Genomic DNA, 56,024 nt, shown 5'->3' with positions numbered 1-56,024 from the left:
GAGACCAGCTGATCGCGCTGGGCCGTCGGCACACCGCGGTCGTCGAGGCTGCTCTGGAACACCGCCGTCGCGGACGCGAAGAGCACCGTTCCCAGCACGGCGATACCGAGGGCCGAGCCGATCTGCCGGGCGGTGCTCGTCGTGCCGGAGCCCTGACCGCTCTGGTCGACCGGAACGTCCTTGAGCACGACGCCGGTCAGCTGCGCCGTCGCGAGGCCGACGCCGAAACCGTAGACGAACAGGAACGGGATGAGAGCGCCCCACGGCGTGGACGCGGAGATGACGAGGCCCAGCCCCGCCACTCCGACGATCTCCGCCACCAGCCCGACCCGCACGATCGTGACGGCCGGAATGCGGTTTCCGAACGCTCCCGCGAAACCGCTCGCCAGGAAGGACCCGATGGCCAGCGCGAGCAGGATGAGCCCGGTGTCGAGCGCACTGTAGCCGAGCACGTTCTGGAGCCAGATCGGCAGCGCCAGGATGATGCCGAACTCGCCGAGCGAGACGATCGTGGCCGCCACGTTGCCGTTGCGGAACGACGGGATGCGGAACAGGTCGAGCGCGAGCATCGTGCTCTTCCCCGCGCGGATGCGCGCCCGGCCGCGGAGGACGAACAGGATGCCGCCGGCGATCGCTATCGCGAAGGCGATCGGCACCGGCGACAGCGCGAAGGGCCACGACCAGTCGCCGAGCTGCGGGCGCGTGTCGACCAGCCACCAGCCGTACGTGCGGCCTTCGATGAGCCCGAAGACCAGGCTGGCGCTGGTGACGATGGAGAGCAGCGCGCCGACGCCGTCGACGCCGCCGGCGTTCCGGGTGTCGCGCGACTCCGTGACGGTCGCCAGCACTCCGACGACGATGATGATGCCGAGCGGGATGTTGATGCCGAACGCCCAGCGCCACGAGAAGGCCGTGGTGAGCCAGCCGCCGAGGAGCGGCCCGACAGCCGTCATGCCGCCGATCGTCGAGCCCCAGACGGCGAAGGCGATCGCCCTCTCCTTGCCGCGGAACGTCGCGTTGATGATCGACAGGGTCGTCGGCAGCACCATCGCACCGCCGACGCCCTGCACCAGCCGGGCGCCGATCAGGAACGCGCCGGTGGGAGCAAGTGCAGCCCCGATCGAGGCGACCGTGAAGATGGCGACTCCGATCAGGAGCATGCGGCGACGGCCGAAGCGGTCGGCCAGTGTGCCGAATACCAGCAGGAGAGCCGCGAACACCAGCGTGTACGACTCCTGCACCCACTGGACGCCGGTCGAGCCGATCTTCAGCTCGTCGACGATGGAGGGGATGGCGACGTTCACGATGGTGGAGTCGACGATGATGAGGGCCACCGCGATGCTGATGAAGACCAGCCCCGCCCAGCGCTTACGTGCGGACATCCCAACTCCCTCGCCTAGAAATTAGTCAGCAAGCTTACTGTCAGGTTACGCTATGCCGGTGAGCCGGTCCAGACGAATCCTCCGCCGCGCCCGCACTGCCGGGGTGGCGATCCTCGTCGTGCTCGGACTCGTCGTCGTGGGCTTCCTCGCGTGGGCGTCCACGCCGATGATGGGCGACCGGTCCGCCGCGCTGACGGCGTGGCGCGACCCGGCGGTCAGCATCCACGACGCCGGGAACGCGGTGGTGATGGAGCCGACGGGAACGCCTTCCGGCGCCGGCCTGGTCTTCGTGCCGGGCGCCCTGGTCGACCCGTACGCCTACCTGTACAAGCTGTCGGGGGCGGTGGCCGAGACGGGACTCACCGTCGTCATCACCAAGCCGACGCTCAACCTCGCCTTCTTCGACCAGCGGCCGCTCTCGAGCTTCACCGCACACGCTCCGGAGGTCACCGACTGGTACGTCGGCGGCCACTCCCTCGGCGGGGTGCGGGCCTGCCAGCTCGCACAGGATCCGCAGGTCGAGGGGCTCATCCTCTTCGGTTCGTACTGTGCGAACGACCTGAGCGGCACCGACCTGCGCGTGCTCTCGATCGGCGGCGGGCGCGACGGGCTCAGCACGCCGCAGAAGATCCAGGATGCTCGCCACCTGCTCCCGGCGGACGCCGAACTCGTCGAGATCCCGGGGATGAACCACGGCCAGTTCGGCGACTACGGGCCGCAGGCGGGCGACCGGCCGGCCACGATCGACGACGCCACCGCCCGCCGTGAACTGACCGACGCTCTCGACGCCTTCCTTGGGCCGGCTCCCGCCGACGCGGGCTAGCCGGCCGGACGTTCCTCGCCGGACGGGACCCAACGGCCGTCGGCCACCCGGCCGGGTCGCAATTCCGGGAAATGCGCGCCGACGCCGCGCACAGCCTCTTCCGCCAGAAGATCCCACAGGACGCGCCGGCTGCGACCGGCCAGTTCCGCATCAACATCGCCCATCGAGTGCCAGCCGGTCTCGGCCAACTGCTCGGGGACGGTGATCGCGTCGCCGAGGAGGACCAGGCGCTCGCCACTCGACTCGACCACCACCGCGAGGTGGCCGGGGGTGTGCCCGGGCGCGGGAACGGCGCGGACGCCGGGTGCGACCTCGCGCTCGGCGTCGAGCGCGACGAGGCGGGGCGTCCCCGCCAGCGTCCGGAAGCCCTCCCGGATGTGCGGGGCCATTTCGCCGGATCCCTCCACGAAGTGCGCCCACTCGCCGGCCCCGAACCAGATGCGCGCATTCGGGAACGTGGCGCGGCCGGACGGGTCGAACAGCCAGCCGACATGGTCGGTGTGGAAGTGCGTCACCACGACGTCGCCGATGTCGCCCGGCGCGATGCCCAGCGTGCGGAGACCGGTGAGCAGCTGGCCGCCGACCAGCAGCATCCCGTCGGGCATGGGGTCGAGGGCGGGACCGAGGCCCGCGTCGACCAGGACGGTGCGGTCGCTCCCGTCGGCCGCGGTCGTCCTGACCACGAAGCACCCGATCGGCAGCCACGCGGCGCCGTCGCGCTCGAACACGTCCGGACGGGCGGAGGCGGGCACGTCGTCGCCGAAATACCGCGGCCGGGCGACGAAGGCACCGTCGGAGATCGCATCCACCCGCAGCTCGCCGACACGCATGAAGGCAGCATACGGGCCGCAACGCGAACGGCGCGGTCGCACAGCGAATGCTGCACGGCCGCGCCGTTTCGGATGCCGGTGTTACTTGGCCGGGGGCATCAGGACCCCGTCGATCAGGTAGACGGTCGCGTTGGCGGTCTTGACGCCACCGCAGATCACGTTCGCGTCGTTGACCTTCATCGAGTCGCCGGAGCCGGTGACGGTGACGTCAGAGCCCTCGACGGTCTTGTGGGTTCCGACGATGTCCTTCGGCGAGAGCTGGCCGGGGATCACGTGGTAGGTCAGCACCGAGGTGAGCGTCGCGGCTCCCGCGTCGGTCTTCAGCGTGTCGATGGTGGCCGGGTCGATCTTCTTGAAGGCGTCATCCACCGGTGCGAAGACGGTGAAGTCACCGCCGTTCAGGGTGTCGACGAGGTTGACCTTCGGGTTCAGCTTGCCGGAGACGGCTGCGACCAGAGTGGTCAGGAGCGGGTTGTTGCCGGCAGCGGTCGCCACCGGGTCCTGGGCCATGCCCGAGACCGAGCCGGCGCCGGACGGAACCTGCTTGGCGTACGCCGCGCAGCCGGGGCCGACGAGGTCCGCCGCCGGGTCCATCGACTGCGAGGCCGACGGAGAGGACGAACTCATCGAGTCGCCCGACGACGACGAGGACGAGGTTCCAGCGCCCGAAGAGCAGGCGGTGAGGGCGAGGGCGGCCGCGGCCAGAAGGCCGGCCGCTGCGAGACGGGTAGTGGATCGCATGATTTCTCTTCTCCTTTTGAGGGATGGTGCCGATCGTTCGGCCGCTGCTGGGCGGTCATCAGGGGTTCGGGCTCGTCGCCGAAACGGATTGGAACCAATCCGCGGGAGTGTGCCGTGACGAACTCTTCACGTGACAGCGAAGAAGAGAATCGGCACGATCGCCTGGGCTGCGCTCGCAGGTGCCGTCAGCGGCGGAGTCTTCCTGGGCGCGGCCGAACTGGTGGCCCTGCTCGTGGCGCGGGAGGCGAGCCCGATCCTCGCGGTCGGCTCGTTCGTGATCGACATCGTGCCGAGATGGGCCAAGGAGCTCGCGATCGAGCTGTTCGGCTCGAACGACAAGCTGTTCCTGCTCAGCTCCCTCGGCTTCGCCGTGTTCGTCGCCGCCGCGGTCGCGGGTGTCCTGGAGCTGTGGAAGCGCTGGCTCGGCGTCGCCCTGTTCGTCCTCGCCGGCGTCGCTGCGATCATCGCGACGCTCACCCGGGCCGGCGCGAGTCCCCTCGCCTTCCTGCCTGCGGCCGTCGGCGCTGCTCTCGGCGCCGTCGTGCTGCGACTCCTGGTGGGCCGTCTCCACCGCTGGCGCGACGACCGGGCGTCCGACTCCCCCTCGACCGGGGTCGACCGTCGCCGGTTCCTTGTGTTCACCTCGATCGCCGCGGCCGGTGCCGTGATCGCGGGTGTCGGATCGCGCCTGGGGTCGGCGGCCACCTCCTCCATCGCCGCCGTCCGTTCCGCGCTGCGTCTTCCCGCCCCCGCCTCGCGCGTCGCGGTTCCCGCGGGAGCCGAACTCGACGCCCCGGGGATAAGCCCGCTGTTCACGCCGAACAAGGACTTCTACCGGGTGGACACCGCCCTCACCGTTCCGTCTGTCGACCCGTCGACCTGGCGGCTGACCGTCGACGGCATGGTCGAGAAGCGGATCGAGCTGAGTTTCCAGGATCTGCTGCGGATGGGACTGGACGAGTACGCCGTCACCCTGACCTGCGTGTCGAACGAAGTGGGCGGCAACCTCATCGGCAACGCGCGCTGGCTCGGGGTCCGCGTGAAGGACATCCTCGCGCTGGCGCGGCCGCGGTCCGGGGCCGACATGGTGCTGTCCCGCAGCGTCGACGGTTTCACCGCGAGCACCCCGCTCGACGCCCTGACCGACCAGAATCGGGATGCGATTCTCGCGGTCGGGATGAACGGCGAGCCCCTGCCCCTCGAACACGGCTTCCCGGTGCGGATGGTCGTCCCCGGCCTCTACGGCTACGTCTCGGCGACCAAGTGGCTCACCGAGCTGAAGGTGACGACGTTCGCGGCCGACCAGGCCTACTGGACGCCCCGCGGCTACAGCGCCAAGGCGCCGATCAAGCTCTCCAGCAGGATCGACACCCCGCGCGTGGACAAGTCCCTCTCGGCCGGAGCGACCAAGATCGCCGGCGTCGCGTGGGCCCAGACGGTCGGCATCCAGAAGGTCGAAGTGCAGATCGACGGAGGCGACTGGCAGCCGGCGAAGCTCTCGGCGCCCATCAACAAGGACACCTGGGTGCAGTGGTCGCTCGACTGGACCGCGACCTCGGGCAGCCACACGCTCGCCGTGCGCGCGACGGACAAGGCGGGGCGGCTGCAGGAGCAGAAGCGCACCCCGATCGCGCCCAACGGTTCCACCGGCTGGCAGCAGACGCTGGTGCGCGTCGGCTGACCCCACCCACGGTCCTCCCATCCGCCGTGGATAGCCTCGGGGCCATGACAGGACCGACGCTCGCCCTGCCCGGCCTCGCTCGCGGACTCGCGACAACCACCCTCCCGTCCGCGACACCGCCCGAAGAGCTCGGTGGGATCGCCGGCCTCGCGGCCCGCGTCATGGTCACCCTCGGCGAGTTCGGCGTCGGTCTGTGCGCCCTCGCCGAGGTGGTGTTCCCCCCGATTCCGAGCGAGGTGATCCTCCCGTTCGCGGGCTTCCTGGCCTACCAGGGGTCGTTGAACCCGCTGCTGGTTCTGCTGGCGGCGACACTCGGCAGCTTCGCCGGGGCGAGCATCCTGTATCTGCTCGGCCGACGGCTGGGCGAGGAGCGAGCAGTCCGGCTTCTTGCGCGCCTGCCGCTCGTCGACGCGGACGACTTCACGAAGGCGGCGGCCTGGCTGAAGCGCCACGGGCGCGGCGCCGTGTTCTTCGGGCGGCTGGTGCCCCTGGTGCGAAGTCTGATCTCGCTGCCCGCGGGCGCGACGCGGATGCCGTACCTCCCGTTCGCGTTGTACACGCTGGCCGGCACGCTGCTGTGGAACGCGCTGCTGGTGGGAGCGGGGTACGCGCTCGGAACGCAGTACCACCTGGTCGAGCGCTACGCCGGGTATCTCGACATCGTCATCTACGCGGCGATCGGCCTGACGGTGGGAGGGCTGGTGCTCCGCCGCATCCTGCGCACGCGCGCCGGCGACGGCGCCGGGTCGTAGCCGCGGACGGGAAGCCGCGCGCAGACGAGCCGCTGAGACGAGGGGAACGCCCCGACCCGCAACGAGACGGGGCGCACTCCCCCCGGATGGCGGCGCTTGCGGCGCCGTCGGTGTCCCCGGGTTAAAACATACGGACTTACCGGTTTGGCCGCAACTCAGTGTTGCGTTACGTGAAGTCCGCGCGTATGACGGCCCACATGCGCGCGATGTCGTCGCGCAGACCGGCCAGCCGGCCCAGCTCGTCGGCGATCATGTAGGCGCCGAAGAAGGTCTGCACGACGACCGTCGCGCGTCCTCGAGCGTCGAAGCCGACCAGGCCGCGATCCTCAGCCTCCTGGTCGAGCAGCCCGGAGATGACGCCGATCCAGCGGTCGTACGGGTTGTCGTCCACGTCGGGCGGAAGCACCGTCTGGCTGAGCTTCATCGCCGCACGGACGCGGACGTCGGTCGCGAACACGGCGCCGACGCGCTGCGTGATCTCCTCCGCCGCCGCGAGGCCGCGGAGTCCAGAGCCGATGACCTCGCCGATGATGACCGGCCAGTTGGCGTACTTCTCGGCGACGAGCGCGCGGGCGATGTCCAGCTTCGAGCGGAAGTGGAAGTACACCGCGCCCTTCGTCGCGCCGGTGCGTTCGACGATCCGCTCCAGTCGCGCGCCCTCGTAGCCGCGCTCGTCGAACTCGGCCGCCGCAGCGTCGAGGATGGCGAGTCGCGTGCGCTCGGCGCGCTCCTGTCTCGGCATCCGCCTCGCCCGTCTCGTCAAGTGGTGTGGTCGAGATGACGATAGCGCGGGCGCCTCGGAGAGCGCCCGGAAGCGGTCAACCGGGAATCGGGAAACGAATACGTCAGGCGCGAATACTTCAGGCGCGGAGACGTCAGGCGTCCGGCAGCTCGCGCAGCTGCGCGGTCCGCTCGCCGGGCTGGTCGCCGGTGTTGACGGTCCCTCGCGGCTCGATCATGACCGCGAGCACGTCCTCGTCGGCCCGCGGGCAGTGCTCGACCCCGCGCGGCACCACGTAGACGTCGTGCGGTCCCAGCTCCACATCCCCGTCGCGCAGCTGGATGGTGAGGCGGCCCTCGAGCACCAGGAACAGTTCGTCGGTGTCCGGGTGCGCGTGCCAGATGAACTCGCCGCGCAGTCGTGCGACCTTCACGTCGTAGTCGTTGACGCTGGTCAGCCGGTGCGGCTGCCACGGCTCGGGGATGAGGGCGAAGGCGGCGTCGAGGTTGTGGACGGCGTTCATCGCCTCAGCCTAGGGGAGCCTCCGACGTCAGAGGGCGGTGGTTGTATGGGGGCGTGCTCCTCGATGCGCTCGTGACCACGGCCGAGACCGTGGCGGCCACCCGATCCCGGCTGGCCAAGGTGGATGCGCTCGCCGCGCTGCTCTCTTCGCTCGATCCGGACGAGATCGCTCCGGCCGTCGGCTTCCTCGTCGGCAAGGCGCGACAGGGGCGCGTCGGCGTGGGCTGGCGCGGACTGAGCGGCGCGATGGCCGAACCGGCCGCCGAGCCGACCCTGACCGTCGACGATCTGGATGCGCTGCTCGACCGGCTCGCGGCGCTGTCCGGCTCCGGCTCGGCCGGCGAGCGCAACCGCGCCCTGCAGGAGTTCTCCGGCCGCGCGACGGCGCGCGAGCAGGACTTCGTCGCCCGCGTGCTCCTCGGAGAGATGCGCACCGGAGCCCTCGAAGGGGTGCTGACGGATGCGATCGCGCGGGCGTCGGACCGCACGGGCGAAGCCGTCCGCCGCGCCGCGATGCTGTCGGGCGACCTGGGCGAGACGGCGCGGCTGGCGCTCACCGGCACCCCCGACGAGCTGGATGCCGTCGGCCTGGTCGTCGGACGGCCGGTGATGCCGATGCTCGCCGCGTCCGCCCCGTCCGCGTCGGAGGCGCTGGCGACGACCGGCCCCGCCTCGGTCGAGTACAAGCTGGACGGTGCGCGCATTCAGGTGCACCGGCACGGGGACGAGGTGCGCGTGTTCACCCGGAACCTGGCCGACATCACGCACCGGGTGCCGGAGGTGGTCGAGGTCGTGCGCGGCCTACCGGTGCGCGACGTGATCCTCGACGGCGAGACGCTGTCGCTCGACGAGGACGGCGCGCCGCGGCCGTTCCAGGAGACGATGAGCCGGTTCGCGCGGTGGAGCTCAGGGGCGGCGCGGAGCGACGCCGCGACCCCAGCGTCGAGGGAGCCTGCGACCGAGGTCCCTGCGGAAGCGGCTCGCGAGACCCTGTTACATCCGTGGTTCTTCGACGTCCTGCACGTCGACGGCCGCGACCTGCTCGACAAGCCGCTGTCGACGCGGCTCGCCGAGCTGGAGCGGGTGGCCGGCGCCCACCGCATCCCGGGCGAGGTGACCGCCGACCCCGAGGTCGCCGAGCGCGTCTCCGGCGACGCCCTCGCGGCCGGCCAGGAGGGCGTCGTCGTCAAGGCGATCGACTCGCCGTACGCGGCCGGTCGACGCGGATCGAGCTGGATCAAGGTCAAGCCGGTCCACACCTACGACCTGATCGTGCTCGCCGTGGAATGGGGATCGGGTCGTCGGCAGGGACTGCTGTCCAACATCCACCTCGGCGCGCGCGACCCTGACGGCGACTTCGGCGAGCCGGGCGGCTTCGTCATGGTGGGCAAGACCTTCAAGGGCCTCACCGACAAGCTGCTCGCCTGGCAGACCGAGCACTTCCAGGAGATCGAGGTGCGGCGAACGGCCGGCACCGTCTGGGTCGCGCCGACCACCGTGGTGGAGATCGCGATCGACGGCGTGCAGCGTTCCAGCCGCTACCCGGGTGGGATCGCCCTGCGCTTCGCGCGGGTGAAGCGCTACCGCGACGACAAGGAGCCGGGCGAGGCCGACACGATCGGCACCCTGCGCGGGATGCTGCGGGAGTAGCGTCGCTACGATGACCGCATGACGACCTCTTCGCCCGTGTGGGGCATCCTCGGGACCGGCGGCATCGCCGCCGCGATGACACGCGACCTCCAGCTCGACGGCCACACCGTCGCCGCGGTCGGGTCGCGGACGTCCGAGTCCGCGGCGCGCTTCGCCGCGGCTCACGGACTGCCGCGATCCCACGGCAGCTACGAGGAGCTGGTCGCCGACCCCGAGATCGACGTGATCTACGTGGCGACGCCGCATCCCCAGCACGCCCCCAACGCCCTGCTCGCGCTGGCGGCCGGCAAGCACGTGCTCGTCGAGAAGCCGTTCACCATGAACCAGCGGGAGGCGCAGCAGATCGCGGACGCCGCGCACGCGGCAGGGCTCGTCGCGCTGGAGGCGATGTGGACGCGCTGGCTCCCGCACATGCTGCGCCTGGAGGAGATCATCAGCGACGGCACGCTGGGCGAGCTGCGCTCGGTCGTCGCCCACCACGTCCAGCTGACCAACCCGGACCCGGCCGGGCGGATGCTCGACCCCGCCCTCGGCGGCGGCGCACTCCTCGACCTCGGCATCTACCCGGTGTCGTTCGCGTGGGATGTGCTCGGCACCCCCAACGAGGTGCTCGCCCTCTCGACGCCGACGGCCACCGGCGTGGACCGGCAGACGTCCATCCTCCTCGGCTACGACAGCGGCGCGCAGGCCGCGCTGACCACCGAACTCGACGCCGCCGGCGACAACAGCGCCACGATCGTCGGCACGGACGCGCGGGTCGAACTCGACGCCACCTTCTACGCGCCGACGTCCTTCCGTGTGGTCGACCCGAAGGGCCGGGTCATCGAGACCTACGAGTCGCGGATCGACGGGCGGGGGATGCAGTACCAGGCGCGCGCGATCGAGAACCTCATCGCGGCGGGCGGCGGAGAGGATGTGCGGCTTCCGCTGTCGGAGTCGGTCGCGATCATGGGCACGCTCGACACCATCCGCGAGCGCATCGGCCTCGTCTACGAATGACCGTGGTGCCCTTCCGCGGGCCCGGCGCCCGGCGTTAGAGTTCGGCGAGGGCCGCTGGCCCGGCGGGAGGAGCGTCGACGATGACCGATCTCAGCGGGAAGCGCGCCCTGGTGACCGGCGGCGCGAGCGGAATCGGCCTGGCCTGCGCCGAAGCGTTCGCTGCGGCGGGCGCGCGCGTCACCATCGCCGATCTGAACGGTGACGCCGCCCGCTCGGTGGCCGAGCGCCTGGGCGGCACGGCCTGGGAGGTCGACCTGTCCCGCACCGCGGAGCTGGCCGAAGTGTCGGTGGAGACGGACATCCTCGTCAACAATGCGGGCATCCAGCACGTCCGGCCCATCCCGGATTTCGAGCCGGAGACCTTCTCGCTCATGCTGCGGATCATGGTGGAGGCGCCGTTCCTCCTCATCCGTGCCGCGCTTCCCGGCATGTACGACCGGGGGTTCGGCCGGATCGTCAACATCTCCAGCGTCCACGGACTGCGCGCCTCCGAGTTCAAGTCGGCGTACGTCACGGCCAAGCACGCCCTCGAGGGACTCTCCAAGACGACGGCGCTCGAAGGCGGCGCGCACGGTGTGACCTCGAACTGCATCAACCCGGGCTACGTGCGGACTCCGCTGGTCGAGAAGCAGATTGCCGACCAGGCGCGGCTCCACGGCATCCCAGAGGACGAGGTGGTCGAGAAGGTGATGCTGACCGAGGCGTCGATCAAACGGCTGGTCGAGCCGACCGAGGTCGCCAGCCTGGCTCTGTGGCTCGCCGGCGACGACGCCGGGATGGTGACGGGCGCGAGCTACACGATGGACGGCGGATGGAGCGCGCGGTGACGGCGGGCACCGCCCCGGCTCCGTACGCGCGCGCGGCGGTGCCGGTCGACGGCGGTGAGCTCGCGGTCGGGGTGTGGGGCCCCGATGCCGCCGGCACGCCGATCCTCGCCGTGCACGGCATCACCGCCAGCCATCGGGCGTGGCTGCTGGCGGCGGAGGCGCTGTCCGGCACGCGCGTCATCGCTCCCGACCTCCGCGGTCGCGGTCGCAGCTCCGGGCTTCCCGCCCCCTTCGGGCTGGAGCAGCACGCCGACGACCTGGCGCGCGTCCTCGACGCGCTGGGCGTCGAACGGGCGGTCGTGGCCGGGCACTCGATGGGCGGCTTCGTCGCGGTGCGACTGGCCGAGCGGCATCCCGACCGTGTCGAGCGGCTGGTGCTCGTCGACGGCGGCCTCCCCGTCGCCGCCCCCGCGGGCGTCGCGCCCGAAGACGTGCCGGCCGTGGTGCTCGGCCCGTCACTGCAGCGCCTGGGGATGCGGTTCGCGTCGCCGGAGGAGTACGTCGCGTTCTGGAGACGGCACCCCGCGATCGGCCCGTGGTGGGATGACGCGATCGCCGATTATGTGGCCTACGACCTCGTCGGCGAGGAGCCCGAGCTGCGGTCGAGCGCCGACCCGGACGCCGTGTCGGTCAACGCGCTGGAACTGGACGGCTCTGCCGGCTACGCCGAGGAGCTCGAAGCGCTGCGCCTTCCGATCGACTTCATCCGGGCACCCCGCGGGCTGCTCGACGCGGCCCCGCTCTACGAACCGTCGGTGGTCGCGGAGTGGGCACCGCGGATTCCCACGATGCGCGTGCACGAAGCGCACGACGTGAACCACTACACGATCGTCATGACCGACGCGGGCCTGCGTCAGTTCCTCCCCCTGCTCGACCCGAAGGAGACACCGTCATGAGTGGAACGCTGCTGCCCGGCATCGACGCCCGCACCGTCCGCACCTCCCGCTACACCGCCAATGTGCTCGAGCGGCCGGCCGAGGGCGAGCCGACGCGCACCGTCCTGTTCGTGCACGGCAACGTGTCGTCGTCCCTGTTCTGGCAGCCGCTCATGCTCGCGCTGCCGGGCGGGATCCGCGCCCTCGCCGTCGACCTGCGCGGTTTCGGCGACAGCGAGACGCTGCCGGTGGACGCGTCGCGCGGCGTCCGCGACTTCTCCGACGATGTCGCGTCCGTCGCCGACGAGCTGGCGCTCGGCGCATCCCACATCGTCGGCTGGAGTCTCGGCGGCGGCGTGGTCATGCAGCTGCTCCTCGACCGGCCGGACCTGGTCTCCAGCCTGACCCTCGTCTCCCCGGTCTCCCCCTACGGCTTCGGAGGCACGGCGGCCGACGGCAGGCTCCTCAACGCGGATGCGTCGGGCACCGGCGGCGGCGGCGCCAACCCCGACTTCGTGGTCCGGCTCGAGGCGGGCGACACCGGCGAGGACTCCCCGACCTCTCCGCGAGCGGTCTATCGCTCCTCGTACGTCGCCCCCGGCTTCGTCTCCGAATACGAGGACCTCTGGGTGGAGTCGATGCTGTCCACCGCGACCGGTCCCGACAACTACCCCGGCGACGCGGGCCCCTCCGACCAGTGGCCCGGCTTCGGCCCCGGCACCCGGGGCGTGCTGAACACGCTGGCGCCGACCCACTTCGACACGTCGGGCATCGTGGAGGCGGCTGCCAAGCCGCCGATCCTCTGGATCCACGGCGCGGTCGACGCGATCGTCGGCGACGCGTCCTTCTTCGACCTCAACCAGCTCGGCGCGGCCGGCGTGATCCCCGGCTGGCCCGGCGAGGAGGTGGCACCGCCGCAGCCCATGCTCGCGCAGACCCGGGACGTGCTGCGGCGTTACGCCGAGGCCGGCGGGACGACCCGCGAGGTCGTCTTCGAGGACTGCGGCCACTCCGCCCACATCGAGAAGCCGGACGAGTTCCGCGCCGAGCTGCTCGCCTGGATCAGCTGACGCGCCCGCGTCCACTCACGTCTCGGCGGCGAGCCGCAGCGTCCCGCGCCGCAGCCCCAGCATCCCTTCGACCGCCCGCACCAGGACCGGCCCGCGGTCGCCGCCCGCGCCCCAGCGCACCAGCGCCTGCGCGTTGAGGCCGTCGATCATGCCGAGCAGCTGCCAGGCGGTCTGCGCGGCGTCGTCGGCGTGGAAGGCGCCGGCCGCCACCCCCGCCTCGACCACCGAGAGGATGAGCGCCTGCCACGCATCCATCTGGTCGCGCACCGCGGCCGCGAGCGCTTCGTTGCGGCGCCCCAGCGCCCAGGCCTCCACCCAGACCAGGGTCACGTCGTCCCGGGCTCCCTCCAGGAGGGTCCGCAGCAGCACGGCGAGCCGGTCGGTCGGGTCCGGGACCGCCTGCAGGAGCCCGCGGACCTCCTCCAGTTCCGCCGCGACGACGGAGGTGAACGCGGACGCGACCAGCTCATCCATCGCCGGATGGTAGTGCGCGACGAGCGCGGGAGCGACACTCGCGCGGGCGGCGACCCCGCGCAGAGTGACGGCGGCGAGCCCGTCGGCGAGCGCCAGATCGCGCGCCGCCGCCGCCAATTCGGCACGGCGTTCCGCGGGTGGGCGACGGGCTGCTCTTGACATCGTCCGCCCAGTATAGGTACCTTCGCCTCACGTATTGATCACTCGATCAACAATCGTCGCCGAACCGCGGAGGACACCGATGACCTGGCGCATGCCCGCTGAGACCGCACGCCACGAGCGCACCTGGATGGCGTTCCCGCGCGAGGGGATCACCCTCGGCGACGACGCCGCCTCCGCCGAGGAGGCCTACGCCTCCTGGACCGCCGTCGCCCACGCCGTCGCCGAGTACGAGCCGGTCACGATGGTCGTCGACCCGAGCGAGCGCGACCGCGCCCGCCGCATGCTCGGCGCACACGTCGAACAGGTGGAGGCGCCCCTCGACGAGTTCTGGATGCGCGACTTCGGCCCCACCTTCGTCGTCGACGACGAACGGCCGGGGGTGCTCGGAGCGGTGGACTGGACCTTCAACGGCTGGGGCGACCCCGAGTGGGCCGAGTGGCGGAAGTCCGCCGAGATCGCACGCTTCGTGGCCGAGCGGACCGGCGCCGAGCTGATCAGCTCGCTGCTCGTCAACGAAGGCGGCGGCATCCACGTGGATGGCGAAGGCACGGTCCTGCTGACCGAGACCGTCCAGCTCGACCCGCGCCGCAATCGCTACGCCGACAAGGCGCGTGTCGAAGCGGAGCTCGCCCGCACGATCGGCGCGACCCACGCGATCTGGCTGCCGCGCGGGCTGACCCGGGACTACGACGACTTCGGAACGAACGGGCACGTCGACATCGTGGCGACCATCCCGTCGCCGGGCACGATCCTGCTGCACACGCAGCGCGACCCGGAGCACCCCGACTTCGAGGTCTCCCGCGAACTGCGGGTGATGCTGTCCGGCACCACCGACGCCGCCGGGCGCGCGTGGGACATCGTCGACCTGCCCGCTCCCGCGACCCTGCGCGACGAGGAGGGCTTCGTCGACTGGAGCTACGTCAACCACCTCGTCGTCAACGACGGCATCGTGGCGTGCGGCTTCGGCGAGGAGCGCGCCGACGCCGAGGCGACCGAGATCCTCGAGGCCGCGTATCCCGGGCGCACCGTGAACATGGTGGATTCGCGGCCGATCTTCGCGCGCGGCGGCGGCATCCACTGCATCACGCAGCAGCAGCCGGCGGTGGAGGTCGTCCGATGACCGTGGATGTGGTGGAGGCGTCGATCGCCGACCTGCGGCGAGCGCTGGAGTCGGGCCGCACCACGAGCACGGAGCTCGTGACCGCCTACCTGGCACGCATCGACGCGTACGACACGGACGGGCCGCGGCTCAACGCGATCGTCGTGCGCAACCCCGAGGCGCTCGCGGAGGCCCGGGCCTCCGACGCCCGGCGCGAGCGCGGCGAGACGCTCGGGCCGCTGGACGGCATCCCGTACACGGCGAAGGACAGCTACCTGGCCCGCGGACTCACCGCCGCGGCCGGGTCCCCCGCTTTCGAGCGCCTGATCGCCCAGCGCGACGCCTTCACCATCGAGCGCCTGCGCGCGGCGGGCGCCATCCTGCTCGGCCTGACGAACATGCCGCCCATGGCGAACGGCGGGATGCAGCGCGGCGTCTACGGGCGTGCCGAGTCCCCCTACAACGGCGACTACCTGACCGCGGCCTTCGGGTCGGGCTCCTCGAACGGCTCCGGGACGGCGACCGCCGCGAGTTTCGCCGCCTTCGGCCTCGGCGAGGAGACCTGGTCGTCGGGGCGCGCGCCCGCATCCAACAACGGCCTCTGCGCCTACACGCCGTCGCGGGGCGTCATCTCGGTGCGCGGCAACTGGCCGCTGGTGCCGACGATGGATGTGGTGGTGCCGCACACGCGCACCATCGCCGACCTGCTCGACGTCCTCGACGTGATCGTCGCCGACGACGCCGAGACGCGCGGCGACTTCTGGCGCGCGCAGCCGTGGGTGCGCATCCCGCGGGCATCCGAGTTGCGGCCGGCGTCGTATCCCGCCGTGGCCGAGGGCGCCTCGCTCGCCGGCCGCCGCTTCGGTGTGCCGCGCATGTACATCAACGCCGACCCGGAGGCCGGCACGGCTGAGCGTCCCGGGATCGGCGGGCCGACCGGCCGGCGCATCGACACGCGGGCCTCGGTCGTCACGCTCTGGAAGCAGGCGCGCCGCGACCTGGAGGCGGCGGGCGCGACGGTGGTCGAGGTCGACTTCCCCGCGGTGTCCAACTACGAGGGCGACCGGCCGGGCGCCCCCACCATCGCGACCCGCGGATTCGTCTCGGCCGAGTACCTGCGCCGCGAGATCGTCGACCTGTCGGCGTGGGCGTGGGACGACTTCCTCGCGGCCAACGGCGACCCTGCGCTCAATACGCTCGCGGACGTCGACGGAGCGCGGATCTTCCCGCAGCCGGAGGGCGCGCTGCCCGACAGGTACGACGGTTTCGAGGACGACATCGCCGACTACCCGGGCTGGGTCCGCGCGCATCCGGGCACGACGCTCGACGCCATCCCCGAACTCGCCGACGGCGTGCGCGGCCTCGAACGGACGCGCCGCGTCGACCTGGAGGAGTGGATGGACGGCCTCGGTCTCGACGCGGTCGTGTTCCCCGCGGTCGCCGACGTGGGACCGGCCGACATGGACGTGAACCCCGCCTCGGCCGACCTCGGCTGGCGCAACGGCGTCTGGGTCGCCAACGGCAACCTCGTCCCGCGGCACCTCGGCATCCCGACGGTCACGGTGCCCATGGGGACGATGGACGACATCGGGATGCCCGTCGGCCTGACGTTCGCCGGGCGCGCCTACGACGACACCGCCCTGCTCGCGCTGGCCGCCGCCTTCGAGCGCACCGGCCGCCGCCGCACCGAGCCGCCGCGAACCCCGCGCCTCCCGTAACGCGCCCCCTCCCCCTCCCCTTCTCCCTCGGAAGATTTGCGCCAATTCGCGGTTCTGACCCGGCCAGAACCACGAATTGGCGCAAATCTCGCAGCGGGGAGGCTCGTTCGGAGGGAGGACCGGGATGGGCCTCCCGGCGGACGCGCGGCCGCCGGGGCGGCTGCGAGCGTGGAGGCATGCACTCCACCGCGTCCCGACCGCTCCGCGTCGCCCTGTCCGTCGCCGCCGCCTCCCTCGTCCTGAGCGTCGCACTGGCGGGGTGCTCGCCCACCCCGAGCGGCACCCTCGCCCAGCCGGCGAGCGCGGGCGGCTCCGTGACGGAATCCGCCGCCGGCCTGACCGACGACGACGGTTACATTCCCGACGGCTCCTCCCTCCCCTTGGACAGCGACCTGCCCGCGGTCAGCCGGCTCGATCCCGACCTGCTGTCCGCCCTGAAGGATGCGCAGGACGCCATGCAGGGCGACAGCAGCGGACCCGGCATCACGATCGCTGACGGCTGGCGCTCGGAGCGCTACCAGGAGCACCTCTTCGCTCAGGCCGTGCAGGAGTACGGCAGCGAGGAGGAAGCGGAGAAGTGGGTGAAGCGCGGCAGCGACTCCGCCCATGTCCGCGGGGAGGCGGTCGACATCGCCGACGCCGGCGCGATGGACTACCTCAACCGGTACGGCTCCGAGTGGGGACTGTGCCAGGTGTACGCGAACGAAGCCTGGCACTTCGAGCTGCGCACGGAGCCGGGCGGCGACTGCCCCGCCCAGTCCCCCGACGGCCGCGGCTGACAGCGCCCCCTCAGCCCGCGATCCCGACCGCCGCGCGTTCGGTCTCCGGGCGATGCAGGCTCGCGACCATCCCGTCCGCAAGGTCCGCCCGCGACACCGTGAAGCCGCGCGGCACGCTGCCTCCGACGCGTGTCCGGTACGTGCCGGTGGCCGGGCCGGAGGTGAGCATCGGCGGCCGGAACGCGGTCCACACCGTGTCGGAGTCACGCAGTTCGCGCTCCATCTCGCGGAGGTCGTCGTAGACGGGCCGCAGCAGCACGCCGATCAACGGCAGGGCGATCCGGCGACTGAGGAAGCTGTCGTCGGCGGGCGGCGCTTCGACCGGCGCTGCGCTGATGACGACGAATCGCAGTCCCCTCCCCGCCGCCCCTGCAAGGATCGCGCGGGTGGCCGGCGCCGCCACCGGGGCCTCCGCGCGCGAGCGCGGACCGATGGCAGAGAGGGCGGCGTCGGCCTCGGCGAGTGCGGCACGGACCTCCGCGGTGTCGTCGAGCGAGGGGAGGATGCGGACGCCGGCTCGCGCATCCACGTTGTCGGAGGGACGGCGCAGGACGACGGTGACGTCGTGTCCCTGCTCGATCGCCTGGCGGGTGAGCAGACGGCCGGTTCGGCCGCTCGCTCCGAATATGGTCAGCTTCATGTCGTCATGCCAAGTGATAGTCACAGCAACGTGCAATCACTCACAGGTATCATGTGGGTATGAGTTCCGAGCCCCCCGCCCTGGAGACCCGGGCCAGCTTTCTGGTCTCGCAGTTGGGCCTGCAGAGCGCTCAAGCCTTCACCGCCGCCCTTGCCCCGCTCGGACTGACCCCGAACCGCTACGGCATCCTCGTCCACGTCGCCCGGGAGGAAGGCCGCACCCAGCAGGACCTCGCGAAGGCCCTCGGGCTGCACCGCAACTCGATGGTGACCCTGATCGACGACCTGGAGCAGCGCGGCCTCGTCGAGCGACGCCGGCACCCGGACGACCGGCGCGCCTACGCCATCCACCTCACCCCGTCGGCCCGCGACGTCGTCAGCGCCGCCTCGCGTCTCGCCGACGAGCAGGAGGAGGCCATGCTCGGCCGGCTCAGCGCCGACGACCGTGCCGCTCTCCTGGCCATCCTCACCCGCATGGTCGACAGCACGGGCTTCCAGCCGGGCGTGCACCCGGGCCTCGGGAAGCACGGCCCGGAGGCTCGCCGGTAAGCTGGAGCGCGTGTCCAAGGTTCTGAGCAGTCTGCCCGTCGGTGAACGAGTCGGCATCGCGTTCTCGGGAGGTCTCGACACCTCCTGCGCGGTCGCCTGGATGCGTGAGAAGGGCGCCATCCCCTGCACGTACACCGCCGACATCGGCCAGTACGACGAGCCCGACATCGACGCGGTGCCCAGCCGCGCCACCGAGTACGGCGCCGAGATCGCCCGGCTCGTCGACGCCAAGCGCGCCCTGGTCGAGGAGGGCCTGATCGCCCTGCAGTGCGGCGCGTTCCACATCCGCTCGGCCGGCAAGACCTACTTCAACACCACGCCGCTCGGCCGCGCGGTCACCGGCGTCATGCTGGTGCGCGCGATGATGGAGGACGGCGTCGGCATCTGGGGCGACGGCTCCACCTACAAGGGCAACGACATCGAGCGGTTCTACCGCTACGGCCTCATCGCCAACCCGGCCCTGCGCATCTACAAGCCGTGGCTCGACTCCGCGTTCGTGGAGGAGCTCGGCGGCCGCACCGAGATGAGCGAATGGCTGGTGGCGCGCGGCTTCCCGTACCGCGACCCGAGCGAGAAGGCCTACTCGACCGACGCGAACATCTGGGGCGCGACCCACGAGGCGAAGCGTCTGGAGGAGCTGGATGCGGGGCTCGACATCGTCGACCCGATCATGGGCGTCGCCGCCTGGCGCGACGACGTCGAGGTGATCCCCGAGACGGTCGCCGTGCGCTTCGAAGCCGGCCGCCCGGTTGCCATCAACGGCGTCGAGTTCGACGACCCGGTGGCCCTGGTGCTCGAGGCGAACGCCATCGGCGGACGCCACGGCCTGGGCGCCTCCGACCAGATCGAGAACCGCATCATCGAGGCCAAGAGCCGCGGCATCTACGAGGCGCCGGGCATGGCCCTGCTGCACATCGCCTACGAGCGGCTGCTCAACGCGATCCACAACGAGGACACGGTCGCCAACTACCACAACGAGGGCCGTCGTCTCGGCCGCCTCATGTACGAGGGGCGCTGGCTCGACCCGCAGTCGCTCATGCTGCGCGAGTCGCTGCAGCGCTGGGTCGGGTCCGCGATCACCGGCGAGGTCACAGTGCGCCTGCGCCGCGGCGACGACTACACGATCCTCGACACGACCGGCCCGTCGCTCAGCTACCACCCCGAGAAGCTGTCGATGGAGCGGGTCGGCAACTCGGCATTCGGCCCCGGCGACCGCATCGGCCAGCTCACCATGCGCAACCTCGACATCGCGGACTCCCGCTCGCGGCTCGAGCAGTACGCTGCGGCCGGGCTCATCGGCGGCCCGACGGGCGCGCTGGTCGGCGAGCTCGAGGAGGGCCACGCCCGCGCCATCCTGGAGGGCGTCGAGCCGGTGGATGCTGAGCTCTCGCGCGAGATCGACCTCAGCTCCGAGGGCGCCGCGTTCGATTCCGGCACCGACTGACGCTCACCGGCGCACGGTGCGCCCGCATGTCCGTACGATGAACCTATGGACAGGGACGCGGCGGAGGCCGACGAGCACCGCCCTGAGAACTGGCCGCTCGGCCGGCTGCTCGGGGCCGCCTCCCGTGCCGTCGAACGCGCGTGGGCGGACGCGCTGGAGCAGCGCGGCCTGACGCACGCGGGACTGATCGTGCTGCACCTGCTCGAACTCGGCTTCGACTCGCAGTCGGACCTCGCGCGGATGGCGCACGTCGAACCGCAGACCATGTCGCGCACTGTCGACCGGCTGGAGCGGGAGGGGCTCGTCACGCGCGAGCCGGACCCGGGCGACCGGCGACGCCATGTCCTCGCGATCACCGAGGCCGGCCGGACCGCCTTCGCGGGCGTCCGCGGGCTCGAGGACGAGGTGTTCCCCGACGTCGAGAACCCCGCGGCACTGCGCGCGGCGCTCCTGCAGATCGTCTCCCCGCGGTCGTGAGCCGCACCCACGTCGTCGCGGTGCTCGTGCTCGAGGGCGCCAAGCCGCTCGACGTGGGCATCCCGGCCCAGGTGTTCTCGAACCGGCCGAGCATGCCCTACGAGGTGCGCGTGTGCGGCGCGGCTCCTGGGCTCGTCACCGGCGGCGACGGTCTGTCGTATCACGTCGCGGAGGGACTGGAGGCGCTGGCGCAGGCCGACACCGTGTTCGTCCCCGGCTACCGCAATCCCGGGACGACGGATCCGCCGGCGGCCGTCGTCGGCGCCCTCCTCGCCGCGCACGAACGCGGCGCTCGCCTCGCCGCGATCTCGACCGGCGCCTTCGCGCTGGCGGCGACGGGCCTGCTCGACGGCAAGCGTGCGACGACGCACTGGCACTACACGCGCGCGCTGGCGAAGCGGCATCCACTGATCCGCGTGGATGAGAACGTGCTGTTCGTCGACGAGGGCGACATCCTCACCTCCGCCGGAGCCGCCTCCGGAATCGACCTCTGCCTGCATCTGGTGCGCCGCGATCACGGTGTCGGGCTTTCGAACCACGTGGCCCGCCGCCTCGTCGCCGCGCCGTACCGGAGCGGCGGCCAGGCGCAGTACGTGCCGCGCAGCGTGCCCGAGCCGCTCGGCGACCTGTTCGCCGAGACCCGGGAGTGGGCGCTCGCCCACCTCGCCGAGCCGCTCACGCTCGAGGCGCTCGCCCGCAACGCCAAGGTGTCGGCCCGCACCTTCTCGCGCCGGTTCGTCGACGACACCGGCTACACGCCGATGCAGTGGGTGCTGCGGGCGCGCGTCGACCTGGCTCGTGAGCTCCTGGAGCGCACCGACCTCGGCGTCGAGCAGATCGCCGCCCGGGTGGGCCTTGGCACCGCGGCGAATCTGCGACTGCACTTCCAGCGCATCCTGGGCACCTCCCCGACGGAGTACCGGCACACCTTCTCCGCCTGACGTGGCGCCGGGTGGCGGGATGCGTGCGCTCCCTGGCAGAACACCTGGCGAGATCCTTGCCCACGCTGTCCTGCACGCCACTTTCGACTCCGCTCCCCGTAACGCAGCATGGATGCGGCACACGAAAGGACACCCCATGACCCGCATCGCCATCAACGGCTTCGGCCGCATCGGCCGCAACACCCTCCGCGCCCTGCTGGAGCGCGACTCTGACCTCGAGGTGGTCGCCATCAACGACCTCACCGCGCCCGCCACGCTCGCGCACCTCCTGAAGTACGACAGCTCGCTCGGCCGGCTCGGCCGCAGCGTCGAGGTCGACGGCGACGCTCTGGTCGTCGACGGCCACCGCATCCGGGTGCTCGCCGAGCGCGAGCCCGCCGACCTGCCCTGGGCCGAACTCGGCGTGGATGTGGTTCTCGAGTCCACCGGACGCTTCACCTCCGCCGACGCCGCCCGCGCCCACGTGGCCGCCGGCGCGAAGCGCGTGCTGGTGAGCGCCCCCTCCGACGGCGCCGACGTCACGCTCGCCTACGGCGTCAACACGGACGCCTTCGACCCGGAGAACCACGTCGTCGTGTCGAACGCGTCCTGCACGACCAACGCGCTCGCCCCGCTCGCCGCGGTGCTGGACGACCTGGCCGGCATCGAGCACGGCTTCATGACCACTGTGCACGCGTACACGCAGGAGCAGAACCTGCAGGACGGCCCGCACCGCGACCTCCGCCGGGCCCGCGCCGCCGCGGTGAACATCGTCCCGACCACCACCGGCGCCGCCAAGGCGATCGGCCTGGTGCTTCCGCAGCTCGACGGCAAGCTCTCCGGCGACTCCATCCGCGTGCCCGTCCCGGTCGGCTCGATCGTCGAGCTCAACACCACCGTGTCGCGCGAGGTGACGCGCGACGAGGTGCTGGCCGCCTACCGCACCGCCGCCGACGGCGCCCTGCGCGGCATCCTCGACTACGCCGACGAGCCGCTGGTCTCCAGCGACATCACCGGCCAGCCCGCGTCCTCGATCTTCGACGCCGCTCTGACGCGCGTGGATGGACGGCACGTCAAGGTCGTCGCCTGGTACGACAACGAGTGGGGCTTCTCCAACCGCGTCGTCGACACGCTGGAACTGCTCGCCCGCGCGGTCAACCGCGCGTAGCTCGGGCTATCCGTTACCTCGGTCGCAGGCTCCCTCGGCGCTGGGGTCGCGGCACCGCTCCGCGCTGCCCTATAGCTCCACCGCGCGTGGGACCTTCACGACCAGGCTCGACGGGTCGACCCACGTGCGGAGGGCGGACGCCCGGCCGAACAGGTCGCCGTCCAGGTCGACCTCCTGCGGCCGGCTGAGCCGCATCACGAACTCGCGGCCCTTCAGGTAGTTCATCGCCCTCACCTCGCGGTCGGCGCCCATCAGGCGCCGGCCGACGGTGGTGCGGCGGAGCACGCCGTTCTCCCAGAAGATCTTGACGGCGATCTGCACCCAGCCGACGAATCCCTCCGGCCGCAGCACGACGATGTCGAACTCGCCGTCGTCGACCGCCGCCTCCGGCAGCAGCAGGATGTTGGCGGGCAGCGAACCGCAGTTCCCGATCAGGACGGTGTGCGCGCGCACCGAACGCACGCCCTTGTCGTCGAGCTGGTAGCGGAGGCGCAACTCGTTCTTGTCGCGCAGCACCGTTCCGATGGCCTTCACGTAGGCGAGCCAGCCGTGTCGCGCCTTCAGGTCGTCGTCGGTGGCGGCGATCATCTGGGCGTCGATCCCCACGCCGGCCATGACGAGGTACGAGTGCCGGCGCGTCGGGCCGCTCCCGTCGCGCAGCTCCGCCACGCCGACGTCGATGGTGCGGTCGTCGCCGTCGAAAGCCGAGTCGAGGGCATGGCCCACGTCGTCCAGCGTCAGGTTCAAGTTGCGGGCGAGCAGGTTGCCCGTGCCGGAGGGCAGCAGGGCCAGCGGCACCCCGGTGCCCTGGAGCTTCTCGGCCACCGTGCGGACGGTGCCGTCGCCCCCCGCCGCGATGACGACATCCACCTTGCGTTCGAGGGCCTGCTCGGTCTGGCCGGAACCCGGGTCGTCCTCGGTGGTCTCGATCCACACGGTCTCGGCCCAGCCGTGCCGCTCCTCGGCGGCTTTCAGCGCTTCGCGGAGGGCGGGCTCGTCGATCTTGACCGGGTTCACGACGATCGCGGCGGTCCTCGTTTGCTCGGGCATTCCACGACAGTACCGGCGGACCGGCGAGGGCGGAAGCGGGTCAGTGCTTGCCTTTGTTCGAAGGCCCGCCCTTTCCGGGCTTGTCCGGCTTGCTCTTCTCCGGTTTGGGGTTGGCGGGTGCCGGTTTCGCGGGCTCGGCAGGGCCGGTCTCCGTCGTCGGCGCGACCTGTTGCGGGGCAGGCGTCTGCACGGTGTTCTCGGCGGGTGCCACCGTCGATGCGGGCGCGACCACGGTCGGAGTCGGCCGCGGAGTGGTCGGGCCGGTCCCCGGCGTCTCCTCCGCCGGGGCGAGGAGGCTGCCCAGGGTGAGCGCCGACACCACCGCGACGACGGCACCACCCACCACACCGGTGACCAGCAGGCCCCGACGTCGTCGCCTCGTGTCACGAGCGACCGGCAGGACACGCGTGGGGGCCGCTTCCGCAGCCTGCGCCCCGAGCGGTGCGCCCAGGGCTCCCGCCGCGACCGCGGGCGCGGTCATGGCGACCGTCTCGACGTCTGCGGCCGCCTCCGGCACCCATCCGGCCAGCTGCGGCGCCAGTTCGCGCGCCATCACGGCGACCTCGAGCGCCGTCGGGCGCAGAGCCGCATCACGCGTCGTCATCGCGCCGAGGAGGCCGCGCCAGTCCTCGGGCAGCGACGACGGGATGTGCGGGTCGCGTGCGGCGCGCGCCGCCACCGCCTCGACGGGGCTGCCCGGGTACTCCCGCGCCCCCGTCAGAGCCTCTAGCACCACCAGGCCGAGCGAGTAGATGTCGGCCGCGGGCCCGGGCTCGCCGCCGAAGATCTGCTCGGGGCTCAGGTAGCCCGCCGTGCCGATCACGGTGCCGATCGTGGTGATGCGCTCCGATCCCACGAGGTGCGCGATCCCGAAATCGGCGAGCTTGACGACCTGCCGTCCGCCCGGGACGCTGGCGTCCGCGAGGAGGATGTTGCCCGGCTTCAGGTCGCGGTGCACCATTCCCGCGTCGTGCACGACGACGAGCGCCTCCGCGATCCCGACCGCGACCTCCACGGCCTCTTCCGCCGGAAGCGGACCGCGTTCGAGCCTCGTGCGCAGGTCCTCGCCGTCCACCAGCTCCATCACCAGGAAGGTGGGGGTGGTGTCGCCGTCCGACGCCAGGTGCGCATCGTGCAGCGACACCAGATGCGGATGGCTGAGCCGGGCCAGCATGGTCGCCTCCGTGCGGCGACGCGCATCATCCACTGCCGTTCCCGAGGCGAACACCTTGACGGCGACCTCGCGGTCCAGGCGCCGGTCGAGCGCGCGGAAGACCGTCGCCATGCCACCACGGCCCAGACGGTCCTGGAGCTCGTAGCGGTCGAGAAGCACTCGTTCGTCCACCGCGCGAGCATACGCGCCCAACTTGTGTCCGTGAATCCGCCGACAGTCGGGTACACCCCCGTTGCGAATTCGCCCGCACTGGGCATGACTGGAGAAGGTGACGCACGAACCTGAGACGCCCCGGCCGGACACGGCTGTGCTCGAAGCGTTGCAGGTCTACCGGGCAGCCGAAGCAGCCATGCGGCGGCGTACCGGCGCGGCCATGGGGATCGGCGAGAACGATCTGCTGGCCCTCCGGCTCATCCTCGACAACTCCGCCATGAGCCGCCCGACGTTCGCGAAGGACATCAGCGCCTACCTGGGCGTGTCCAGCGCATCCACCACCCTGCTCGTGGATCGGCTCGCTCGCGCCGGATTCGTGGAACGCCGGCCCAGCCGGAAGGACAAGCGCTCGGTCGAGCTGATCCCCACTCGAGCCGCACTCGGCGACACCGGTCCGCTGCTCGCCGCCGCACAGCAACAGCTGGCCGCAGCGACCGCCGAGCTGAGCCCCGACGAAGCCGAGACCGTCACGAAATTCCTGACGAAGATGCGGCAGACCGTCGACCGGATCGCCTCCGAGCGCTCAGCTAGGCCTAAACGAACCTGAAGTCAAGGGGATTGCTAGGCAATTGAAGCAGTTGTTGTGTGGACGGCGTCAAGGAAAGGACACTTTCTCCATGAACATCCTGCTCATCATCGTCGCGATCATCGCGATCATCCTGCTGCTCACCGGTGGGTTCGTTTCCTCGCTGAACTTCCTGCTCTGGGTGGGAATCATCCTGCTCGTGCTGGCCGTCATCGTGTGGCTCGTGCGGCTGCTCACGGGGAGCCGTCGGGTTTAGCCCGAAGGAAACCCCATGAGTCTCGGCGCAGGTATATTCCTGGTGGTCATCGGCGCGATCCTCGCGTTCGCGCTGAACTTCCAGGTCACCTGGATCGACCTTCACCTGGTGGGGTACATCCTGATGATCGCCGGTCTCATCGGCATCATCATCGGGATCGTGCTTCTCACCCGGCGTCGCACCTCCGTCGCCACCACCCGCACCGCCGTAGATCCTGCGACGGGCGAGCGAGTGACCCGCCGGACGGGCGAGTCGGACGACATCGTCTGATACCCCTCTGAACGCAGAAGGCCCCGTGCTCACGGCACGGGGCCTTCTGCTTTAAGGCGTCAGCGGGCGAGCTTCACTCCATGGTGTCGAGGATGCCCACCAGGTCGTCGAAGGTGGTCAGCGGGTTCAGGATCGCGAAGCGCGTGTTCGGCCGCCCCGCGTGGGAGCTGGGCGTGACGAACGCGCGCTGGTCCTCCAGCAGCCGGGCGGACCACACGGCGTAGTCCTCCTTCGTCCAGCCCTCCCGCTCGAAGACGACGACCGACAGCTGCGGGTGGCGCACCAGGCGGAAGCCCTCGCGCCGCTCGATCTCCTCGGCGATCTGCCCGGCGAGACGGATGGACGCGGTGACCGCGTCGCGATAGGCGACAGCGCCGTGCGAGGCCAGCGAGAACCAGAACGGGAGACCGCGTGCCCGCCGGGTGAGGTGCGCGGCGTAGTCCGACGGGCTCCACTCGTTGTTCTCGGTCAGTGTGTCGAGGTACTCGGCGTGCTGAGTGTGCGCGCGGCGTCCCGCCTCCGGGTCGCGGTAGATGAGCGCGCACGCGTCGAACGGGGCGAAGAGCCACTTGTGCGGGTCGACGATGACGGAGTCGGCGTGCTCGACGCCCCGGAAGCGGTCCCGGGCCAGCGGCGACAGCATCCCCGCGAGCCCGTAGGCGCCGTCCACGTGCAGCCAGAACGAGAAGTCCGCCTTGAGCGCGGCGACGGAGGCGATGTCGTCGACGATGCCGAAGTTGGTGGAGCCGCCGGTGACGACGACCGCGAACACCGCATCCCCGTACTCCTCCAGTGCCGGGCGGACCGCATCCCCCGTGAGCACGCCGGTCTCGCCGGGAGAGACGGCGACCACATCGACATCCATCACGCGAGCCGCGGACGAGACGGAGGAGTGGGCTTCCGAACTGCACACGATCACCCAGCGGCCGGACGGGTTGCCGCGCTCCGTGCGGGCCGCATCGCGCGCCGCGACCAGCGCGGACAGGTTGCCGAGCGTCCCGCCCTGCACGAAGACGCCGCCCGCCGTCGACGGAAGGCCGAATTCGGCGGTCAGCCACGCGAGCACCTGGTTCTCGGCGTAGACGGCCCCGGATCCCTCGAGCCACGATCCGCCGTAGACGGCGCTCGCCGAGACGACCAGGTCGAACGCGGTCGCGGCCTTGGTGGGCGCCGTCGGGATGAACGACAGGTAGCGCGGGTGGTCGGTCGTGATGCACGCCGGGGCCAGGACGTGCTCGAACAGGGCGAGCGCGCGTTCGGCGCCGATCCCGTTCTCGGAGACGGTCTGACCGGCGAGCCGGCGCAGCTCGAACTCCGGCAACGGCTTGTCGAGCGGCGTGTCCTCGCTGAGGATGCGGCGCCGGGAGTAGTCGAGCACCAGGTCGACGAGTTCGCGGGTCTCCGGCGTCACGGCGTGCATGCGGTCGTGGGACTGAGCGGGCTTCTGGGTCATGGATCCTCCGTCGGACATGCTTTCACAATGAACTCGCATGAGTTTGACGCTGCACGCAATGATCGTGCGCTTGCAGGCGGCGGACGCGCAATCGCTGCAGCCGCCTCGGCTGGCTGAGGCGTCCTGCTACCGTCGAGCGGTGAGCGACACGCCCCCCGCGGACATCCGCACCGACACCGAGCTGGTCGCCCGGCTGATCGCCGAGCAGCATCCCGATCTCCCGGGAGAACTCCGCCTGGTCTCCGACGGCTGGGACAACCAGCTGTACCGCCTCGGCGAGCACCTGGCCGTACGCATACCGCGACGGGAGGTGGCCGCGCACCTCATCGAGCACGAGCAGAGCCTGCTGCCCGGTATCGCCGCGCGGGTCAGCGTGCCGGTTCCGGTGCCCGTGCGGGTGGGCGCACCCTCGGCGGCCTTCCCCTGGCCGTGGAGCATCGTCGAGTGGTTCGACGGGACGGACGGCGCGTCGGTCGGCGCCGCCGAGCGCGCCGGCCTCGCCGAACCGCTGGCCCGCTTCCTCGGCGAGCTGGCGGTGCCGGCTCCGGACGCGCCTCACAATCCCGTGCGCGGGGTGCCGCTCGCCGCACGCCACGAGGCGGTGGGCCTCCGGCTGCGCTCGCTCTCCGGTCGCATGGAGGTGGCCGACCTCGAGGACGCCTGGCGCGACGCGCTCGAGGCCCCGCCGTGGGCAGGACCTCCGCTGCTCCTCCACGGCGACCTGCATCCAGGCAACCTGCTGCTCACGCCGGAGGGCGGCCTGGCTGCGGTGGTCGACTTCGGCGATGTGACCTCCGGCGATCCGGCGACGGACCTGGCCACCGCGTGGCTGACCTTCGACGGGGATGCGCGCGAGCGCTTCCGGCGAGAGCTCCCGTCGCCGCCCGATGCGGCGACCTGGCGACGTGCGCGCGGCTGGGCGGTGACGATGTCCACCGCTCTGGCCACCGCCTCCGACGACAACCCCCGCATGGCGGCGATGGCGCGGCACGCGATCGAGCAGATCCCCGAGTAGGCGCTCGCGCCTACAGCCCGCGCTCGTGCGTGGTGGCCGTGACCTGCTGCCCGGTCTCATCGACGGCGATCAGGCCGGAGGAGCTGGCGGCCGCGGCAGCGAGGTGCTCGATCCAGTCGCGGTCGAGTGCCGGCGGACGGGATCCGCTGAAACGGAAGCGGAGAGGGATGGACGGGTCGATCCAGATGGTCGTCCGGCCGTCGCCGTTCTCGGGCGTCTCACGCCAGCTGAGAGCGAAGGACTCCTTGCGGCGCAGCTTCGAGACGATCACCACTTCGAGGTGCGCGAGCACGCGATCGTCGAACGAGATCTGTGTGCTGCTGTCGTACACCATGAAACCCATCGAGCACCTCCAGCCCTAAACGTACGCCACCGCGCACGATTCCGGGGTGACCGAAGTACCGCTCGTCGCGGGCGTCAGGCCCGGCGGTACGTTCCGGCGACCGGGCAGTCGAACGGGTCGCGAGCGGCGAGTCCGACGCGATTCAGGTACCGGATGACGATGCCGTACGACCGCACCAGCGTGGTCTCCGTGTACGGGATGTCGTGGCCGGCGCAGTGCGCCATCGTGAGCCGGCGGGCGCGGGCCAGGTGGGGTCGCGGCATGCTCGGGAAGAGGTGGTGCTCGACCTGGTGGTTGAGGCCGCCCATCAGCAGGTTCATCCACCATCCGCCGGTGATGTTGCGGGAGGTGCGGACCTGCTTGTCGAGGAAGTCGACGCGCGAGCCCTCGGGCAGCTGCGGCATCCCCTTGTGGTTAGGCGCGAACGAGGCCCCCATGTAGAGGCCGAAGACGGCGAGCTGGACGCCGAGGAAGGCGAACGCGACGCCGACGGGGAGCAGCAGGAAGATCGCGCTGACGTAGATGCCGAAGCGCACGACGATCGCCGTGAGCTCCTTGGCACGACCCGGCACGGGCTCCTTGCTCAGGAGCGACCGCAGAGAGGTCACGTGGAGGTTGACGCCTTCGAGCAGCAGGAGCGGGAAGAACAGGTAGCCCTGCCGGCGCGTCAGCACCCGCAGCAGGCCGGTGGATCGCGCCGCGTCGGCCTCGGTGAACGAGACGGTGTCGCGAGCGATGTCCGGGTCCTTGCCGATCGTGTTCGGATTGGCGTGGTGGCGGGTGTGCTTCGTCATCCACCACTGGTAGCTCATGCCGACGAGCCAGGTCGCGACGAAGCGGCCGGCACGGTCGTTGGCGGGCCCCGAGGTGAAGACCTGACGGTGCGACGCCTCGTGCGCCAGGAAGGCGAACTGGGTGAAGATGATCCCGAGCGCCGCGGCGATCAGGAGCGTGAACCAGGAGTCGCCCAGCAGGATGAGGCCGGCGAACGCGCCGACCAGGGCGATGGCGACGCCCGAGAACATCGCGATGTAGAAACCGCGACGGCGTTCGAGCAGTCCTTCGGCACGGACCTGGCCGAGAAGTTCGCTGTAGCTGCTCGTCATCGACGGCTTACCTGAGCGAGCTTTGGTTGGCCGGATGGGGCCGAGAACAGTTGCAGTCAAGCTGCGCCTCCGCTGGTGTCAGACGACTTCCCAGCCGAGGAGTTGGGCTTCACGCCCTAGATGATGTGAGCGTATGCGCCATTCCTGGACATCAGCACCGAGATCGCGGTGCGTCGCTCGAAGGGGATGCGGGGCCGGGATACCCGGCCCCGCATCAGGACCGGTCAGACCGGTCGGATGTTGGATGCCTGGAGGCCCTTCGGGCCGCGGGTCACCTCGTACTCGACCTTCTGATTCTCGGTCAGGTTGCGGAACTCGCCCTGCGACGCGATCTCGCTGAAGTGGGCGAAGACGTCGGCCGTGCCGTCATCCGGGGCGATGAACCCGTAGCCCTTCTCCGTGCTGAACCATTTGACGGTACCTGTGGCCATCGTTTCTTCCTTCTTATTTGTATTGGGGGCCGAATTGAGCGGCCCCGTTCGCCGCGCAGACAGCGCGGACGGGGTGGACCGCGACACGGAGGAACCGGTCGCGGGGGATCGACAGCGAGGCGGGGGCCTCAGCCGGAAGACTGGACGGCTTCAGATGCCGTACGGAGGGGGTGATATTCATCCTTTCGCGGCGGTGCCGCGGGTACTGGTGCGCTGCGCTTCTCTTCAGCGGTGCGCTCAAATCGCTCCGATCAGAGACGTCATCGTCCGACAGGAGTCCCGCCAGACTACAGGACTTCGGCCGTCGCCTCAGCCCCCGGGCAGAAAGAGGACATACGGAAGCGCTGCGATGCCTGCCGCAACGGCCACCGCGGCGACCGCGGAGCCGGCGGGATGGAGGCTCCTCCGTCGCGCCGCGATCGCGCTCCCGACGGCCACGGCCGCCATGATCACCACGACGACGGCGGCCGCTGTGAAGGCCACCACGGCGTCGCCGTCGTTCCACGTCGGATCCACAGTGCCCCCGCGCAGCCACGCCTCGAGGTAGCCGACGGCCTCCCCGGCGACGAGAGCGGGAACGGACGCGAGCAGGCCGCCGGCGACCGCGATCGCCGCAAGTCCGAGGTACGTCGAGAGCGCGGGCGGCCGGCGGGTGGTCGGAACGGGCATGAGTCCGATCCGACCAGGTCGGCGCGCTCCGCGCATCCCCCGGGAGGATGACGCGCCTGCTGGAACGCGAAGAGGAGCCTTTACCAGTCGTTTCCGACGCGGATGAGCTTCTTGTTGACGAACTCGTCGGCGCCGAAGCGGCCGAGCTCACGGCCCGAACCGGAGCGCTTCACGCCGCCGAAGGGCAGCTCGGCGCCGTCCGCGAGGACCACGTTGACGAAGACCATTCCGGCCTCGATCTGGTCGGCGACGCGGGAGGCCTGCTCCTTGTCGGTGGTGTACAGGTACGAACCCAGGCCGAACGGGGTGTCGTTGGCGATGCGGACCGCCTCCTGCTCGTCCTTGGCGCGGAACACCTGGGCGACCGGGCCGAAGAACTCCTCCTTCGAGGCGGGGTTCTCCGGGGTGACATCCGTCAGCACCGTGGTCTCGAAGAAGGCGCCGTTGCGGCCGCCGCCGCGCACCAGCTTCGCGCCGTTCTCGACGGCGCGCTTCACCTGCTCGTCGAGGTTCTCGGCCGCCTTGAGCGACGAGAGCGGGCCCAGCGCGGAGTCCTCGGAGGTCGGGTCGGACGCCTCCACCTCGGCGAGCTTCTCGGTGAACTTCGACAGGAAGGGCTCGTACAGCTCGTCGATGACGACGAACCGCTTGGCGGCGTTGCAGGACTGGCCGCTGTTGTCGAGGCGAGCGTCCACCGCGTTCTGCACGGCGGCGTCCAGGTCGTCCGTCGACAGCAGGATGAACGGGTCGGACCCGCCGAGTTCGAGCACGACCTTCTTGAGGTTGCGGCCCGCGATCTCGGCGACCTTGGCGCCGGCGCGCTCCGAACCGGTCAGCGACACGCCCTGCACGCGCGGGTCGGCGATGACCTTCTCGATCTGCGGGTGGCTGGCGTAGATGTTGACGTACGCGCCCTCCGGGAAGCCGGCGTCGAGGAAGATCTGCTGGATGGCCGCCGCCGACTCGGGGCACTGCTCCGCGTGCTTCAGCAGGATGGTGTTGCCGATCACGAGGTTCGGTCCGGCGAAGCGGGCGACCTGGTAGTACGGGAAGTTCCACGGCATGATGCCGAGCAGCACGCCGAGCGCGGAGCGGCGGACCACCGCTGAACCGGTGCCGTCGAGCAGCTGGATCGGCTCGTCCTTGAGGAACTCGTCGGCGTTGTCCGCGTAGTACTCGTAGATCGCGGCGGCGAAGTCGACCTCGGCGAGCGCCTGCTCGACCGGCTTGCCCATCTCCTCCACGATGATGTCGGCGAGCTGCTGGCGCCGCTCGGAGTGGAGTTCGCCGACACGCCGGACGAGCGCGGCACGCTCCTGCCCGGTGGTCGAACGCGACCACGTGCGGAACGCATTGTCGGCTGCGGCGATCGCAGCCTCCAAGTCGGCGTCGCTGATGGTGTCGAAGGTCTTGACCGTCTCGCCGGTGGCGGGATTGGTCACGGCGTAGCTCATGGCGCTCCTCTTCTTCGCTGAAACGGGTCTAACCCATGATGAGAATACGGCCTTCCGGGGCGCGGCGACTCGCCACCTCGTCCACGCCGGCAGCTGGGCATCGACATCGCGTACACCTCCCGCGAGCGGTTCGCGCGATTCTTCCAGCCCTCGCAGCAGCCGTTGTATTTACCCGGCGACAGCGTTCAATGGGGGCTGATCCGAGGGAGGTGCTCGTGGAGCTGCACGGGAAGAGCGTCGTCGTCACCGGCGGCAACAGCGGGATCGGGGCGGCCATCGTGCGGTCCCTGGCGGCGGCGGGCGCCGCGGTCGTCATCGACTATGTCGCCCAGCCCGAGGACACCGCCGACCTGGTGAAGGAGATCACCGCCGCCGGCGGACGGGCGATCGGGGTCGAGGCCGATGTCTCGACCACGGCCGGAATAGACAAGTTGATCGGCACCGCCGTCGACGAGTTCGGACGGCTGGACGCCTTCATCAACAACGCGGGCATCGAGAAGCGGCACAGCATCCTGGAGGTGGACGAGGAGACGTTCGACACGGTCATGGCCGTCAACCTCAAGAGCGCGGTGTTCGGCACCCAGCGGGCCGCGAAGCGGTTCATCGAGCAGGGGTCCGGCGGCATCGTCGTCAACGTGTCGTCGGTGCACGAGGACTGGCCGATGCCCGGCAACATCAGCTACTGCGTGTCGAAGGGCGGGATGCGGATGCTCACGCGCACCGCCGGGGTCGAGCTCGGCCCCCAGGGCGTGCGCGTGGTCAGCGTCGCGCCGGGCGCCGTCGACACGCCGATCAACGCGGCCACGATGAAGGACGACTCGCTGCGGCAGAAGCTGGAGAACTCCATCCCGCTGCGGGAGGTGGCCGAACCGTCCCAGCTCGGGGATGTGGTCGCCTTCGTCGTCTCCGACGCCGCGAAGTACATGACAGCGACGACAGTGTTCGTCGACGGCGGCATCATGCACGGCGGCCCGGGACTGTGACGTCCAGCCGGATCGAGGACTACGCCATGATCGGCGACCTCCACACTGCCGCCATGGTGGCGACCGACGGGTCGATCGACTGGCTGTGCCTGCCCCGGTTCGACTCCCCCGCCTGCTTCGCCGGCCTGCTCGACACCGACGACGCCGGGCGCTGGCTGATGTCGCCCGTCGGCTCCGGGAAATGCACTCGGCGGCGCTACCAGGGTGACACGCTGATCCTGGAGACCGAGTGGGAGACCGCGGACGGGCACGTCCGCGTCATCGACTTCATGCCGGTGCGCGACGAGGCGGCAGACCTGGTCCGCATCGTGGAGGGCGTTTCGGGGACGGTGCCGATGCGCACCGAGCTCGTGCTCCGCTTCGACTACGGCCAGGTCGTGCCCTGGGTGACGAAGACCGAGGACGGCGTGCGTGCGGTCGCCGGCCCGGACGCGGTGCTCGTCACGGCGGATGTCCCCCTGGAGGGACGCGACCTGCGGACCGTGGCCGATTTCACCGTGTCGCCGGGCGACCGGGTCGCCTTCGTGCTGACCTGGTTCCCGAGCCACGACCCCGAGCCGAGTCCGGTGGATGCGGAGGAGGCACTCGCCGCCACCGACCTGTACTGGAGCCGGTGGAGCGCGAAGAGCACCGCCTACGGCCCGCACAAGGACGCCATCCAGCGGTCGCTCGTCACCCTCAAGGCGCTCACGTACATCCCCACGGGCGGCATCGTCGCGGCCCCGACGACGTCCCTCCCGGAGCAGCTCGGCGGCCCACGCAACTGGGACTACCGCTTCTGCTGGCTGCGGGATGCGACCCTCGCACTGCAGTCCCTGCTCACCGCGGGCTACACGGAGGAGGCCAGCGCCTGGCGCGACTGGCTGGTGCGCGCCGTGGCCGGCGATCCGGCAGACCTGCGGATCATGTACGGCCTGGACGGCAGGCGGCGGCTCCCCGAGGAGACGATCGACTGGCTCTCCGGCTACGAGGGCTCCGCGCCCGTCCGGATCGGCAACGCCGCCTCCGAACAGCTGCAGCTGGACGTCTGGGGCGAGGTGCTCGACGGCCTCGCGCTGACCCGCTCCACGATCGGTTCGGGCGACGACGACGCCTGGAACGTGCAGCGCAGCCTGGTCGAGCATCTGGCCGACCGCTGGAAGGAACCGGACAACGGACTCTGGGAGATGCGCGGACCGCGCCGTCACTTCACCTATTCGAAGGTGATGGCCTGGGTGGCGGTCGACCGGATGATCGACGGCGCCCGCAGCTACGACCTGCCCGGACCGGTCCGCCGCTGGGAACGGCTCCGCGCGGAGATCCGCCGCGACATCCTCGCCAACGGCTACGACGCCAAGCGCAACACCTTCGTCCAGGCGTACGGGTCGAAGGAGCTGGATGCGTCGCTGCTGCTGATCCCGCGCGTCGGCTTCCTTCCGGCGGACGACAAGCGGGTGATCGGGACGATCGACGCGATCCAGGAGGACCTCACCGAGAACGGCCTCGTGCTCCGCTACCGGCCGCAGGCCAGCGACGACGGGCTCCCGGGCGGGGAGGGCGTGTTCATCGCCTGCTCGTTCTGGCTGGTCGACGCGCTGATCGGCGCAGGACGCCAGGACGAAGGGGAGGCCCTGTTCACGCGGCTGCTCGACCTCCGCAACGACGTCGGGCTGCTGAGCGAGGAGTGGGACCCGGCCAGTGCCCGTCAGCTCGGCAACATGCCGCAGGCGTTCAGCCACTTCGCGCTCGTGCGCAGCGCCTTCCACCTGCTGTCGGGCGACGCCACGACGACGCAGGGCCGCATCCCGATCGGGGCTGGTGAGGAGTGAGCACATGACCGAACCGCACATCCTGGTTCTCGGCGCAGGATTCGCCGGGTTCACGCTGGCCCGCGCGCTTCGACGCGACGCCGCCGCCCATCGGCTGCGGCTGACCGTGGTCGAGGCGGAGCCCTCCCTCACCTACAAGCCCCTGCTGCCCGAGGTGGCCGGTGGCGAGACGCAGCCGCGTGAGACGGCGGTGCCGCTCCGGCGGCCGCTGAAGAACGCCGAGCTGGTGGCCGGGGCGCTCGAGTCGGTGGACACTGGAGCGAAGGTCGCGGTCGTGCGCGCCCTCGACGGCACCCAGCGCGCCCTGCACTACGACCACGTCGTGTTCGCCCTGGGCGCCGTCACCAAGACGCTGCCGATCCCAGGTCTCGCCGAGAACGCCATCGGCTTCTCGAGCATCGAGGAGGCCGCCTTCCTGCGTGATCACGTTCTCGAGCGCATCCGCTTCGCCGCATCCACCCGCGACGCGGCCGAGCGGAGACGCGCACTGACCTTCGTCTTCGTCGGAGGCGGGTACACGGGCGTGGAGGCGATCGCCGAGTTGCAGCGCCTCGCGAGCAACCAGCTCGACCGGTTCCCTGAGCTCGACGGCGAGCGGATGGAGTGGCTCCTCATCGAGGCCGCCGGACGGATCGCCGCCGAACTCCCCCCGCAGCTGTCCGCGTGGACTCTGAAGCTGCTGCGGCGCCGGGGCATCCGCGTGCTGCTCCACACCGAGATGAAGAGCTGCGAGAACGGCGAAGTGGTGCTCAGCAACGGCGAGACGCATCCGGCCGACACGCTCGTCTGGGTGGCGGGTGTCACGCCGAACCCGATCCTCGACCGGACCGACGCACCGCGCGGCCCGAAGGGTCACGTTCAGTGCAATGCCCGCCTGCAGGCGGTCGACGACGACGGCACCCCGATCGACGGCGTCTGGGCGCTCGGCGACGACGCGCAGGTGCCCGACCTGACGGCCGGGAAGCAGCCGGCCTACTATCCGCCGAACGCGCAGAACGCGATCCGCGAGGCGCGGGTCCTGGCCGAGAACCTCCGCAGGGCCGCGGCCGGCCAGGACCTGGTCGAGTACCGGCACCGCACGCTCGGCACGCTCGCCAGCTACAGCGGGATGCGCGGCGCGGCCGTGGTGCGGGGGATCCCGCTGCGCGGCGTCGCGGCGTGGGCGGTCGACAAGGTGTACCACGCCATCGCGCTGCCCAGCGTGGCGCGGCGGTTCCGGCTGGTGCTCGGCTGGGTGGGCAACGGGCTGACGCCGCGCGATACCGCGCCGGTGGGGACCGCGAAGGACCCGCGGGCGCGCTTCCGCGAGGCGGCTGCGGCGCAGTCGCACGACTGACCGCTCAGAACGAGAACGACGAGGAGACAGCATGGCGACGACGGTGAGCGATTTCGTGATCCAGCGCATCCGGGACTGGGGCGTGCGGAGGGTGTTCGGCTTCCCCGGCGACGGCATCGGCGAGTTCGACGGCGCGCTCGGGAAGGCGGAGCGCGACGGCGAGGGGCTGGAGTACATCCGGCCGACGCACGAGGAGATCGCGGCGCTCATGGCGACCGCGCACGCCAAGTTCACCGGCGAGGTGGGTGTGTGCATCGCGACGTCGAGCCCCGGCGGCTTCCACCTGATCAACGGGCTGTACGACGCGAAGATGGACAACCAGCCGGTCGTCGCCATCGTCGGCCAGCAGGGCCTCGACTCGCTGGGGACCTTCAACCAGCAGGAGAGCAACCTCGAGCGCACCTTCGCGGATGTCGCCGCGTATGTGCAGACGATCGTCTCGCCCGCCCAGGCACAGGCCGTGGTGGACACCGCCTTCCGGACCGCGATCACCCGGCTGCAGCCGTGCGTGATCGTCCTCCCGCACGACGTGCAGGGCGAGAAGATGACCGAGCCGAAGGCGGAGATGTGGGTCTCGCGGTCGAGCGCGGTCGCGCCCTCCACGGCGATCGCGCCGCCCCCGGAGCAGCTGCAGGCCGCTGCGGACCTCATCAACGCCGGCGAACGTGTCACGTTCCTCGTCGGTCACGGCGCGAACGGCGCGACGGACGAGGTGCTCGAGGCCGCGCGGCTCGCCGGGGCCGGGATCGTCACGTCGCTGCGCGGCAAGCAGGTCGTACCGTCGGATGTCCCGTTCCACACGCAGCAACTGGGCCTGCTGGGATCGCGGGCGAGTTCCGCCCAGATGAAGGACTGCGACACCCTCGTGCTGCTCGGCACCAACTACCCGTACGGTCAGTTCCTGCCGGCGTCAGGTCAGGCCCGTGCCGTGCAGATCGACCTGCGGCCCGAACAGCTGGGCCTGCGCTACCCGACCGAGGTGAGCATCTGGGCCGACGTGAAGACGGCGCTGCGGGGCCTGATCCCGCTCCTGACGCAGAAGGCCGACCTGTCCTGGCAGGAGAAGGTCGCGAGCGGGATGCGCGACTGGGACGAAGAGCTCGACGCCCAGGCGGACCAGGCGTACGACGACGGCGTGAACCCCCGGAGGGTGTTCCGCGAGCTGAACAAGCGCCTCCCGGCCGGTGCGATCGTCACGGCGGACGCGGGCACGACCGCCGACTGGTACGGCCACTACATCCGGATGCACGACGGGATGCGCGGCGATCTGTCCGGTCGGCTCGCCACGATGCTGGCGGCGATGCCGTACGCCGAGGCGGCGAAGTTCGGGTACCCGGACCGGACCGTGGTGTGCACGATCGGCGACGGCGCCTTCCAGATGCTCGGCATGAACGAGCTGATCACGATCAAGAAGTACTTGTCGCGCTGGTCGGATCCGACGTTCATCGTGCTGGTACTGCACAACGACGATCTGACGCAGGTCTCGTGGGAGATGCGCACCGAGGACGGCAACCCGCTGTGGCCGACCGCGCAGGACGTCGAGTCCGTCGACTACGCCGGGTGGGCGCGCCTGCTGGGCTTCAACGGCATCACAGTGGAGAAGGACGACGACATCGAGGCGGCGTGGGACGCTGCCTTCGCCCATCGCGGCGTCACGCTCATCGACGCGCACACGAGCAAGAACGTGCCGCCGCTCCCGCCGCAGATCACGGCGGAGTTCGCCGTGAACACGGCGAAGGCGCTGCTGAAGGGCGACCCCGAGGGTCTCGGCGCGATCAAGGACTCCGCCGCCTCCCTCGTCACCGAGGGCGTCGAACGCGTGAAGGGCGCGCTGCACCGGGATCGGGGCGACGACGACGCGTGATCCCGGCGCGGAGCGTCACTTGTCGTGCTCGGACTTGGGGTAGTTGCCGCCGCGGTGGTGGGTGCTCCGCACGAGCGGTTCCTCGCCGTCGCGCTCCGCCCCGATGTAGGTTCCGGACACCTCGACGTCCGGCCCGACGCCCTCCCGCTCTGTGTACTGCCCGTGGACGCGCCGTTCTTCCGGCGCCTCCGGATCCGCCTGCGTGTAGCGGCCTTCGAGTCCGTCGCGTTCGTTCTGCTGGACCATGGTCACCGCCTCCTTGATTGCGATAGCGCAATTATCTCACCGTCCAGGACTGATGAACATAGCCGGATACTGGGAAGTCTTGCGTCGACGCAATGGATTTGCGATAGAAAGGATCTGTGGGCGACGAGGAACAGTTGGAGGCAGCGCTGCGCGCAGCGGACGTGCTGATGCGGGTGGCCGCTCGGTCGGTCATGGAAGTCGAAGACACCGTGACATCGCCCCAGTTGCGAGTACTGGTCCTGATGGCGCGGCACGGACCTCAGACACCGGGCGACGTTGCCGCCGAACTCGGCATCCACGCCTCCAACGCGACCCGCCTGAGCGACAAGCTCGTGCGTGCCGGGCTCGTGGAGCGCCGCGAACACCCTGCTGACCGCCGCTACGTCCGGCTCACCCTGACGCGCCGGGGCAGACGCCTCGTGGAGCACGTCATCGGGCACCGGCGACAAGCGATCGCCGACGTGTTCGCCGCGATGCCGCCAGAGGAGCGAGAGGCCGCGACCAGGGCCTTCGCTGCGTTCGCGCGCGCCGCGAGCGGGGACGCGGACGACGACGGCCGGTTCACCCTGGTCCCACCGCAGCCCGGCGAACCAGGCTGATCCCCGGCCCCCGAGAACAGGAAAACCGCCACCCGACACAGCGTGTCGAGGGCGGTTCTCCTGTGCTCGGCGGCGGGACTACTGCGCGATGGTGAGGAGCAGGTCGTCGCCGGGAGCGGTGGGCACGAACTCGGCTTCGATCTCGGCGCGGCCCAGCAGCTCGGTCATGCGGCGCTGACGCTGACGCGGGATGAGCGTGACGACGGTTCCCTGCTTGCCGGCGCGGCCGGTACGGCCCGAGCGGTGCAGGTACGTCTTGTACTCGTCCGGCGCGTCGGCCTGGATCACCAGGTCGATGTCGTCGACGTGGATGCCGCGGGCGGCCACATCCGTCGCCACCAGCACGTTCACGCGGCCGCTGGTCAGCTGGGCCAGGTTGCGCGTCCGGCGGGACTGGTTCAGGTCGCCGTGCAGGCTGACGGCCGGGATGCCGGCATCGTCCAGCTGCTCGGCGAGCATCTCGGCGAAGGCGCGGGTGCGGGCGAAGACGAGGGTCTTGCCGTCGCGGTCCGCGAGCTGCTCGATGATGGCGCCCTTGTCGCGGTGCTCGATGACGAGCACGCGGTGGTCGATGGTCGAGGACGCCTGGTCCTCGCCCGCCACCTCGTGCACGGCCGGCTCGACGAGGAACTCGTCCACCAGCTGCGCGACACCCGAGTCGAGGGTGGCCGAGAACAGCAGCTTCTGGCCGCCGTCCGAGGTCTGGCGCAGGATGCGCTGCACCGGCTCCAGGAAGCCGAGGTCGCACATGTGGTCGGCCTCGTCGAGGACGGTGACCATGACCTCGCTGAGGTCCAGGCGGCCCTGCTCGAGGAGGTCCTCGATGCGGCCGGGGGTGCCGATCACGATGTCGACCCCGCGCTGCAGCGCGCCGACCTGGCGGCCCTGCGGCACGCCGCCGTAGATCTGCGTGGTGAAGAGGCCGACACTGCGGGCGATCGGCTGGACGGTGCGGTCGATCTGCAGAGCGAGCTCGCGCGTCGGGGCGAGGATGAGCGCGCGCGGTGCGCGGCCCAGCTGGCGCTTGCCGCCGGACTTGCCCTGCTCCGCCCACTGCTTCATCAGACGCTCGACGAGCGGTGCGCCGAAGGCGATGGTCTTACCGGAGCCGGTACGGCCACGGCCGAGCACGTCCTTGCCGGCGAGCACGTCGGGGAGCGTAGCCGCCTGGATCGGGAACGGCCGGTCGGCGCCGAGCTCGGCCAGCGCGCGGACGATGTTGCCGCCGAGACCGAGGTCGGCGAAGGTCACGCCTTCGACGTCCTCCGCCTGGATGGCGTCGGCCTGCAGGCGCTCGAGCACGACGTCGTCGGTCGGCGTGAAGGCCGGCTTCTCGTCGCGCGACGGGTAGAAGGAGGAGTCACGACGGGGACGCTCGGCGCGGTCGTCGAACGGGCGACGGGGACGCTCGGCGCGGTCACCGAAGTCGCGACGCGGACGGTCGTCGTACGCGCGACGCGGACGCTCGGTCCGGTCACGGTCGCCGAAATCGCGACGGGGACGGTCGGCGCGGTCGCCGAAGTCGCGACGGGGACGGTCGTCGTACTCGCGACGCGGACGCTCGGTCCGGTCGCCGTACTCACGACGCGGACGCTCGTCGGCGTCGCGACGCGGACGCTCGGTCCGGTCACGGTCACCGAAGTCACGGCGCGGTCGGTCTGCGCGGTCGTCGAACTGACGGCGCGGACGGTCGTCGGCGTCGCGACGCGGACGGTCGGTGCGGTCACGGTCGCCGAAGTCACGACGCGGACGGTCGGCGCGGTCGTCGAACTGACGACGCGGACGGTCGTCTCCGTCGCGACGGGGGCGGTCCTGGCGCGGCGAGCGCTCCTCCCACACCCGCTCGGTGCGGCGTGCGTCCTTGCCGCGCGGCTCCCAGTTGGGGCGCTCGGTGCGGCCGCGGCCGGCGTTGTCGTCGCGTGCGCCGTAGACGGAACGGCCGCGGGCGGCGCGGTCATCCGCGGTCCAGCGGGCCTTCTTACCGTCGGCCGGCTCCTCGGCGCGGTAGCCGCGGTGCTTGGGGCTGCGGCTGCCGTTCTTCGGCGCTCCGCCTCGGGACGGCTGCTGCGATCGTCGGTCGTTGTTGTATCCGGGCATGAATGTTCTTCCTGGGTTCATGTCGAGTGCGCGGCGGCACGCTGAAGCGCACCGAATGATTCCCGGGCGAACACTGTCCGGGGCCGTTCACGATTGTGTGATCCGCACCGCTGATCGGGTGAGGAACCGGCCCGCTTGACTTACAAACCCATCTGCGCAGATCGCGCAGTGTCAAGAGCCGACCTCCCAACGATAGTGCATGGATGCTGTGAACGGGCTGCCGATCCACCCTCTGCGGCGAACGAGGGGCGGGGTATACAGGGAGGTATGACCGCCTCCTCAGCGAACCGGCTCGACGCCGTCGTCATCGGGTCGGGCCCGAACGGGCTGTCCGCGGCCGTCACCCTGGCCCGCGCAGGCCTCTCCGTGCGGGTCTACGAGCGCAATCCGACCGTCGGCGGCGGCATCCGGACGGAGGAGCTCACGCTGCCCGGCTTCCGGCACGACATCTGCTCGGCCGTGCATCCCCTCGCCTTCGCCTCCGGCTTCTTCCGTCGTTTCGGGCTCGACAAGCGCGTGCGCTTCGCCGTGCCGAGTGCGTCGTACGGCAATCCGCTGGAGGGCGGCCGCGTCGCGATGGCCTACCTCGACCTGGAGCGCACTGTCGACGGGCTCGGTGTGGACGGGCCGGCCTGGCGCGCGCTGCTGGAGCCGCTGGTGCGCCAGGCGGATGCGGTGGCGCAGTTCACCGGGTCCGAACTGCTGCAGGTGCCGCGGCATCCCCTGGTTGCGGCCCGCTTCGGGCTCACCGCCCTGGGGCTCGGCAGTCCGTTGTGGGACGTGCCCTTCCGCACCGAGGCGCCCGGCGCGCTGCTGGCCGGGGTATTCGCCCACACGACGCTCCCGCTTCCGAGCGTCGCCGGCGCGGCTGCCGGTCTGACGCTGGCGACCTACGCGCACGCGCGCGGCTGGCCCATCCCGATCGGCGGCAGTCAGGCGATCGCCGACGCCATGGTCGCCGACATCGAGGCGCACGGCGGGGAGGTCGTGACCGACACCCCGGTCGAGTCGCTCGCCGAACTCCCGGACTCCCGCGTCGTCGTATTCGACACCCATGTGAAGACGGCGGCCCGCCTCGGCGAGGACCGCCTGCCGGCCGGCTACCTCGCGAAGGTCGCCCGTTTCCGTGACGGCAACGGCGTGTTCAAGGCCGACTTCGCCCTCTCCGGGCCGGTGCCGTGGACGAACCCGGAGCTGTACGAGACGGGCACCGTCCACCTGGGCGGCTCGCGCGCGGAGACGGCCCGGGCCGAACGCGACGTGGCCGCCGGACGGCAGAGCGATCCGCCGTATGTCCTGGTCTCGCAGCCGTCGCTGTTCGACCCGACGCGCGCGCCCGCCGGCAAGCACGTGCTGTGGACGTACACGCACGTGCCGCACGGCTCCACAGAGGATCGGACGGAGGCGATCATCCGGCGCATCGAGCAGTTCGCGCCGGGGTTCCGCGAGCTGATCATCGGGACGGCGACCATGAACGCCGTGCAGATGGAGCAGCACAACCCGAACTACATCGGAGGCGACATCTCGGCCGGGGCGCCCGACTTCGGGCAGCTGGTCGCGCGTCCCGTCCTCTCACCCGACCCGTGGCGTATGCCGGGCCGCGGGCTGTACCTCGCCTCCGCGTCGGTCGCGCCCGGCCCTGGGGTCCACGGGCTCGGCGGCTACTACGCCGCGCGCAGCGCCCTGCGGCACGAATTCGGCGCCTCGCGGATGCCGGACCTCGCCCCGTCGGCCGACCAACTGATTGCGCCCGCGTCCACCCCGCTCATCCCGGACGCGCTTCGTCCCTCGACCCTCCCGGAGCAGTGATCTCATGTCCGTCAACGTCCGCCGTATGGCCTGCACACCCGAGCAGGTCTTCGCCGTCCTCGCCGACCCCTGGGTCTACCCGACATGGGTCGTCGGGGCGTCGCGTCTCCGCGCCGCCGACGGCCGGTACCCCGCCGTCGGCTCGCGCCTCCACCACTCCATCGGGGTCTGGCCGCTCGTGTTGAACGACGAGACCCGGGTCGACGAGTGGGATCCGCCGCAACGGGCCGTGCTCGAGGCGAAGACGCGCCCGTTCGGCTCCGAGCGCGTGATCATCGACGTCCAGCCCCGCGGCGGCGGCTGCGTCGTGCGGATGGAGGAGTACCCGCACACGGGACCCGTCACGCTCATCCCGAACGCGCTCGCGGACGCCCTGCTCCACGTTCGGAACGCCGAGACGCTGCGGCGCCTGGAGTGGGTGGCGCGAGGGCGCGCCGCCTCCTGACGACGCGCCCTCGGTTCACTGCGCGGTTCTACGACCGCTCGAGCGCGCTCACCCGGCCGAGACCGCCTTCTGGTCCCGGTCGTGGGCGGACGACTCCACCGCGATCTTGCGCGGCTTCGCCCGCTCGGCCACCGGGATGATCACGCTGAGCACGCCGTTGTCGTACGACGCCGTGATGCCGTCGGGATCGACGTCGTCGCCGATCGTGAACTGACGCATGTAGGCACCGTACGGCCGCTCCTGCGCGAGCCAGCGGGCCCCGTCCCGGTCGGCGGCGCTGCGCACGGCGCGGATGGTCAGCAGGTGGCCGTCCACGTCGATGTCGACGGACGCCGGGTCGGCACCGGGGAGGTCCGCGTTGAGGACGTAGCGGTCACCCTCCCGGAAGAGGTCGACCGGCATGATGCGCGGCTGGCGGCTCGTGTCGAACACGCTCTGTGCGATCCGGTCCATCTGGGAGAAAGGATCGAACGACATGGCCATTGGATGTACCCCTCTCTTGGCTTAGAACAGCTGATGAGAGCACCTTTGTGCACTCTTTTCGACCACAGATATTAGCACTCTCCCCACGGGAGTGCCAAGTGGTTTCCGACCCTGTCAACCCGGTTCCGTGGCCGCGGTCCGCGGCCTATCGTCTGTGGGGTCCATCGAACAGAAGGGACCCATCGTGGCCGCAAGCGACACCAAGACGAGCACCAAGAAGTCCGCGCCGAAGTCGGCGCCCAAGACCGCATCCGTGCGCCGCACCAGCACCGTCGGAGTCGCGCCGACCCGCCGGGAGCACGCCGAGCACGGCTTCGTCGCGTCCACCGAGCTCGCGCAGAACCTCCAGCGCGTGCACGTCGACCTGATCGAGCTGCACCTGCAGGGCAAGCAGGCGCACTGGAACGTGGTCGGACGCAACTTCCGCGACCTTCATCTGCAGCTCGACGAGATCGTCGAGGCCGCGCGCGAGTTCAGCGACACCATCGCCGAGCGTCTCCGCGCCCTGCACGCCACCCCCGACGGACGCAGCGCCACGGTCGCCGAGCAGACCAGCCTGCCCGAGTTCCCGAACGGCGAGGTCGACACGTCCGAGACGGTCGACCTGATCACCGAGCGACTGGAGGGCGTGGTCCGCACGATGCGCGACGTCCACGACGACGTCGACGAGGAGGACCCGACCTCCGCCGACCTGCTGCACGCGATCATCGAGCGCCTCGAGCAGTATGCGTGGATGGTCAGCGCCGAGAACCGCACGCCGAACCGGGCCTGACCCGTCGCTGCCGGCCCGGCAGTCCGCCGGGCCGGCACCGACGTCCGGGCGTAATCCGCCGGACACGAGCCGCGGCTAGCATCGACGCATGCCGACCGAGATCCGCACCGAACCGCCCCGCCAGCCGGAGGTCGAGGACCTCCTGCGACTGAGCGACGAGTTCGCGTTCGCGTTGTATCCCCCGGAGAGTTGCTACCTGCTCGACGTCTCGGAGCTCGAGAAGCCCGGGGTGACGGTGTTAGTTGCCCGCGTGGACGGGCGCCCGCTCGGAATCACGGCGCTCGTCCAGAACGTCTCCGACCCGACCGCACCCGCCGAGCTCAAGCGGATGTTCGTTCATGAGGACGCGCGTGGGCGCGGGCTCGCGAAAGCACTGCTCCAGGCCGCGGAGTCGGCGGCGACTGCGGCGGGCATCGCGGAACTGCGACTGGAGACCGGGCCGCTCCAGCATGCCGCGATCGCCCTGTACGAGCGCGCCGGCTACGAGCGCATCCCCAACTTCGGGCCGTACGTCGGCGACTCCTTCTCCGTCTGCTACGCCAAACCGCTGACCGCTCGAGTCTCGTAGCGTCGCCCGGACGCCTTCAGCTGCCCCGGATGCGGCGGGAGAGTTCCGCGGCCGCCTCGCGCACGCGCGCGGCGAGCGCATCCCATCCGTCCGCCGCCACGTTCTCGCGGGGGAAGGTCACCGCGATCCCGGCCGCCGGCCACCCGGCGTGGTCGCGCACCGAGACCGCGACGGAGGCGAAGCCGGGCGTCACATCCCCGTCCTCGGTGGCGTAGCCGCGCTCGCGCGCCTCCGTCACCACCCGCCGCAATTCCGCGTACGAGTGCGGACCCGATCCGGTGCGGTCCTCGAACGCCTCCGAGTCCGGGTACAGCGCCCGCAGCTGCTCCCGGGGAAGCGTCGCCAGCAGCGCCCGCCCGCTCGCGGTGAGGTGCGCGGGCAGGCGGACACCCACATCCGTGACGAGCCGCGGACGCCGGGGCGCCCGCTCCTCGACGATGTAGACGACGTCGCGGCCGTGCAGCACGGCGACGTGCCCGGACTCGCCGAGGGCGTCGACCAGCGCGGCGACGATCGGACGCCCGAGCCGGCTGAGCGGCTGCTGGCGCGAGAACGCGCTCGACAGTTCGTACGCGGCGACACCCAGTCCGTACCGCCGCGCTTCGGGGAAGTGCAGCACGAAGCCGTGCTCGGTCAGCACGGCGAGCAGGTGGTAGACCGTCGAGCGCGGGAGGCCGAGAGCGGAGGCGATGGCGGCAGCCGGCGCCGGACCCCGCTGCGAGCCGAGATAGGCCAGAACGCGGAGGGTGTTCTCCGCAGCGGGAACCTTGCTCACCGCATCCCCTTCCGAGCGTGTCTGGGATACCGGACACACAGCAGCGTACAGCCGGCGCGCATCCGACCGCCCGGCGCGAGGATCGGAGCATGCTCCAGACCCAGACCTCTGTCACCGTCGGCTCCGGCCCGCTCAGCATCGCCGACGTCGTCGCCGTCGCCCGCCACGGCGCCCGCATCGAACTCGACCCGGCGTCGCTCGACGGCGTCGCCGCCTCTCGTGCGATCGTCGAGGCGCTGGCCGGCGACACCGAGCCGCACTACGGCATCTCGACGGGCTTCGGCGCCCTCGCGACCACGTTCATCCCGGGCGACCGCCGTGCACAGCTGCAGGCGAGCCTGGTGCGCTCGCATGCAGCCGGATCCGGCCCGGAGGTCGAGCGGGAGGTGGTCCGCGCCCTCATGCTGCTGCGCCTCTCCACGCTGATGACCGGACGCACCGGGGCCCGCCCGCAGACCGTCGAGACGTACGCCGCACTGCTCAACGCAGGCATCACGCCGGTGGTGCACGAGTACGGCTCGCTCGGCTGCTCCGGCGACCTCGCACCGCTCGCCCACTGTGCGCTGGCCGCCATGGGCGAGGGGCGCGTCCGCGTGGACGGCGACCTGCTCGACGCGTCCGACGCCCTCGCCGCGGCCGGCATCCAGCCCGTCGTGCTCGCCGAGAAGGAGGGCCTGGCCCTCATCAACGGCACCGACGGGATGCTCGGGATGCTGGCCCTCGCCATCCACGACCTCCACGGGCTGCTGACCGATGCGGACATCGCCGCGGCGATGAGCGTGGAGGCGCTGCTCGGCACCGACGCCGTCTTCGCCGACGACCTGCAGCGGCTGCGCCCGCAGGCCGGGCAGGCGGTCTCGGCGGCGAACCTCCGAACCCTGCTGGCCGGCTCCCCGATCGTCGCCAGTCACAAGGGACCCGAGTGCACCCGCGTCCAGGACGCCTACTCGCTCCGCTGCTCGCCGCAGGTTCACGGTGCCGCACGCGACACGGTGGCGCACGCCGAGCTGGTCGCCGAGCGCGAGCTGGCCTCGGCGGTCGACAACCCCGTCCTGACCGTGGACGGACGGGTCGAGTCGAACGGCAACTTCCACGGGGCGCCGGTCGCCTACGTGCTCGACTTCCTCGCGATCGCTATCGCCGACGTGGCGAGCATGTCCGAGCGGCGGACCGACCGCTTCCTCGACCCGGCGCGCAACCAGGGGCTTCCGCCGTTCCTCGCGCACGAGGTCGGCGTCGACTCGGGCCTGATGATCGCGCAGTACACGGCCGCCGGGATCGTCTCGGAGCTGAAGCGGCTCGCCGCTCCTGCATCGGTGGACAGCATCCCGTCGTCGGCCATGCAGGAGGACCACGTGTCGATGGGATGGGCGGCGGCCCGCAAGCTGCGCCGCGCCCTCGACGGCCTGGCGCGCGTCATCGCGATCGAGGTCATGACCGCCGCCCGGGGCGCGGACCTCCGCGCGCCGCTCCAGCCCGGTCCCGCGACCGGCGCCGTCATCGCCACCCTGCGCGAGACCGTCGCGGGTCCCGGGCCCGACCGCCACCTCTCCCCCGAGATCGAGGCCGCCTACACGCTCGTCGCCTCCGGCGCCCTCCGCGCCGGCGCCGGCCTCGCCTGACCTACTCCCCGACCCCACTGGCCCCGGCCAGGACGAAAGGAACGAGAACCATGGATGGAGCACGACCCGTCCGCGCGGCACGCGGCACGGAGCTCAGCGCCAAGAGCTGGCAGACCGAGGCGCCGCTCCGGATGCTCATGAACAACCTCGACCCGGAGGTCGCGGAGCGCCCGGACGACCTCGTCGTCTACGGCGGCACCGGCCGTGCGGCGCGGAGCTGGGAGGCGTACGACGCGATCGTCCGCACCCTGCGCGACCTGGAGGCGGATGAGACCCTCCTCGTGCAGTCGGGCAAGCCCGTCGGCGTCTTCCGCACGCACGAGTGGGCGCCCCGCGTCCTCATCGCCAACTCGAACCTCGTCGGCGACTGGGCGACGTGGCCCGAGTTCCGCCGCCTGGAGGCGCTGGGGCTGACGATGTACGGCCAGATGACCGCCGGCTCCTGGATCTACATCGGATCGCAGGGCATCCTGCAGGGCACGTACGAGACGTTCGGCGCGGTCGCGCGCAAGCTCGCCGCCCGGCAGGGCGGCTTCGACGAGCACAGTGGCGGCTCTCTCGCCGGCACCCTCACACTGACCGGGGGATGCGGCGGCATGGGCGGCGCGCAACCGCTCGCGGTCACCATGAACGGGGGCGCCGTGCTGATCGTGGATGTGGACCGCACCCGCCTGCAGCGCCGCCTGGATCACGGCTACCTCGACATCCTCGCCGACGACCTGGACGACGCCGTCGCGCAGGCTCTCGCCGCCAAGGACGAGCGTCGAGCGGTGTCGGTGGGCGTCGTCGGCAACGCCGCCGAGGTGTTCCCCGAGCTGCTGCGCCGCGGCGTCGCGATCGACATCGTGACCGACCAGACCAGCGCGCACGACCCGCTCAGCTACCTGCCCGTCGGGTACACGGTGGAGGAGTGGCGCGACCGCGCGGCGGCGGACCCGGAGCGGTTCACCGACGACGCCCGCCGGTCGATGGCCGCCCAGGTGGAGGCGATGGTCGGGTTCCAGGATGCCGGCGCCGAGGTCTTCGACTACGGCAACTCCATCCGCACCGAGGCCCAGCTCGGCGGCTACGAGCGCGCGTTCGACTTCCCCGGATTCGTCCCCGCCTACATCCGTCCGCTCTTCGCCGAGGGCAAGGGGCCGTTCCGCTGGGCGGCGCTGTCCGGCGACCCGGCCGACATCGCCGCGACCGACCGCGCCGTGCTCGAGCTCTTCCCGGAGGACGAGCACCTGCGCCGCTGGATCACGCAGGCGGGCGAGAAGGTGCACTTCGAGGGCCTTCCGGCACGCATCTGCTGGCTGGGCTACAAGGAGCGGCACCTCGCGGGCCTCAAGTTCAACGAGATGGTCGCCTCGGGCGAGCTGTCCGCCCCGGTCGTCATCGGCCGCGACCACCTCGATTCCGGGTCCGTCGCATCGCCGTACCGCGAGACCGAGTCGATGGCCGACGGCTCGGACGCGATCGCCGACTGGCCGCTGCTCAACGCGCTGCTCAACACGGCCTCGGGCGCGACCTGGGTGTCCCTGCACCACGGCGGCGGAGTGGGGATCGGCCGCAGCATCCACGCCGGTCAGGTGATCGTCGCAGACGGCACACCGCTGGCCGCCGAGAAGATCGAGCGCGTGCTGATCAACGATCCGGGCACCGGCGTCATGCGGCACGTGGATGCCGGCTATGATCGCGCCGTCGAGGTCGCCGAGGAGCGCGGGCTGCGCATCCCGATGCGGGAGGGTGAGCCCGCGGACGCGGCGCAGCGATGAGCGCGACGCTGGTCACCGGGATCGGCGAGCTGGTCACGTTCGACCCGGCGCATCCCGGGCCGCTCGGCATCGTGTCCGACGCGGCCGTGCTCGCGGTCGACGGCCGCGTGGAGTGGACGGGGCCGTCGGCGTCCGCGCCGCGGTCGGACGCCGACGAGATCGTCGACGTCGCGGGCGCCGCCGTCATCCCGGGATTCGTCGACTCGCACACCCACCTCGTCTTCGGCGGCGACCGCGCAGCGGAGTTCGAGGCGAGGATGGCCGGCCGGCCGTATACCGCGGGCGGCATACGGTCGACGGTGGCTGCCACCCGTGCGGCACCGGACGACGAACTACGGGCCCGGCTCCAGCGGTTCGTGGCCGAGCTGCACGCGCAGGGGACCACCACGTTCGAGGTGAAGAGCGGCTACGGGCTGACCGTCGCGGACGAGGAGCGGCTGCTCCGGCTCGCCCGCGAGGTCACGGACGAGACGACCTACCTGGGCGCGCATGTCGTCCCGCCGGAGTACGCCGACGACCCGGAGGCGTACGTCGAGCTGGTGACCGGCGACATGCTGGATGCCTGCCTGCCCCACGCCCGCTGGATCGACGTCTTCTGCGAGACGGGAGCGTTCACGGTGGAGCAGTCACGGCGCATCCTGACCGCCGGTGCGGCCCGCGGACTCGGGGTGCGACTGCACGCGGCACAATTGGGGCCGGGCGAGGGCGTCGCACTGGCGGTCGAGCTGGATGCGGCGAGCGTCGACCACTGCACCTACCTCAGCGACGACGACGTGGAGCGGCTCGCCGCATCCCGGACCGTCGCCACGCTGCTGCCGGGCGTCGAGTTCTCGACGCGCCACCCGTATCCCTCCGGACGTCGCCTGCTGGATGCGGGCGCGACGGTCGCCCTGGCGAGCGACTGCAACCCGGGGTCGTCCTTCACGTCGTCGATGCCGTTCTGCATGGCGCTGGCCGTGCGCGAGATGGGCCTCACCCCCGCGGAAGCACTGCAGGCCGCGACCCTCGGCGGCGCTGCCGCCCTCCGTCGCGACGACGTGGGGCACCTCCGGCCGGGCGCACGGGCCGACCTCGCGGTGCTGGCCGCGCCCAGCCACATCCACCTCGCTTACCGCCCCGGCGTTCCGCTCGTCGCCCGCACCGTCCGCGCCTAGTCGCTCGGCCGCGGCCGTCAGCGCAAGGGGCGGGAGGCGAGACCGGCGGCGGCCTCGAGGACGAGGAGCGCCGCGAGACGGACCGTGCGGTCGTCGGCGGCGTCGGCGGTCGCATCCACCTCGGCGATGTCGATCGAGCGGACGAGGGGGGATGCGCCGGCCAGGCGCGCGAAGCGGCGCAGCTCCCACGCGGCGAGGCCTCCCGGCACGGACGCCGGGCACCCGGGTGCCACCGACCGGTCGCAGACGTCGACGTCGAGGTCGACATGGATCGGTCCCCCGCCGGCACCGGCGATCTCCAGCGCCTCCGCCATCACGTCGTCGAGTGGGCGCGTGTGCAGCGCGTCGCGGGCGATGACCGTGACGCCGAGTTCCTCGGCACGGTGCGTGTATGCCGCCGAGTTGGCGAAGTCGGCGATGCCGACCTGCACCACGCGCCGTCCGTTGAGTCCGGCTTCGATGAGCTCCCGGACGGGCGAGCCGTTCGATGAGCCGTCGCGCAGGTCGTGGTGGGCGTCGAGCGTGACGAGCCCGGCGCTGCCGAGGTCGTCACCGTACGAGCCGAGCGCGGCGGGCACGGTCAGGGAGTTGTCCCCGCCGACCGCAACGGTGAGCCGCGACCGTCCGGCAGCGGCGGCCATCGCCGCGCGCGCCCGCTCTCGCCCCTGCGGCCCATCGGGCGACACCACGTCGCCGGCGTCCGCGAAGCGCAACGCTTCGACGTCGAGCCCGGCCGCGAAGGCGGAGTAGCGACGCAGGGCCTCGCGCACCGCACCGGGCGTGGCGTGCGCCCCGGTGGGCGACAGCGACGTCTCGTGCGTGGGGATGCCGATCAGCGTCAGGTCGGCGCGCTCCGGCCCCAGCGGCGGCCAGCCCCCCGCGCGCGGCCAGAGCGGATCGACGGACAGGGTCTGGGCGGTCATACCGGTGACACTAGCGACGCACGCCGCACACGGGGCCGCAGCCCCGCATCCGGCCGTCTGGGATCCCGGACGGCCGGAGACGCGGTCAGACCTGCGTTCCGCCTGCGGGACGTGTGAACACCGGAGGCTCGGGCGCCGGCCGCCCCGCGGGAACCGTCGCGCCCGTCTCGGGGCCGGACGGTACCCAGGGGCCGCGCGGTCCGTCGCCGCCGGGGCCACCCGCGCCCGGTCCGCCGTCGCTGTGCCCGTCGCCGCCGCCCGCAGCATCCGCCCGCGCCGCACGCGTCGCCCGCCAGCGCTCTCGCGCGCCCTCCACCAGGTTGTAGAGGGTCGGGAGCACGACCAGCGTAAGCACGGTCGAGGAGATGAGACCGCCGATGACGACGATCGCGAGGGGCTGCGAGATGAAACCACCATGGCCGGTCAGCCCGATCGCCATCGGCGTCAGAGCGGCGATCGTCGCCAGTGCGGTCATCAGGATCGGCCGCAGACGGCGGGAGGCGCCGTGCTCGACGGCCTGTGCCACAGTGAGCCCGCGCCGCCGGTACTGGTTGACGAGGTCGATGAGCACGATGGCGTTTGTGACGACGATTCCGACGAGCATCAGCAGGCCGATCAGCGACGCGACACCGAGCGGGATCCCCGACACAATCTGCAGCAGGATGGCGCCGGTCGCCGCGAACGGCACCGACATCAGCAGCAGCACCGGCTGGAGCAGCGAGCGGAACGTCGCCACCATCACGATGTAGACGATCAGGATGGCCGCCAGCAGCGCGAGCAGAAGCTGGCTGAACGCGTCCGACTGGCTGGAGGTGACTCCGCCGATCTTGGCCGTCGCACCGGACGGAAGCTCCGCCGCCTTGAGCGCCGCCGACACATCCGCGTTGGCCGTCGTCAGGTTGTCGGTCGCAGGCGTGGCCGTCACGCTCGCGGTCCGCAGACCGCGCTCGGTCGTGACGGTCGCCGGTCCCTTGACCTCTTTCACCGAGGCAAGCGAATCCAGCGGGACCACGCCCGTGACGGTCGGGATGGACAGCTGCGACAGTCCCGCCACGGTCGTGGGCGGGTTGTCGCTCTGCAGGTAGATCTTCAGCGTGCTGTTGTCGATCGCGACCGAGCCGGCCTGCGTCGGCTGCATCGCCTCGGAGACGATCGTGCCGACGGCGACCTCGCTCAGCCCGGCGGCCGCGGCCTTGGAGCGGTCCACATCCACGGCGACGTACGGCAGGGAGGCGCTCAGGTTGTCGGTGACCTGCTTGAGCGACGACTTCTTCTGCAACTGCTCGACCACGGCGTCCGTCGCCTTCTGCAGGTCGGCGTCGCTGCTCGCGGAGATGTTCACCTGGATGTCGGTGGACCCGCCGAACCCGCTGGACGCGGACAGGGTGATCTGGCCCTGGTCCGTGATGCCGGCGAGCTCGTCCTGGATGGTGCTCTGCAGCTTCGCCTGGTCGGCGTTCGGGTCGGTGGTGATCGAGAACGTCGTCCCGCCACCGCCACCGGTGAACGCGTCGCGCAGCGAGGAACCGCTGGAGCCGATCGAGACCTGGACCGTCTTCACGCCCTTGGTGTCGAGCAGCTTCTGCTCTACGACCTTGGCCGCGTCGTCCTTCGCCTGCAGGCTGGTGCCCGGGTCGAGCGTCTGCGTGACCGTGAGCGAGTTCTGTCCGCTCGAGCCGAGGAAGTTCGTCTTGACGAACGGCAGCGCGAAGACGGTGAGCACCAGCACGACGAGCGCCGAGACGACGGTGATGACCGAGTGCTTCAGCGTCCAGCGGATGATCGGCAGGTAGCCCGCCTGCAGCCGCGAGGGATGCTCGAGCTCGTCGATCCCGGAGGCGGTCGCCTCCTCGACCGAGAGGTGTGCGGAGTCGCCCTCGACACCGCCTTCGTGCTTGTGCACCTTCGGCGCCCGCAGGAACCAGTAGGCCAGAACCGGCACGATGGTCAGCGCGACGAGCAGCGACGACAGCAGCGCGATGGTCACCGTCAGCGCGAACGGCCGGAACAGCTCGCCGGTCACATCGCCGACGAACGCGAGCGGCAGGAAGACCGCCACGGTCGTGATCGTCGAAGCGGTGATGGCGCCGCCGACCTCGCGGACGGCGCGGACGATCGTCACGGCGCGGTCGGCGCCCGGCACCAGCTGCCGCTTGATGTTCTCGATGACGACGATGGAGTCGTCCACCACGCGCCCGATCGCGATCGTGAGCGCGCCGAGCGTGATGATGTTGAGCGTGTAGCCGGTCGCCCACATGACGATGAACGTGATCAGCACGCTGGTCGGGATGGACACGACCGTCACGAGCGTGGAGCGGACCGACAGCAGGAACACCAGGATGACGATGACCGCCATCGCGAGCCCCAGCAGCCCCTCCTCGGCGAGCGCGTTGATCGACTGGGTGATGAAGGGCGCCTGGTCGAAGACGACCGTGATGGTGGTGCCCGAGCCGAGCTTCTTGGTGAGCTCCGGGATGAGGTTGGAGACCTCGTGCGAGACCTCGACGGTGTTCGCGGAGGGGAGCTTGGTGACCGCGACCGTGAGCGCGGGCTTGCCGTTCACGCGCGAGAGCGAGGTGGTGGGGTCGTCCGTCTGGGCGACCGTGGCGACCTCGCCGATGGTCGGTGGGGGCGTGGTCGCGGCTGCTGCGGCGGCGGCGCTGCCTGCTGCAGCGCCGGCACCCGCACCCGCGGCTCCTCCTGCGCTGGCTCCTGCGCCGGCACCCGCGGCTCCGCCTGCGCCGGCTCCGCCTGCGCCGGCACCTGCGCCACCTCCGGCCGTCGCCGACCGCACCAGCGGCAGCCCGGCGATGTCCTCCACCGACGACAGCTGCGATCCGGACTGGATGGACAGCGTCTTGCCGTCCTCGGTGATCGATCCGCCCGGGATCAGTACGCCGTTCTGCTGCAGCGCATCCTTGATCGCGGACGACGAGACTCCCGCCGCCGCGAGCTTCGCGGTGTCCGGAGTGATCGTGATGCGCTGGCCGACCTCGCCGACCAGCTGCGCGTCGTTGACGCCCTTCAGGTTCTCGATGTCGGGCAGCATCAGCTTCGTGATGTCATCGCCGAGGGCGCGCTGGTCCGTGCCGCCGCTGACGGCGAGCTGGATGACGGGCAGGTCGTCGATGCTGCCGGAGAGCACCTGCGGCTCCACCCCGGAGGGGAGGCCCGACTTGATGCGGTTGATCGCCTGGTCGATCTTCTGCTCGGCGGTCGCCAGGTCGGTCCCGTACGTGAACTTGACGGTGATGATCGACTGGTTGGTGCTGCTCACCGCGCTGGTGCTGTCGAGCCCAGGGACGCCCTGGATCGCGGCCTCCACCGGCGTGCTGACGTCGTTGTTGACGACCTCCGGCGATGCCCCGGGATAGGACGAGAGCACCACGAGCTGGGGGAAGGAGATCGACGGGGTGAGCTCCTGCTTGAGGTTGGCGAGCGCGAGGCCACCGAAGACTGCGGCGACGATCGTGACGAGCGCGATCAGGGCGCGGTTCTTCATGCTCAGGACGGCGAGGAAATGCACGGGGTTCCCCTCAGGGATGCGGGTTGCGGGACCGCGCCGACACTGGCGCAGGGGAAGTATCCCATTACGGGGTGGGCGGTAGCTTCATGCCTGGGTACGACATGACCGCACTCCCCCGGGAGTACGGCTCCGCCCCATCCATGCGGTCAGACGACGCTCGGCAGAGCCCCCGCGTCGAAGTACGGGACGGGCTCGGTGGCGGCGACCGCCCAGGCGCGCGACAGGGCGTCGAAGGCCCGCGCGTACTCCTCCGGCGTATAGGTGATCGGGATGCGCAGGAAGCGCTCGAAGGCGCCGTCGATCCCGAAGCGCGGACCGGCCGCGATCAGCAGGCCGTGGCTGCGTGCGGCGAGCGCGAGCGCCGAGCTGACCGGCGCGCCGATCCCCACCCAGGCCGTGAGCCCGCCGTGCTGGACGGGCACTGTCCATTCGGGGAACGTCTCGCTCACCAGCGTGCGCACCGTGTCGCGGCCCCGGCGCAACTGCTCGCGCCGCTCCTCCATGATCTCGTCGAGCTGCGGGATCATCCGCGCCACGACCAGCTGCTCCAGCACCGGCGTGCCGAGGTCGGTCGCCGGCTTCGCGGCGATCAGGCGCTGGATGTGCGAGCGCTCTGCGCGGATCCATCCGATGCGCAGGCCGCCCCACAGCGTCTTGCTGGCCGACCCGATCATGATCAGCGGAGCCCCGGCCGAGGCGGCGTCGGCGTAGCGCGGCATCGGCAGGTATTCGCCGACGCGGTCGATGTCGAGTTCGGCCGTCGTCTCGTCGGCGACGACGATGGCACCGTGCCCGGCCGCTGCGGCGAGCACCCGCTCCCGCGTCTCCGGCGACATGGAGGCGCCGGTCGGGTTGTGGAAATCGGGGATCAGGTACGCGAGCGCGGGGTTCGCCCGGCGAAACGTCTGCTCGATCGCGTCCGCATCCCAGCCGTCGTTCTGGTCGCCCAGGCGATGCGGACCCTCCTCCGGCGCGGTCACCGTGATCGGGAC

The 56,024-nt window shown here is 71.1% G+C and carries 54 protein-coding genes (2 of these 54 cut by a window edge); 32 read left to right on the top strand and 22 right to left on the bottom strand.

Annotation, left to right across the window (positions count from 1 at the left end; all coding sequences use genetic code 11):
* A protein-coding gene (locus QRN40_RS09560) for an MFS transporter (RefSeq protein WP_285115365.1) crosses the window boundary here: on the bottom strand, window positions 1-1,382 show its 5' portion. 427 nt of this gene lie to the left of the window's left edge; only the first 1,382 of its 1,809 coding nucleotides appear in the window; it begins with the start codon at window positions 1,380-1,382; its stop codon lies off the left edge, out of view.
* Between the two features lie 58 nt (window positions 1,383-1,440).
* On the opposite strand from QRN40_RS09560, the gene QRN40_RS09555 reads away from it, so the two are divergent.
* Window positions 1,441-2,205, top strand: coding sequence for an alpha/beta hydrolase (locus QRN40_RS09555; RefSeq protein ID WP_502878910.1), 765 nt, complete (start codon window positions 1,441-1,443; stop codon window positions 2,203-2,205).
* Here QRN40_RS09555 and QRN40_RS09550 read toward each other — a convergent pair.
* Together QRN40_RS09550 and QRN40_RS09545 are read right to left on the bottom strand one after the other, a co-directional pair.
* A complete protein-coding gene (locus tag QRN40_RS09550; protein WP_285115363.1) occupies window positions 2,202-3,035 on the bottom strand; it encodes an MBL fold metallo-hydrolase in 834 nt (277 codons plus the stop codon). The genes QRN40_RS09555 and QRN40_RS09550 overlap by 4 nt on opposite strands.
* Window positions 3,036-3,116: 81 nt before the next feature.
* Entirely contained in the window at window positions 3,117-3,776 is a 660-nt protein-coding gene (locus QRN40_RS09545) for a fasciclin domain-containing protein (RefSeq protein WP_285115362.1), read from the bottom strand.
* Between the two features lie 130 nt (window positions 3,777-3,906).
* Here QRN40_RS09545 and QRN40_RS09540 point away from each other — a divergent pair, with 130 nt between their 5' ends.
* Entirely contained in the window at window positions 3,907-5,457 is a 1,551-nt protein-coding gene (locus QRN40_RS09540; protein WP_285115361.1) for a molybdopterin-dependent oxidoreductase, read from the top strand.
* 44 nt (window positions 5,458-5,501) lie between these two features.
* A complete protein-coding gene (locus QRN40_RS09535) occupies window positions 5,502-6,209 on the top strand; it encodes a DedA family protein (protein WP_285115360.1) in 708 nt (235 codons plus the stop codon).
* Between the two features lie 166 nt (window positions 6,210-6,375).
* On the opposite strand, the gene QRN40_RS09530 is transcribed toward QRN40_RS09535, so the two are convergent.
* Together QRN40_RS09530 and QRN40_RS09525 are read right to left on the bottom strand one after the other, a co-directional pair.
* Window positions 6,376-6,951, bottom strand: a complete 576-nt coding sequence (locus QRN40_RS09530) for a TetR family transcriptional regulator (protein ID WP_285115359.1) — start codon at window positions 6,949-6,951, stop codon at window positions 6,376-6,378.
* Window positions 6,952-7,084: 133 nt separating this feature from the next.
* Window positions 7,085-7,453 (bottom strand): cupin domain-containing protein, encoded by a 369-nt coding sequence (locus QRN40_RS09525; RefSeq protein ID WP_285115358.1) that lies wholly within the window; start codon window positions 7,451-7,453, stop codon window positions 7,085-7,087.
* Between the two features lie 53 nt (window positions 7,454-7,506).
* Here QRN40_RS09525 and QRN40_RS09520 point away from each other — a divergent pair, with 53 nt between their 5' ends.
* The 5 genes from QRN40_RS09520 to QRN40_RS09500 all read left to right on the top strand — a co-directional run bounded on the left by QRN40_RS09520 (window position 7,507) and on the right by QRN40_RS09500 (window position 12,873).
* Entirely contained in the window at window positions 7,507-9,102 is a 1,596-nt protein-coding gene (locus tag QRN40_RS09520; RefSeq protein WP_285115357.1) for an ATP-dependent DNA ligase, read from the top strand.
* An 18-nt stretch (window positions 9,103-9,120) separates the two neighbouring features.
* Window positions 9,121-10,101 (top strand): Gfo/Idh/MocA family protein, encoded by a 981-nt coding sequence (locus tag QRN40_RS09515; protein ID WP_285115355.1) that lies wholly within the window; start codon window positions 9,121-9,123, stop codon window positions 10,099-10,101.
* A gap of 80 nt (window positions 10,102-10,181) precedes the next feature.
* Window positions 10,182-10,928, top strand: a complete 747-nt coding sequence (locus QRN40_RS09510; RefSeq protein ID WP_285115354.1) for a 3-hydroxybutyrate dehydrogenase — start codon at window positions 10,182-10,184, stop codon at window positions 10,926-10,928.
* Window positions 10,925-11,824, top strand: coding sequence for an alpha/beta hydrolase (locus QRN40_RS09505; protein ID WP_285115353.1), 900 nt, complete (start codon window positions 10,925-10,927; stop codon window positions 11,822-11,824). The genes QRN40_RS09510 and QRN40_RS09505 overlap by 4 nt, the downstream gene beginning before the upstream one ends.
* Entirely contained in the window at window positions 11,821-12,873 is a 1,053-nt protein-coding gene (locus QRN40_RS09500; protein ID WP_285115351.1) for an alpha/beta fold hydrolase, read from the top strand. Before QRN40_RS09505 ends, QRN40_RS09500 begins: the two co-directional genes overlap by 4 nt.
* 15 nt (window positions 12,874-12,888) lie before the next feature.
* Here QRN40_RS09500 and QRN40_RS09495 read toward each other — a convergent pair whose 3' ends face one another.
* On the bottom strand, window positions 12,889-13,509 hold the full coding sequence (locus QRN40_RS09495; RefSeq protein WP_285115350.1) for a TetR/AcrR family transcriptional regulator: 621 nt from the start codon (window positions 13,507-13,509) through the stop codon (window positions 12,889-12,891).
* A 79-nt stretch (window positions 13,510-13,588) separates the two neighbouring features.
* Between QRN40_RS09495 and QRN40_RS09490 the strand changes: the two genes are divergently transcribed.
* From QRN40_RS09490 to QRN40_RS09480, 3 genes are all read left to right on the top strand, one after another.
* Complete coding sequence (locus tag QRN40_RS09490) at window positions 13,589-14,629, top strand: agmatine deiminase family protein (RefSeq protein ID WP_285115349.1); 1,041 nt, start codon at window positions 13,589-13,591, stop codon at window positions 14,627-14,629.
* Window positions 14,626-16,326 (top strand): amidase, encoded by a 1,701-nt coding sequence (locus QRN40_RS09485; RefSeq protein WP_285115348.1) that lies wholly within the window; start codon window positions 14,626-14,628, stop codon window positions 16,324-16,326. The genes QRN40_RS09490 and QRN40_RS09485 overlap by 4 nt, the downstream gene beginning before the upstream one ends.
* Window positions 16,327-16,502: 176 nt before the next feature.
* Window positions 16,503-17,105, top strand: a complete 603-nt coding sequence (locus tag QRN40_RS09480; RefSeq protein ID WP_285115347.1) for a M15 family metallopeptidase — start codon at window positions 16,503-16,505, stop codon at window positions 17,103-17,105.
* A gap of 10 nt (window positions 17,106-17,115) precedes the next feature.
* Here QRN40_RS09480 and QRN40_RS09475 read toward each other — a convergent pair whose 3' ends face one another.
* The gene (locus QRN40_RS09475) at window positions 17,116-17,745 is read right to left on the bottom strand and encodes an NAD(P)-dependent oxidoreductase (protein ID WP_285115346.1); all 630 of its coding nucleotides are present in this window, start codon (window positions 17,743-17,745) and stop codon (window positions 17,116-17,118) included.
* Window positions 17,746-17,804: 59 nt separating this feature from the next.
* Between QRN40_RS09475 and QRN40_RS09470 the strand changes: the two genes are divergently transcribed.
* The 5 genes from QRN40_RS09470 to gap all read left to right on the top strand — a co-directional run bounded on the left by QRN40_RS09470 (window position 17,805) and on the right by gap (window position 22,302).
* Window positions 17,805-18,293 (top strand): MarR family winged helix-turn-helix transcriptional regulator, encoded by a 489-nt coding sequence (locus QRN40_RS09470; RefSeq protein ID WP_285115345.1) that lies wholly within the window; start codon window positions 17,805-17,807, stop codon window positions 18,291-18,293.
* Between the two features lie 10 nt (window positions 18,294-18,303).
* Window positions 18,304-19,737 (top strand): argininosuccinate synthase, encoded by a 1,434-nt coding sequence (gene argG, locus QRN40_RS09465; RefSeq protein WP_285115343.1) that lies wholly within the window; start codon window positions 18,304-18,306, stop codon window positions 19,735-19,737.
* Window positions 19,738-19,782: 45 nt separating this feature from the next.
* Window positions 19,783-20,214: a MarR family winged helix-turn-helix transcriptional regulator gene (locus QRN40_RS09460; protein ID WP_285115342.1), complete on the top strand. Its 432-nt coding sequence runs from the start codon at window positions 19,783-19,785 to the stop codon at window positions 20,212-20,214.
* Window positions 20,211-21,155: a GlxA family transcriptional regulator gene (locus tag QRN40_RS09455; protein ID WP_285115341.1), complete on the top strand. Its 945-nt coding sequence runs from the start codon at window positions 20,211-20,213 to the stop codon at window positions 21,153-21,155. Before QRN40_RS09460 ends, QRN40_RS09455 begins: the two co-directional genes overlap by 4 nt.
* 136 nt (window positions 21,156-21,291) lie before the next feature.
* Entirely contained in the window at window positions 21,292-22,302 is a 1,011-nt protein-coding gene (gene gap / locus QRN40_RS09450; protein ID WP_285115340.1) for a type I glyceraldehyde-3-phosphate dehydrogenase, read from the top strand.
* A 69-nt stretch (window positions 22,303-22,371) separates the two neighbouring features.
* Here gap and QRN40_RS09445 read toward each other — a convergent pair whose 3' ends face one another.
* Together QRN40_RS09445 and QRN40_RS09440 are read right to left on the bottom strand one after the other, a co-directional pair.
* Window positions 22,372-23,352, bottom strand: coding sequence for a diacylglycerol/lipid kinase family protein (locus QRN40_RS09445; RefSeq protein ID WP_502878909.1), 981 nt, complete (start codon window positions 23,350-23,352; stop codon window positions 22,372-22,374).
* A 40-nt stretch (window positions 23,353-23,392) separates the two neighbouring features.
* Complete coding sequence (locus QRN40_RS09440; RefSeq protein ID WP_285115339.1) at window positions 23,393-24,697, bottom strand: serine/threonine-protein kinase; 1,305 nt, start codon at window positions 24,695-24,697, stop codon at window positions 23,393-23,395.
* 97 nt (window positions 24,698-24,794) lie between these two features.
* Here QRN40_RS09440 and QRN40_RS09435 point away from each other — a divergent pair, with 97 nt between their 5' ends.
* The 3 genes from QRN40_RS09435 (at window position 24,795) to QRN40_RS09425 (ending at window position 25,791) form a co-directional block, all read left to right on the top strand.
* On the top strand, window positions 24,795-25,286 hold the full coding sequence (locus tag QRN40_RS09435; protein WP_285115338.1) for a MarR family winged helix-turn-helix transcriptional regulator: 492 nt from the start codon (window positions 24,795-24,797) through the stop codon (window positions 25,284-25,286).
* A gap of 70 nt (window positions 25,287-25,356) precedes the next feature.
* Window positions 25,357-25,521: a hypothetical protein gene (locus QRN40_RS09430; RefSeq protein ID WP_285115337.1), complete on the top strand. Its 165-nt coding sequence runs from the start codon at window positions 25,357-25,359 to the stop codon at window positions 25,519-25,521.
* Window positions 25,522-25,536: 15 nt separating this feature from the next.
* On the top strand, window positions 25,537-25,791 hold the full coding sequence (locus QRN40_RS09425) for a DUF6458 family protein (protein WP_285115336.1): 255 nt from the start codon (window positions 25,537-25,539) through the stop codon (window positions 25,789-25,791).
* Between the two features lie 73 nt (window positions 25,792-25,864).
* Here the strand turns inward: QRN40_RS09425 and QRN40_RS09420 are convergent, their stop codons facing one another.
* Window positions 25,865-27,262 carry a pyridoxal phosphate-dependent decarboxylase family protein gene (locus QRN40_RS09420; protein WP_502878908.1) on the bottom strand — a complete coding sequence of 466 codons (1,398 nt, stop codon included), beginning with the start codon at window positions 27,260-27,262 and terminating at the stop codon, window positions 25,865-25,867.
* 121 nt (window positions 27,263-27,383) lie between these two features.
* Here QRN40_RS09420 and QRN40_RS09415 point away from each other — a divergent pair, with 121 nt between their 5' ends.
* Window positions 27,384-28,259, top strand: a complete 876-nt coding sequence (locus tag QRN40_RS09415) for an aminoglycoside phosphotransferase family protein (protein ID WP_285115334.1) — start codon at window positions 27,384-27,386, stop codon at window positions 28,257-28,259.
* Window positions 28,260-28,269: 10 nt separating this feature from the next.
* On the opposite strand, the gene QRN40_RS09410 is transcribed toward QRN40_RS09415, so the two are convergent.
* The 5 genes from QRN40_RS09410 to QRN40_RS09390 all read right to left on the bottom strand — a co-directional run bounded on the left by QRN40_RS09410 (window position 28,270) and on the right by QRN40_RS09390 (window position 32,262).
* Window positions 28,270-28,602 carry a DUF7882 family protein gene (locus tag QRN40_RS09410; RefSeq protein WP_285115333.1) on the bottom strand — a complete coding sequence of 111 codons (333 nt, stop codon included), beginning with the start codon at window positions 28,600-28,602 and terminating at the stop codon, window positions 28,270-28,272.
* Between the two features lie 74 nt (window positions 28,603-28,676).
* A complete protein-coding gene (locus QRN40_RS09405) occupies window positions 28,677-29,708 on the bottom strand; it encodes a fatty acid desaturase family protein (protein ID WP_285115332.1) in 1,032 nt (343 codons plus the stop codon).
* Window positions 29,709-29,932: 224 nt separating this feature from the next.
* Window positions 29,933-30,139, bottom strand: a complete 207-nt coding sequence (locus QRN40_RS09400) for a cold-shock protein (RefSeq protein WP_285115331.1) — start codon at window positions 30,137-30,139, stop codon at window positions 29,933-29,935.
* A 309-nt stretch (window positions 30,140-30,448) separates the two neighbouring features.
* Window positions 30,449-30,808 carry a hypothetical protein gene (locus QRN40_RS09395; RefSeq protein ID WP_285115330.1) on the bottom strand — a complete coding sequence of 120 codons (360 nt, stop codon included), beginning with the start codon at window positions 30,806-30,808 and terminating at the stop codon, window positions 30,449-30,451.
* 80 nt (window positions 30,809-30,888) lie between these two features.
* Entirely contained in the window at window positions 30,889-32,262 is a 1,374-nt protein-coding gene (locus QRN40_RS09390; protein WP_285115329.1) for an NAD-dependent succinate-semialdehyde dehydrogenase, read from the bottom strand.
* A 215-nt stretch (window positions 32,263-32,477) separates the two neighbouring features.
* Between QRN40_RS09390 and QRN40_RS09385 the strand changes: the two genes are divergently transcribed.
* From QRN40_RS09385 to QRN40_RS09370, 4 genes are read left to right on the top strand one after another with little or no spacing between them, the layout of a single operon-like run.
* Entirely contained in the window at window positions 32,478-33,245 is a 768-nt protein-coding gene (locus QRN40_RS09385) for a glucose 1-dehydrogenase (protein WP_285115328.1), read from the top strand.
* A complete protein-coding gene (locus QRN40_RS09380) occupies window positions 33,242-35,053 on the top strand; it encodes a glycoside hydrolase family 15 protein (protein ID WP_285115327.1) in 1,812 nt (603 codons plus the stop codon). Before QRN40_RS09385 ends, QRN40_RS09380 begins: the two co-directional genes overlap by 4 nt.
* A 4-nt stretch (window positions 35,054-35,057) precedes the next feature.
* Entirely contained in the window at window positions 35,058-36,389 is a 1,332-nt protein-coding gene (locus QRN40_RS09375; RefSeq protein WP_285115326.1) for an NAD(P)/FAD-dependent oxidoreductase, read from the top strand.
* A 31-nt stretch (window positions 36,390-36,420) separates the two neighbouring features.
* Window positions 36,421-38,253 (top strand): thiamine pyrophosphate-requiring protein, encoded by a 1,833-nt coding sequence (locus tag QRN40_RS09370; protein WP_285115325.1) that lies wholly within the window; start codon window positions 36,421-36,423, stop codon window positions 38,251-38,253.
* A gap of 15 nt (window positions 38,254-38,268) precedes the next feature.
* Here QRN40_RS09370 and QRN40_RS09365 read toward each other — a convergent pair whose 3' ends face one another.
* On the bottom strand, window positions 38,269-38,499 hold the full coding sequence (locus QRN40_RS09365) for a hypothetical protein (protein ID WP_285115323.1): 231 nt from the start codon (window positions 38,497-38,499) through the stop codon (window positions 38,269-38,271).
* A 116-nt stretch (window positions 38,500-38,615) separates the two neighbouring features.
* Here QRN40_RS09365 and QRN40_RS09360 point away from each other — a divergent pair, with 116 nt between their 5' ends.
* Window positions 38,616-39,098: a MarR family winged helix-turn-helix transcriptional regulator gene (locus QRN40_RS09360; protein WP_285115322.1), complete on the top strand. Its 483-nt coding sequence runs from the start codon at window positions 38,616-38,618 to the stop codon at window positions 39,096-39,098.
* Window positions 39,099-39,176: 78 nt separating this feature from the next.
* Here the strand turns inward: QRN40_RS09360 and QRN40_RS09355 are convergent, their stop codons facing one another.
* Window positions 39,177-41,195, bottom strand: coding sequence for a DEAD/DEAH box helicase (locus tag QRN40_RS09355; RefSeq protein WP_285115321.1), 2,019 nt, complete (start codon window positions 41,193-41,195; stop codon window positions 39,177-39,179).
* 267 nt (window positions 41,196-41,462) lie between these two features.
* On the opposite strand from QRN40_RS09355, the gene QRN40_RS09350 reads away from it, so the two are divergent.
* Window positions 41,463-43,004 (top strand): phytoene desaturase family protein, encoded by a 1,542-nt coding sequence (locus QRN40_RS09350; RefSeq protein ID WP_285115320.1) that lies wholly within the window; start codon window positions 41,463-41,465, stop codon window positions 43,002-43,004.
* A 4-nt stretch (window positions 43,005-43,008) separates the two neighbouring features.
* Complete coding sequence (locus QRN40_RS09345) at window positions 43,009-43,449, top strand: SRPBCC family protein (protein ID WP_285115319.1); 441 nt, start codon at window positions 43,009-43,011, stop codon at window positions 43,447-43,449.
* 48 nt (window positions 43,450-43,497) lie between these two features.
* Here the strand turns inward: QRN40_RS09345 and QRN40_RS09340 are convergent, their stop codons facing one another.
* Window positions 43,498-43,932 carry an Hsp20/alpha crystallin family protein gene (locus tag QRN40_RS09340; protein ID WP_285115318.1) on the bottom strand — a complete coding sequence of 145 codons (435 nt, stop codon included), beginning with the start codon at window positions 43,930-43,932 and terminating at the stop codon, window positions 43,498-43,500.
* Between the two features lie 184 nt (window positions 43,933-44,116).
* Here QRN40_RS09340 and QRN40_RS09335 point away from each other — a divergent pair, with 184 nt between their 5' ends.
* A complete protein-coding gene (locus QRN40_RS09335) occupies window positions 44,117-44,704 on the top strand; it encodes a Dps family protein (RefSeq protein ID WP_502878907.1) in 588 nt (195 codons plus the stop codon).
* Window positions 44,705-44,792: 88 nt separating this feature from the next.
* Window positions 44,793-45,272 carry a GNAT family N-acetyltransferase gene (locus QRN40_RS09330; RefSeq protein WP_285115317.1) on the top strand — a complete coding sequence of 160 codons (480 nt, stop codon included), beginning with the start codon at window positions 44,793-44,795 and terminating at the stop codon, window positions 45,270-45,272.
* A gap of 16 nt (window positions 45,273-45,288) precedes the next feature.
* On the opposite strand, the gene QRN40_RS09325 is transcribed toward QRN40_RS09330, so the two are convergent.
* Window positions 45,289-46,047 (bottom strand): IclR family transcriptional regulator, encoded by a 759-nt coding sequence (locus tag QRN40_RS09325; protein ID WP_285115316.1) that lies wholly within the window; start codon window positions 46,045-46,047, stop codon window positions 45,289-45,291.
* A gap of 89 nt (window positions 46,048-46,136) precedes the next feature.
* Between QRN40_RS09325 and hutH the strand changes: the two genes are divergently transcribed.
* The 3 genes from hutH to hutI are packed head-to-tail and all read left to right on the top strand — an operon-like array spanning window position 46,137 to window position 50,583.
* Window positions 46,137-47,669, top strand: a complete 1,533-nt coding sequence (hutH, locus tag QRN40_RS09320; RefSeq protein WP_285115315.1) for a histidine ammonia-lyase — start codon at window positions 46,137-46,139, stop codon at window positions 47,667-47,669.
* Between the two features lie 50 nt (window positions 47,670-47,719).
* Window positions 47,720-49,429 carry a urocanate hydratase gene (hutU, locus tag QRN40_RS09315; protein ID WP_285115314.1) on the top strand — a complete coding sequence of 570 codons (1,710 nt, stop codon included), beginning with the start codon at window positions 47,720-47,722 and terminating at the stop codon, window positions 49,427-49,429.
* On the top strand, window positions 49,426-50,583 hold the full coding sequence (gene hutI / locus QRN40_RS09310) for an imidazolonepropionase (RefSeq protein WP_285115313.1): 1,158 nt from the start codon (window positions 49,426-49,428) through the stop codon (window positions 50,581-50,583). The genes hutU and hutI overlap by 4 nt, the downstream gene beginning before the upstream one ends.
* Before the next feature lie 17 nt (window positions 50,584-50,600).
* Here hutI and QRN40_RS09305 read toward each other — a convergent pair whose 3' ends face one another.
* The 3 genes from QRN40_RS09305 to yczR form a co-directional block, all read right to left on the bottom strand.
* Window positions 50,601-51,506 carry an arginase family protein gene (locus QRN40_RS09305; RefSeq protein WP_285115312.1) on the bottom strand — a complete coding sequence of 302 codons (906 nt, stop codon included), beginning with the start codon at window positions 51,504-51,506 and terminating at the stop codon, window positions 50,601-50,603.
* 85 nt (window positions 51,507-51,591) lie between these two features.
* Window positions 51,592-55,032, bottom strand: a complete 3,441-nt coding sequence (locus QRN40_RS09300) for an efflux RND transporter permease subunit (RefSeq protein ID WP_285115311.1) — start codon at window positions 55,030-55,032, stop codon at window positions 51,592-51,594.
* Between the two features lie 146 nt (window positions 55,033-55,178).
* Window positions 55,179-56,024, bottom strand: partial view of a MocR-like transcription factor YczR gene (gene yczR / locus QRN40_RS09295; RefSeq protein ID WP_285115310.1) — the 3' portion only. It continues 633 nt past the right edge of the window; only the last 846 of its 1,479 coding nucleotides appear in the window; its start codon lies off the right edge, out of view; its stop codon occupies window positions 55,179-55,181.

The organism is Leifsonia sp. fls2-241-R2A-40a, assembly GCF_030209575.1.
In the GTDB taxonomy this organism is placed as follows: Bacteria; Actinomycetota; Actinomycetes; order Actinomycetales; family Microbacteriaceae; genus Leifsonia.
Note: the sequence above shows the minus strand (reverse complement) of the source record. Positions and strands in the feature narration are given on the sequence as shown.

Bases quoted from the DNA above. Each gene is read 5' to 3' on its own strand.
- QRN40_RS09550 (WP_285115363.1), bottom strand. From the start codon at position 3,035: ATGCGTGTCGGCGAGCTGCGGGTGGATGCGATCTCCGACGGTGCCTTC.
- QRN40_RS09545 (WP_285115362.1), bottom strand. From the start codon at position 3,776: ATGCGATCCACTACCCGTCTCGCAGCGGCCGGCCTTCTGGCCGCGGCC.
- QRN40_RS09535 (WP_285115360.1), top strand. From the start codon at position 5,502: ATGACAGGACCGACGCTCGCCCTGCCCGGCCTCGCTCGCGGACTCGCG.
- QRN40_RS09530 (WP_285115359.1), bottom strand. From the start codon at position 6,951: ATGCCGAGACAGGAGCGCGCCGAGCGCACGCGACTCGCCATCCTCGAC.
- QRN40_RS09525 (WP_285115358.1), bottom strand. From the start codon at position 7,453: ATGAACGCCGTCCACAACCTCGACGCCGCCTTCGCCCTCATCCCCGAG.
- QRN40_RS09515 (WP_285115355.1), top strand. From the start codon at position 9,121: ATGACGACCTCTTCGCCCGTGTGGGGCATCCTCGGGACCGGCGGCATC.
- QRN40_RS09510 (WP_285115354.1), top strand. From the start codon at position 10,182: ATGACCGATCTCAGCGGGAAGCGCGCCCTGGTGACCGGCGGCGCGAGC.
- QRN40_RS09500 (WP_285115351.1), top strand. From the start codon at position 11,821: ATGAGTGGAACGCTGCTGCCCGGCATCGACGCCCGCACCGTCCGCACC.
- QRN40_RS09495 (WP_285115350.1), bottom strand. From the start codon at position 13,509: ATGTCAAGAGCAGCCCGTCGCCCACCCGCGGAACGCCGTGCCGAATTG.
- QRN40_RS09490 (WP_285115349.1), top strand. From the start codon at position 13,589: ATGACCTGGCGCATGCCCGCTGAGACCGCACGCCACGAGCGCACCTGG.
- QRN40_RS09485 (WP_285115348.1), top strand. From the start codon at position 14,626: ATGACCGTGGATGTGGTGGAGGCGTCGATCGCCGACCTGCGGCGAGCG.
- QRN40_RS09480 (WP_285115347.1), top strand. From the start codon at position 16,503: ATGCACTCCACCGCGTCCCGACCGCTCCGCGTCGCCCTGTCCGTCGCC.
- QRN40_RS09475 (WP_285115346.1), bottom strand. From the start codon at position 17,745: ATGAAGCTGACCATATTCGGAGCGAGCGGCCGAACCGGCCGTCTGCTC.
- QRN40_RS09470 (WP_285115345.1), top strand. From the start codon at position 17,805: ATGAGTTCCGAGCCCCCCGCCCTGGAGACCCGGGCCAGCTTTCTGGTC.
- QRN40_RS09460 (WP_285115342.1), top strand. From the start codon at position 19,783: ATGGACAGGGACGCGGCGGAGGCCGACGAGCACCGCCCTGAGAACTGG.
- gap (WP_285115340.1), top strand. From the start codon at position 21,292: ATGACCCGCATCGCCATCAACGGCTTCGGCCGCATCGGCCGCAACACC.
- QRN40_RS09445 (WP_502878909.1), bottom strand. From the start codon at position 23,352: ATGCCCGAGCAAACGAGGACCGCCGCGATCGTCGTGAACCCGGTCAAG.
- QRN40_RS09430 (WP_285115337.1), top strand. From the start codon at position 25,357: ATGAACATCCTGCTCATCATCGTCGCGATCATCGCGATCATCCTGCTG.
- QRN40_RS09425 (WP_285115336.1), top strand. From the start codon at position 25,537: ATGAGTCTCGGCGCAGGTATATTCCTGGTGGTCATCGGCGCGATCCTC.
- QRN40_RS09420 (WP_502878908.1), bottom strand. From the start codon at position 27,262: ATGTCCGACGGAGGATCCATGACCCAGAAGCCCGCTCAGTCCCACGAC.
- QRN40_RS09410 (WP_285115333.1), bottom strand. From the start codon at position 28,602: ATGGGTTTCATGGTGTACGACAGCAGCACACAGATCTCGTTCGACGAT.
- QRN40_RS09405 (WP_285115332.1), bottom strand. From the start codon at position 29,708: ATGACGAGCAGCTACAGCGAACTTCTCGGCCAGGTCCGTGCCGAAGGA.
- QRN40_RS09400 (WP_285115331.1), bottom strand. From the start codon at position 30,139: ATGGCCACAGGTACCGTCAAATGGTTCAGCACGGAGAAGGGCTACGGG.
- QRN40_RS09395 (WP_285115330.1), bottom strand. From the start codon at position 30,808: ATGCCCGTTCCGACCACCCGCCGGCCGCCCGCGCTCTCGACGTACCTC.
- QRN40_RS09390 (WP_285115329.1), bottom strand. From the start codon at position 32,262: ATGAGCTACGCCGTGACCAATCCCGCCACCGGCGAGACGGTCAAGACC.
- QRN40_RS09375 (WP_285115326.1), top strand. From the start codon at position 35,058: ATGACCGAACCGCACATCCTGGTTCTCGGCGCAGGATTCGCCGGGTTC.
- QRN40_RS09370 (WP_285115325.1), top strand. From the start codon at position 36,421: ATGGCGACGACGGTGAGCGATTTCGTGATCCAGCGCATCCGGGACTGG.
- QRN40_RS09365 (WP_285115323.1), bottom strand. From the start codon at position 38,499: ATGGTCCAGCAGAACGAACGCGACGGACTCGAAGGCCGCTACACGCAG.
- QRN40_RS09355 (WP_285115321.1), bottom strand. From the start codon at position 41,195: ATGCCCGGATACAACAACGACCGACGATCGCAGCAGCCGTCCCGAGGC.
- QRN40_RS09350 (WP_285115320.1), top strand. From the start codon at position 41,463: ATGACCGCCTCCTCAGCGAACCGGCTCGACGCCGTCGTCATCGGGTCG.
- QRN40_RS09345 (WP_285115319.1), top strand. From the start codon at position 43,009: ATGTCCGTCAACGTCCGCCGTATGGCCTGCACACCCGAGCAGGTCTTC.
- QRN40_RS09340 (WP_285115318.1), bottom strand. From the start codon at position 43,932: ATGGCCATGTCGTTCGATCCTTTCTCCCAGATGGACCGGATCGCACAG.
- QRN40_RS09330 (WP_285115317.1), top strand. From the start codon at position 44,793: ATGCCGACCGAGATCCGCACCGAACCGCCCCGCCAGCCGGAGGTCGAG.
- hutH (WP_285115315.1), top strand. From the start codon at position 46,137: ATGCTCCAGACCCAGACCTCTGTCACCGTCGGCTCCGGCCCGCTCAGC.
- hutU (WP_285115314.1), top strand. From the start codon at position 47,720: ATGGATGGAGCACGACCCGTCCGCGCGGCACGCGGCACGGAGCTCAGC.
- hutI (WP_285115313.1), top strand. From the start codon at position 49,426: ATGAGCGCGACGCTGGTCACCGGGATCGGCGAGCTGGTCACGTTCGAC.
- QRN40_RS09305 (WP_285115312.1), bottom strand. From the start codon at position 51,506: ATGACCGCCCAGACCCTGTCCGTCGATCCGCTCTGGCCGCGCGCGGGG.